The organism is Burkholderiales bacterium, from assembly GCA_035560005.1.
Taxonomy (GTDB): domain Bacteria; phylum Pseudomonadota; class Gammaproteobacteria; order Burkholderiales; family Eutrophovitaceae; genus DASRFY01.
The window spans coordinates 1-57,671 of sequence record DATMAN010000020.1 but is presented as its reverse complement, the minus strand read 5'-3'; the positions used below and the strand labels follow the sequence as shown (position 1 = coordinate 57,671).

Below are 57,671 nucleotides of genomic sequence, written 5' to 3'. Positions count from 1 at the left end.
TGTACCGTCCCGGGCCGATGGAGCTGATCCCTGACTTCATCAAGCGCAAGCATGGCGAGGAGCGGGTGCACTACCTCGATCCGCGGCTGGAGCCGATCCTGTCGCCGACCTACGGGATCATGGTCTACCAGGAGCAGGTGATGCAGATCGCGCAGGTGATCGGCGGCTACTCGCTGGGCGCGGCCGACCTGCTGCGGCGCGCGATGGGCAAGAAGAAGCCGGAGGAGATGGCGCAGCAGCGCGACATCTTCAAGGCCGGGGCGGTGAAGAACGGGGTTTCGGAGCGCAAGGCGGAGGAGCTGTTCGACCTGATGGAGAAGTTCGCGGGCTACGGCTTCAACAAGTCGCACGCCGCGGCCTACGCGCTGGTGGCCTACCAGACGGCGTACATGAAGGCGCATTATCCGGCGCCGTTCCTGGCGGCCAACCTGTCTCTGGTCATGGACGACACCGACAAGGTGCAGCAGTTCTACGAGGACGCGGTCGCCAACAAGCTGGAAGTGCTGCCGCCAGACATCCACGCCAGCGAATACCGGTTCGTGCCGGTGGACGATCGCAGGATCCGCTACGGCCTGGGCGCGATCAAGGGCACGGGCGAGGCGGCGATCCAGAACATCATCGAAGCGCGCGATCAAGGCGGGCCGTTCAAGGATCTGTTCGATTTTTGCCGCCGCGTGGACCGGCGGCTGGTGAACCGCCGGGTGATCGAGTCGCTGGTGCGCGCCGGTGCGTTCGATGCGCTGGACGAGCATCGCGCGCGGCTGTTCGCCTCGGTCGGTGTGGCGATGGAAGCGGCCGAGCAGGCGAGCCGGGCGGCGGCGCAGGTCAGCCTGTTCGACGAAGCCGGGCCGGCGACCGAGGGGCCGAAGCTGATCGAAGCGCCGCGCTGGGACGTGCGCGAGCGGCTCATGCACGAGAAGCTCGCGCTCGGTTTCTATTACAGCGGCCATCCATTCGAGGCGTACAGGCAGGAAGTGGCCGCCTTCGTGCGCACGCGGCTGGCCGATATCCAGGCGCAGGGCCAGATGGTCACCGTGGCGGGGATCATCTACGCGATCCGCACGCAACAGACAAGGCGCGGGCGCATGGCGGTCGTCGTGCTGGACGATGGCACGGCGCGCGTGGAGATTCCGGTGTTCAACGAGCTGTTCGAGCAGCACCGCGCGTGGCTGAAGGAAGACCAGCTCCTGGTCGTCGAAGGCAGGGCGACGTTCGACAACTTCTCGCAGGCCCTGCGCCTCACCGCGGACCGGGTCTACGACCTGAGCGCGGCGCGCAACCATTTTGCGCGGCGCGTGAAGATCCACTGCAACGGCCAATCGAGCGGGCACAAGCTCAAGGAGCTGCTGGCGCCGTATCGCAACGGCACCGTTCCGGTGTCGGTGGTCTACACCAACGGCTGCGCGCAGGCCGAGATCGAGCTGGGCGAAGGATGGAAGGTGAAGCTCGAAGACGATCTCGTGACCAGCCTCGGGAAATGGCTCGAACCGCAGAATGTCGAAATCGTCTATCAGTGACAAGCGGCCGGTGACGAGCCAAGGCGTGAAGGGTGAAGACCGTGAACGTTCTTGACGCGTTTCATCCGGCGGTCGCCAACTGGTTCCGCCGCACCTACGCCACGCCGACCGAGCCGCAGGTGCAGGCCTGGCCGGCGATCCGCTCGGGCAAGCACGTGCTGATCGCGGCACCCACCGGCTCCGGCAAGACGCTGGCTGCCTTTCTTTCCACCATCGATGCCCTGGTGCGGCTGGGCGTGCGCGGCGAGCTGCGCGACGAGACCCACGTGGTCTATGTGTCGCCGCTGAAGGCGCTGTCCAACGACATCCAGAAGAACCTGGAAGAGCCGCTCGCCGGCATCCGCCAGGAGCTGGCCGCCGCGGGATTGCCGGAGGTGGACATCCGTACGGTTGTGCGCACCGGCGATACGTCGCAGTCGGAACGCGAGCGCATGCGGCGCAAGCCGCCGCACGTTCTGGTCACTACGCCGGAGTCGCTCTACATCCTGCTCACCAGCGACTCGGGCCGCAGGATGCTGCGCAACGCGCGCACGGTGATCGTGGACGAGATCCATGCCTTGGCGCCGAACAAGCGCGGTGTGCACCTGTCGCTTTCCCTGGAACGGCTGCGGCGCCTGACCGGCGGCCGGCTCACTCGGGTCGGTTTGTCGGCCACGCAGAAGCCGATCGAGGAGATCGCGCGCTTCCTGGTCGGAAACGGCAGCTCGGACGGGCTGTTCGAGCGGGGCGAGTGCATGATCGTGGACACCGGTCACGTGCGCCGCCGCGACCTGGCGATCGAAGTTCCCGATGCACCGCTGGAAGCCGTGATGTCGGCGGAGGTGTGGACGCAAGTCTACGACCGGCTGGCGGAGCTGATTCAGGAACATCGCTCGACGCTGGTGTTCGTGAACACCCGCCGGCTCGCGGAGCGCGCGGCGCGCGCGCTCTCCGAGCGGCTGGGCGAGGAGCGGGTCACGTCGCACCACGGCAGCCTGGCGAAGGAGCAACGGCTGAGGGCCGAGCAGCGGCTCAAGCGCGGGGAACTCAAGGCGCTGATCGCGACCTCGTCGCTTGAGCTGGGCATCGACGTCGGTCACGTCGATCTCGTGTGCCAGATCTCCACGCCGCGCGCGATCTCCGCGCTGCTGCAGCGTGTGGGGCGCTCGGGCCATGCGGTGAGCGGGCTGCCCAAGGGACGATTGTTCCCGGTGTCGCGCGACGACCTGGTGGAATGCGCGGCGCTGCTCGATGCCGTGCGGCGCGAGGAGCTGGACCGCGTGCGCATTCCGGACAAACCGCTCGACGTGCTCGCGCAGCAGATCGCGGCCGAGGTGGCCTGCGAGGAGCAGTGGGACGAGGACGCGCTGTACGACCTGGTGCGCCGCGCATGGCCGTACCGCGGTCTGACGCGCAAGGAATACGCCGACGTGGTGCAGATGCTGGCGGAGGGTTTCTCCACGCGCCGCGGGCGCAACCAGGCGCTCGTTCACCGCGACGCGGTGCATCGCAGGCTGCGGCCGCGCGCGGGCCTGCGGCTGACCGCGGTCACCAACGGCGGAACCATTCCCGACACCGCCGACTACGCGGTGGTGCTCGCGCCGCAGGACATCGTGATCGGCACGGTGAACGAGGACTTCGCGGTGGAGAGCCTGGCCGGCGATGTGTTCCAGCTTGGCAACGCCTCGTACCGGATCCTGCGCGTGGAGGCCGGCCGCGTCCGGGTGGAGGATGCGCAAGGTATTCCGCCGTCCATTCCGTTCTGGCTCGGCGAAGCACCGGCGCGCAGCGACGAGGTTTCGGCCGCGGTGTCGCGCCTGCGCGCCGACCTGGAGAGCCGGCTCGACGAGCCTGGGGCGGCGTTGCGCTATCTGACCGAAGAGGTGGGCGTGGCGCCGGAAGCCGCACAGCAAATCGTCGACTACTTGGCCGCGGCCAAGGCGGTGCTGGGTCTGCTGCCCACCCGGAAGCGCCTGGTCATGGAACGCTTCTTCGACGAGACCGGCGGTACCCAGCTCGTCATCCATTCGCCTTACGGCAGCCGCATCAACCGCGCGTGGGGCCTGGCGCTTCGCAAGCGCTTCTGCCGCAAGTTCAATTTCGAGCTGCAGGCGGCGGCGACCGAGGATGCGATCGTGCTCTCGCTCACCTCGGCGCACAGCTTTGCCCTGGAGGAAGTGGCGCGCTATCTGCACTCGAACAGCGTGCGCCAGCTGCTGGTGCAGGCGCTGCTCGATGCGCCGATGTTCATGACGCGCTGGCGCTGGGACGCGAGCATCGCCTTGGCGCTGGCACGCTACCGCGGCGGAGCGAAGGTGCCGGCGCAACTGCAGCGCATGCAGGCCGAGGACCTGATCGCGGCGCTGTTTCCCGACCAGCTCGCCTGCCAGGAGAACATCGTCGGAGATCGCGAGATTCCGGACCATCCGCTCGTGACGCAGACGATCGACGATTGCCTGCACGAAGCGATGGACATCGCCGGCCTCGAGGGGCTGTTGCGCGCGCTGGAGGGCGGAGAGATCGACATCGTCGCGCGCGAGCTGGTGGAGCCCTCGCCGCTTGCGCTGGAGGTCCTTTCGGCCCGTCCCTACGCTTACCTGGACGACGCACCCCTGGAGGAACGGCGCACGCAGGCCGTGGTCAGCCGCCGCTGGCTCGATCCGGAAAGCGCGGCCGACATCGGGCGCCTGGATCCCGAAGCGATCGCCCGCGTCAGGGAAGAAGCCTGGCCGCAGGCGCAGAGCGCCGACGAGCTGCACGATGTCCTGGACTGGCTGGGCCTGCTGACCGAAGCAGAGGCCGCCCTGCAACCGTCCTGGGGGCCGCTGCTGCGGCGGCTCATGGAGGAGAAGCGCGCCGCGCGCTGCGTGCCGGCCGGCCGCGAAGCGGGCTTCTACGTGGCGGCCGAACGGCTGCCCGAGTTCGATGCCGTACATCCGGATGCCGCGATTTCGCCGGGCGTCGCCGCGCCGGCAGAGTACGTGAAGGCGTGGGCGCGCGAAGCGGCGCTGGTGGAAATCGTGCGCGGCCGGTTGGAAGGCCTGGGGCCGACCAGCGCGCAGGCGCTGGCCGACGCCATCGCCGTGCCGCTGGGCGAGGTAGAACAGGCGCTGATTTCGCTGGAGGCGGAAGGCTTCGTGATGCGTGGCCGGTTCAGCAACGAGACCCCCGCGACCCAATGGTGCGAACGCCGGCTGCTCGCGCGCATCACGCGCTACACCGTCAAACGCCTGCGGCAGGAGATCGAACCGGTGCCGGCCGCGGATCTCATGCGCTTCTTGCTCGACTGGCAGCGCGTCGCGCCCGACGCGCGCATGGAAGGGCCCGACGCGGTGGCGGCGGTGGTGTCCCAGCTCGAAGGTTTCGAGGCGGCCGCTGCGGCCTGGGAAACCGAGCTGCTGCCGGCGCGCGTGTCCGGTTACGAGCCGGAGTGGCTCGACGATCTGTGCCGCGCGGGGCGCGTGGTGTGGACGCGGCTCGATGCGCCGCGCTTCGATGCGCAGCGCAGCCACGGGCCGAGCCCGGTGCGCGCCACGCCAATCACGCTGCTCACGCGGCGCAATCTCGCGGTCTGGACCTCGCTCGCCAAGAGCGCCAGCGGGCATGTGCCGCGGCTGAGCACCCGTGCGCAGGCGGTGGCCGATTACCTCGCGGAGCACGGCGCTTCGTTCTTCGATGACATCGCCGAGGGCCTCGATCTGCCGCGGACCTTCGTCGAGGACGCGCTGCGCGAGCTGACCGCGGCGGGGCTGGTCAACTCGGACGGGTTCAGCGGCCTGCGCGCCCTGCTGCTGCCGGCACAGCGACGCAAGCCCGTGTCCGGGGGCCGCCGGCGGCGCGTCGCGGCCTTCGGGGTGGAGGATGCCGGGCGCTGGGCCTTGATTCGCCGCAAACCCCCCGGTGCGCAGGATGCGTTCGGCGTCGGTCGCGAGGTGGCCGAGCAGATCGCGCGCACGCTGCTCAAGCGCTACGGCGTGGTGTTCTGGCGGCTGCTCGCGCGCGAGGCGGACTGGCTGCCGCCGTGGCGCGACCTGCTGATGGCGTTGCGCCGCCTGGAGACGCGCGGGGAGATACGCGGCGGACGGTTCGTCTCCGGATTCTCCGGCGAGCAGTTCGCACTCCCCGAAGCGGTGGGCGTGCTGCGCAGCGTGCGAGGCGCGGAGAAGACCGGCAGGCTGGTGGCGGTGAGCGGCGCCGATCCGCTCAATCTGGCGGGCATTGTCCTGCCCGGCACACGCGTGCCGGCGCTCTACGGCAACCGCGTGCTCTATCGGGACGGGGTCGCGGTGGCGGCGCTCGTGTCCGGAGAGGCGCAGTACTTCGAGAAGCTCGATCCCGACAAGGCGTGGGAACTGCGCAATGTCCTGCTTCGCACTCCGGCCCCCGCCGGCCTTGCCGCCTTGATGTAAGGCGCCAGGGGCGCCATCGAGCGCTCACTGCGGAGGGCGCCGATGGATTGCCCGCCTCAGGAAGTTCGACTTGGCGAGACCTTCAGAGCATCGGCGCGGTGAGAGTTCGTGTCTAGGCAGTGGGGTAGATCGTGAAGGAGTGAAAGTCGCCGATGCCGTCGTCGATATCGACGCGCGTGACGCGAGCGGCGGGCGGACCCCATTTGGCCCAGGCGATGATCGAATCCACCGCTTCCTGGGGACCCTGAACCATCGCTTCCACGGTGCCGTCGCGGCGGTTGCGCACCCACCCGGTCACTCCCAGCTCCTGCGCGCGGATACGCATGGAGTCGCGGTAGCCCACGCCGTGCACCCGGCCGTGGATGATGAGATGTTTGGTCACCTGGGAAGGCGCCACGTCTTCGTGTCTTCGTGACTCGCCTCCGGCTGCCGGCCGGCGTCACTTCACTTTCATGCCCGGCTGCGCGCCTTCATCGGGCGCGAGCAGGAAGATACCGGGGCCCGCGCCGCTTGCGGCGAGCACCATGCCCTGCGATTCGCCGAAGCGCATCTTGCGCGGCTGCAGGTTGGCCACCATTACCGTGAGCCGGCCCTTGAGCTGCTCCGGATCGTAGGCGGATTTGATCCCGGCAAACACCTGCCGGGTCTCGGTACCGATGTCGAGCGTGAGCTTGAGCAGCTTGTCTGCGCCTTCGACGTGCTCGGCATCGACGATGCGCGCCACGCGCAGGTCGACCTTGTTGAAATCGTCGATAGTGATGAGCCCCTCTCCCTCGGGGAGAGGGGTCTGGGGTGAGGTGGTTGTGCTCTTTTCCACGGCCTTCTCCTGATGCAGAGCGTGGCGCTGGGGCGAATGCGATTGCGGGACCGGCTGCAGCGATTCCTTGTTGGCCTCGATCAGCGCGTCGATCTGGCTGCGTTCGACGCGGGTCAAGAGATGGGCGAACCTGTTGATCCTGTGCCCCGAAGCAAGGGGCCTGAGTCCGTCCGACCATTGCAGGGCTTGGACATTGAGAAACCGTTCTGACGCCGCCGCCACTCCGGGAAGAATGGGCTTCAGATAGATGGTTAGAAGTCGATAAAACTCCAGGATCGCGCTGCAGACCGAATGCAGTCTGCTCCGAGAAGCTTCGCTTTCGTTCTTCGCCAGCTCCCAAGGTTTTTGTTCGTCGACATACTGGTTGGCCATGTCTGCCAGTTCCATGATCTCTCGCACAGCCTTCCCGTACTCACGTCTGTCGTAGAAGTCTGCAATGGTGCGTGAAGAGACATGAAAGCGAGCGATCAGTCTGCGTGGGTCCAACTCCACCGCAAGCCGATCAGCCGGTGCTTGGAGCTCCTTCGGCTCCGCGGCCGGCACGCACGCCAGCTTTCCGTCAAATACCTTGACAACGAAACCTGCCGCGCGACTCGCAATGTTGACGTACTTCCCCACCAGATCGCTGTTGACCCGCGCCACGAAGTCGTCGAGGTTGAGATCGATATCCTCCATCGTCGCGTTGAGCTTGGCGGCATAGTAGTAGCGCAGCCACTCCGGGTTGAGGCCCTGCGCGAGATAGCTCTCGGCGGTAATGAAGGTGCCGCGCGACTTGGACATCTTTTCGCCGTTCACGGTCAGGAAGCCGTGAGCGAACACGCGGCTGGGCGTGCGGTAGCCGGCGAAGTGCAGCGTGGCCGGCCAGAACAGGGCGTGGAAATAAAGGATGTCCTTGCCGATGAAGTGCACCATCTCGGTGTTCTCGGCGGCTGCCTGCCGCGCGTCGGTGAAGGCGGCGAAATCCACGCCCCGACGCTCGCACAGATTGCGGAAGCTGCCCAGATAGCCGATCGGGGCGTCGAGCCAGACGTAGAAATACTTGCCCGGCGCCTCTGGGATCTCGAAACCGAAGTAGGGCGCGTCGCGCGAAATGTCCCAGTCGTTCAGTCCCTGGTCGAACCACTCGCGGATCTTGTTCTTCGCCTCGGGCTGCAGGTGGTCGTTCTCCTGCGTCCACTGCTCCAGGAAAGCCTTGCAGTCCGGATGCGAGAGCCTGAAAAAGTAATGCTCCGAGCTTCTGCGCACCGGCTTGGCGCCCGAGACGACGGAGTAGGGGTTCTTCAGGTCGGTGGGGCTGTAGGTCGAGCCGCACACTTCGCAGGAGTCGCCGTACTGATCCCTGGCGCCGCACTTCGGGCATTCGCCCTTGATGAAGCGGTCGGGCAAGAACAGCTCCTTCACCGGGTCGTAGAACTGCTCGACCGAGCGGGTGGTGATGAGCTTGGCCCGGTCGCGCAGCTTGCGGTAGATGTCGTAGGAAACCGCGCGGGTCGCCTCGTCGTTGGTCGAGCCGTAGTGGTCGAACCCGACGTGAAAGCCGGCAAAGTCGCGCTTGTGTTCCTCGAGCACCCGCGCGATCAACTGCTCGGGCGTGATGCCTTCCTTTTCCGCGCGCAGCATGATCGCCGTGCCGTGGGTGTCGTCGGCGCAGACGTAGTGCACCTCGTGGCCCTGCATCTTCTGGAAGCGCACCCAGATATCCGTCTGAATGTATTCGACGAGATGGCCGAGGTGAATGGCGCCGTTGGCGTAGGGCAGCGCGGAGGTGACAAGAATCCTGCGAGACATCGAGTCGCCCAATGAAAGAGCCGAAGTGTAACAAACCCTACCGTGCTAACGTATTCGCGCACAGGGCGTTTCGCTACAATTGCGGCCTCGTTCCCGAGGTTCTCCCGTGGCAATCAGCGAAGAGCAGGTCAAGGCGGCGCTAGCCCAGTTGATCGACCCCGTCACCGGCAAGGATTACGTCACCGGCGGGGAGGTCAAGGCTGTCAAGGTCGCGGGCAACGACGTCACGGTCGAGATCGTGCTCGGCTATCCGGCGAAGAGCGTGATCGAGGGTATAAGGCAGTCGATCGCCGACCGGCTCAAGGCCCTGCCCGGCGCAGGAGCGGTCTGCGTGGACGTGTCGGTGAGAATCGTGGCGCACGCGGCGCAGCGCGGATTGAAGCTGCTGAGCGGGGTCAAGAACATCATCGCGGTGGCATCGGGAAAGGGCGGCGTGGGCAAGTCCACCACGGCGGTGAACCTCGCCCTGGCGCTGGCCGCGGAAGGCGCCAGGGCCGGCATTCTCGACGCCGACATCTACGGCCCGTCGCAGCAGATGATGATGGGACTTTCGGGCCGCCCGCAGTCCAGCGACGGCAAGACCATCGAGCCGATGATCAACTACGGCGTGCAGGCCATGTCGATCGGCTTGCTCATCGACGTGGATACGCCGATGGTCTGGCGCGGACCGATGGTGACCCAGGCGCTGGAGCAACTGCTGCGCGACACGCAATGGAAGGAGCTGGACTACCTCGTCGTGGATCTGCCGCCCGGTACCGGCGACATCCAGCTCACGCTTGCGCAGAAGGTGCCGGTGACCGGCGCGGTGATCGTCACCACGCCTCAGGACATCGCGCTCATCGATGCCCGCAAGGGGCTCAAGATGTTCGAGAAGGTCGGCGTTCCGATCCTCGGCGTGGTGGAGAACATGAGCACGCACGTGTGCTCGAAGTGCGGGCACGAAGAGCACATCTTCGGCGCGGGCGGCGCGGAGCAGATGTGCCGGGACTACGGAGTGGACCTGCTCGGGCAGATCCCGCTCGACATCAAGATCCGCGAACAGGCCGATTCCGGGCGCCCCACCGTCGTGTCCGATCCCGACAGCCGCTCGGCCCAGGTATACCGCGAAATCGCGCGCAAGGTGGCGGCGAAGATCTCGGCGCTGGCCCGCGACTACAGCGCGGCCTTCCCCAAGATCGTGATTCAGAATACGTAGGCCTGCCACAGAACCACAGAGAAGAACAAAGGCGAGAACCGGCGGGCCGCCCGCCAGGCGGGCGCCTCGTACCGACCGGTTGCGCGCGATTCGACCTTGTTCCGGGACTCTGTGCCTCTGTGGTTACTTACAAGGATCGGCAATGACCATAAAGTCCGACAAGTGGATCCGCCGCATGGCGCAGCAGCACGGCATGATCGAGCCTTTCGAGCCGCAGCAGATCAAGGAAGTCAACGGGCACAAGATCGTCTCGTACGGGACCTCGAGCTACGGCTACGACATCCGCTGCTCCAATGAATTCAAGATCTTCACCAACATCAACTCGACCATCGTCGACCCCAAGCAGTTCGACGAGCGCTCTTTCGTCGATTTCAGGGGGGAGGTTTGCATCATCCCGCCGAACTCCTTTGCCCTCGCGCGGACGGTGGAGTATTTCCGCATTCCGCGCAACGTGCTCACCATCTGTCTGGGCAAGTCGACCTACGCCCGCTGCGGGATCATCGTCAACGTCACGCCCTTCGAGCCCGAGTGGGAAGGTTATGTGACGCTGGAGTTCTCCAACACCACGCCGCTGCCCGCAAAGATCTACGCCAACGAAGGCGTGGCGCAGGTGATCTTCTTCGAGTCCGCGCCCGATGACGTCTGCGAGACTTCGTACCGTGACCGCGGCGGCAAGTACCAGGGCCAGCGCGGCGTCACACCCCCAAAGATGTAGACGCTGCGCGCAGTCGCGCCTGAAATTATCTTGCGCCGCGGGCAGCGGCGCCTATAATTCGCGTCATTTTTTGCGGTATCGGCCCGGAAGGAGGTCATCATGACAGGCAAGAGGAACCGCCTCGAGGTGGCACAACTCGTACTTTGGCACCTGTCCGTCACCCGTTCGCCCCGAGGAGCCCCGGCATGACCCTGCGCACCGCGCTCGACCGCAATACCGCCCACGAAGTCCCGCTCGATACCCATCCGGAAGTCAGTCTCGACTTCCGGCACGTGCGCGAAGCCCTCAAGGCAGGCTACGCGAGACCCTTTCTCCTGATCGATCCCGAGATCATCCGCACCAAGTACCGGCGCTTCCACGCCGCCATGCCGCGCGTGCGCGCGCACTACGCGGTGAAGGCCAACCCCGATCCTCGGGTAGTCGGGGTTCTGGCCGAGGAAGGCGCGGGCTTCGAGATCGCGTCTACCGCCGAGCTGGATCTCTTGCTCTCGCTGGGCGTGCCGGCGGCCGAAGTGCACTACAGCAACCCGGTGAAGGCGCGGCAGTACATCGAATACGCGGCGCGCAAAGGCGTGCAGTGGTTCTCGCTGGACAGTGCCGAAGAGCTGGTGAAGATCCACAGCGTCGCGCCGCAGGCCAAGTTGTACCTGCGCATCGATACCCCGAACGTGGGCAGCGACTGGCCACTGTCGGGCAAGTTCGGTGCGCAGGGCCCGGAAATCGATCAGATCCTCGACGCCGCGGCGCAGCGCGGGGCCGACCTGTGCGGCGTGACCTTCCACGTGGGGTCGCAGTGCCGCAACGCTCAGAATTGGCACGTCGCCATCGACAACGCCAAGCGCATCTTCCGCAAGATGCGCCTGAAGGGCTTGACGCCCTCGCTGCTCAACATCGGCGGTGGCTTTCCGGTTCGCCTGACCAAACCGATCCCGTCGATCGAGACCATCGCCGAGGTCGTCAATCGCGCGGTTGCCGATCTGCCGGGGGACATCCGCCTCATGGCGGAGCCGGGCCGTTACCTGGTGTCGGATTCCGCGTATTTCGTTTGCCGCGTGATCGGAACGGCTTGGCGGGCCGGGAGACGCTGGCTGTATTTGGATACCGGCATGTTCGGCGGTTTGCTGGAGAGCACGCAGGGTCTTCAATACGACCTGCGGACCGACCGCAACGGCAAGCGGGTGCCGTGGCATGTGGCGGGACCGACCTGCGATTCGGTCGATGTACTGATGCAGGACCAGATGCTCCCCGAAGACCTGCAGGACGGCGATTTCATCTACATCCCCAACGCCGGCGCGTACACCACCGCCTACGCCAGCCAGTTCAACGGGTTTCCGCTGCCCGACGTGCGGCTCGTCTGACCTGCCCGCATCCCTCGGGCCCAGAAGGGGCGGCGGATTCTCCGCCGCTTTTTTTGTCGGACGCGAAGCGCTTGCGCTGCCAGTCAGATGCAAATTGCATGGAAAATGCTTTGACGTGGCGCGGCGGGTTCTGATACGTTCCGAGCGAAAAACGCATTTAAAACCGAGCCTTCGGATTTCGAGGGCGCCCACGAGAGGAGCCGTACGCGGAGGGAGCTGCTGATGCATCTGCTTCGATCTTTGGCGCTCGTCGCCGGCCTGGTGCTGGCTTCACCGTTGGCGGCTTCGGCCGCCGACGATGTGCTGCTAGAGGCCAAACGTCACCTCGACAGCGGCAAGCCGCAGGCAGCCTACAACCTGCTCGTTGCGCTGCAGAGCGAGCGCGCCGGCGACCCCGACTACGACTTCCTGCTCGGTTCGGCCGCGTTGCAGCTCGGCAAGAACACCGAGGCGGTGTTCGCGCTGGAACGCGTGCTGGCGGTGCGCCCCGATTCCGCGCCCGCGCGGGCGCTGATCGCACGAGCGTACTTCAACCTGAAGGAAACCGAGACGGCCAAGCGCGAGTTCGAGAACGTCAAGAAGCAGGAGATTCCGGAACAGGCGCGGGTGACGATCGACCGCTTCCTGGATGCGATCCGGCGCGTGGAGGAAGCGCAGCGCGTGACGATCCGCGGGTACGTCGAGGTCGGCGGGGGCTACGACTCCAACGTCAACAGCGCCACGGCCGAGAATCAGGTCGCGGTTCCCGCGTTCGGCGGTGCGATCTTCACGCTGACGGCGTCGAGCCAGGAGCAAGAGGATGGGTATCTGGCCTTCGGCGGCGGCGTGGCAATCCGAGCGCCGGTCTCGCGGACCCTGTCGGCGTTGGGCGGGGTGTCGTACACGAACAAGACCAACATCAATGAAGACGATTTCTCGACCTATTCGTGGGACGCCCACACGGGTCTGAGCTACAAACGTGACCGCGACACGGTGACGCTCGCCGCGCAGTTGAGCGCTTTCTTCGTCGACGACCCCCAGCGCTACCGCAACGCGTATCGGGAAGCCGTTGGCGGCACGCTGCAGTGGCAACACGACTTCAACGCCAGGAATCAGGCCAGCGCGTACGCGCAATACACCCAACTGACATACCCGGAGCAGCGACCGCGCGATGCCGACCGTTTCGTCGGCGGCGCGGGCTATGCCAGCGCACTCGGCGAGCAGGGCGGCTTGGTCGTGTACCTAGGCGTCTACGGCGGGCAGGAACGCGAGAAGGACGAGGCGTTTCCTCAGTTCGGGCACGATCTGTACGGTGCCCGGATCGGCACCCAGTGGTCCCTGAGCGAGAAGTTCTCCGTCTTCGTCAATGCCAGCGCCGAAAAGCGGCAATATGGCGGTCCGGATCCGCTGTTCCTGGTCGAGCGGGAGGACGAGCAGTACGCGGCCGCGGGGGGCGTTCATTTCGCTCCGCGGCGAAACCTGCGGTTGACCCTGCAGGCTCACTGGACCGACAACCGGTCCAACCTCGACATCAACGAGTTCGATCGCTGGCTGGTCTCGCTGATGTTTCGGCACGATTTCTGAGTTCTCACCGGTGCTGGGAAGCATCGGAACGCCAGTGCGAGGGAGGTGCCCATGCAACTCGAGACATTCAAGCTCACAAGCCGGGCGCTGCTCTTGGCTTCGCTTGCGGCCGCGTTGCCCGCCGCGGCGCACGGGGCGACGGCGGCACGGGTCGACTTTGCCATCGGCAACGTCGCGGCCGTCGACAAGGCCGGCCGGTCGCGGGCGCTGACCAAGGGCTTGCGGGTCGAGGAGGGCGAAACGATTCTTACCAACGACGGGCGTGCACAGCTGCGCTTTACCGACGGGGCCTACGTCTCGCTGCAGCCACAGTCGGAATTCCGGATCGATCAATACCGCTACGCTGGCAAGCAGGACGGCTCCGAGAAGGCGTTCTTCAGCCTGCTCAAGGGCGGGCTGCGCACGATCACCGGGTTCGTGGGCCGCTCCAACAAGAAGAACTACCAGGTCAGTACCACCGTTGCGACCATCGGCATCCGCGGCACGGAATACACGATCCAGTACGGCCAGTCGATCAGGGGGACGGTTGGCGAAGGGGAGATCGAAGTCTGCAACGGTGCTGGCTGCATCAACGTGGCGAACGGCGAGTCGTATTACGTCCAGAACCAGGACACGAAGCCGGTGTTGACCGACAAGAAAACCGATCTGCCGCCGGCCCAGCCGGGTAGCCCCCCTGCCGATCTCAAGCAAGGCGAGACCGTGGACGCGAGCGGGTTTCCCGCGCTCTTCGCGCTGGTGGGTACCCAGACCCTCGATCTGTTGAAGAGTACCAGTCGCAGCCTGCAAAGCGCCACGATGGAGTTCGACGCGAATGGCACGTTGCTCAGCATCGATGGCCAGCCGGTGGAGTCGGTGACCATGGGTGGGAACGACGGGATCATGTCCTGGGGCACCTTTGTCGAGTCGTCTTCCGGTGATGACGAGACGCAGGCGCTTCAGCAGGCGCTGGTGGTGGCGAATGGAACGCTCGCCCACTTCGTGGCGGGCCGACCGGCCGATCTCGCAAGCATCGGCACGACGACGGGCATCTACACCCTGATCGGATCGACGCCCGTCACCGACGCCCTGAATCAGGCGGTTGGAACCCTCGACGCCGCGAAGCTGAGCGTGGATTTCAACGGCTTGTCTGCCGGTTTGAACGCGGCCACCGCCGAAATGTTCTGGACCATCAACGGCGTGCCGCTCAGCGCCACGCTATCGGGCTCCGGGTCGAACGCATTGAGCATGTCGGGAGTCTGCGGAGCCAACTGCATCGTCAACGCGGATCTCGCGTTCTTCGGCCTCAATGCGCCGCGGGCGGGAATGGTCTATGACATCGCCGGGAGCTTCGTCGGTGCGGCGGCGTTTGCGAAGCAGTGAGCGCTGAATCGAGTCACCGCGGAGCCTACTCAGCGCCGGCCACGACCGTAGCTCAGCCGCGGCGCTCGAAAGTGACGTAGCGATAACGCAGGCCGCTGGCCGCGTCGCTGCGATCCTCCCGCGCGGTCTCGCGCCAGTGCCGCGCATCCAGTTCCGGAAAGCGGGCGTCGCCCGCGAACTCGCGCTCGATCTCGGTGGCGAGAATGCGCTGGGCAAGCGGCAGCGCGAGGCGGTAGATTTGCTCACCGCCGATCACGAAGATCTCGGAGTCGTCCGCGGCCGCCGCGATCGCCGCCTCGATCGAATCGACCACTTGCGCGCCCGGCACGCGATAGTCGGCCCTGCGGCTGACGATGATGTGGGAGCGCCCGGGCAGCAAACGCCCGATGGATTCCCAGGTCTTGCGGCCCATGATGATGTGGTGGCCCATCGTGAGCCGCTTGAAGCGTTGCAGATCCTCGGACAGATGCCAGGGGATCGCACCGTCACGGCCAATCACGCGGTTGGCCGCGTAGGCGACGATGAGGGAGATGCGCGGGCGGGCTTTCTGGCGGTTCGGAGCCCCTGGCTCGCTGTTCACACCGCCACCGGGGCCTTGATGGCGGGGTGCGGGTCGTAGCCCACCAGCGTGAAGTCTTCGTACTTGAAGTCGAAGAGGCTCCTGACCTGTGGGTTGAGGATCATGCGCGGCAGCGCGCGCGGCTCGCGGGACAACTGCTCGCGGGCCTGCTCGAGATGGTTGAGATAGAGATGGCAGTCTCCGAAGGTGTGCACGAAGTCGCCGGGCTTGAGCCCGCTGACCTGGGCGACCATCATCGTGAGCAGCGAATAGGAGGCGATGTTGAACGGCACGCCGAGGAAAAAATCGGCGCTGCGCTGGTAGAGCTGGCAGGACAGCCGTCCGTCGGCCACGTAGAACTGAAACAACGCGTGGCACGGCGCGAGCGCCATCTTGTCCAGGTCGCCCACGTTCCACGCCGACACGATCAGCCGTCGCGAATCGGGGTGGCGCTTGATCTCCTCCAGAACGCGTGAGATCTGGTCGATGTGGCGCCCGTCCGCTGCCGGCCACGACCGCCATTGATATCCGTACACCGGCCCCAGGTCGCCCTCCGCGTCCGCCCATTCGTCCCAGATGGTCACGCCGTGTTCCCTGAGATAGCGGACGTTGGTGTCTCCGCTCAGGAACCACAGCAATTCGTGGATGATCGACTTCAGGTGGATCTTCTTCGTGGTGAGCAGCGGAAAACCCTGCTGCAGGTCGAAGCGCAACTGCGCACCGAACAGGCTCAGCGTTCCCGTTCCGGTGCGATCGGTCTTGCGCGTGCCGTGCTCCAGAATGTGACGCATGAGATCGAGGTAGTTGCGCATCCCGTGGCTCCGTGCTGTGCTGGCCGAAGTGTAAAGCACCGCGACGCCCGTTTCGAGCCTCGGCGTCCACCGCCGGGGGGTGCTACACTTCTTTCGCCAATTCAAAGGTTTCCTTCATGTCCGGCAACACCCTCGGCAGGCTGTTCTGTGTAACCTCTTTCGGCGAAAGTCACGGGCCCGCGATCGGCTGCGTGGTCGATGGCTGCCCGCCCGGCCTCCAGTTGAGCGAAGCCGACATCCAGAAGGAACTCGACCGCCGCCGCCCGGGGACTTCGCGCCACGTCACGCAGCGTCGCGAGCCCGATACCGTCGAGATCCTCTCGGGCGTGTTCGAAGGACGCACCACGGGCACGCCGATCGCGCTGCTGATCCGCAACGTCGATCAGCGCTCGAAGGACTACGGCAACATCATGGATGCGTTCCGGCCGGGCCATGCGGACTACACCTACTGGCAGAAGTACGGCATTCGCGACTACCGCGGCGGAGGACGCCAGTCGGCGCGCGAGACGGCGGTCCGGGTCGCGGCCGGCGCGATCGCGAAGAAGTGGTTGAAAGTGCGTTATGGCGTCACGATCCGTGGCTACATGTCGCAGCTCGGGCCGATTCCGCTCGCCTTCAAGAGCTGGGAGGCGGTCGACCGCAACCCGTTCTTCTGCGCCGATCCGGACATCGTCCCCGAGCTGGAGGCGTTCATGGATCGGTTGCGCAAGTCCGGCGACTCCTGCGGGGCGAAGATCACGACCATCGCCCAGGGCGTGCCGGTCGGGTGGGGCGAGCCGGTCTACGACAAGCTCGACGCCGACATCGCCTGCGCGATGATGAGCATCAACGCCGTGAAGGGCGTGGAGATCGGCGCCGGTTTCGCCTCCGTGGCCCAGAAGGGCACCGAGCACAGCGACGAGATGACTCCGGAAGGATTTGTCACCAACAACGCGGGGGGCATCCTCGGCGGTATCTCCACCGGCCAGGACATCGTCGTCAACATCGCGGTGAAGCCCACCTCGAGCATCCGCCTGGACCGGCGCACCATCAACAAGACCGGCGAACCGGTCGTCATCAACACGCATGGACGCCACGATCCCTGTGTCGGGATTCGGGCCACGCCGATCGCGGAGGCCATGCTGGCGATCGTGCTCACGGACCACGCGCTGCGCCATCGCGCGCAGAACGCCGACGTGTCGGTGGCCACGCCGAAGATCGCGGCCCAGGCCCCGCGGGAGATCGTCGAGAAGCTGCGCACCGCGCAGCAGGCAGACAATCCGGAACCGGACGAGGCCTGAGCGCGTGTCCTGGCTCGAGCGCCTCCGGCAGGCGGCGGAGCAAAAGTGGCGGTCGATGAGCTTTGCCGGGGCGGTCGCACTCATCCTCGTGTTGACCCCGGTCGCCTGGTTCGCCCATTGGGCAGCCGCCGCGTGCCGCTGCTCGATTGCGCGAATCTCGTTTTCCACGAGGCCGGTCATTTCCCGGCCTTTCCGCCGGCGGTGACGGCCACCTTCTGGCGAAGAGCCTCGGGACTCGGCTGGCTCGCGCAGACCCTGGCGAGAAATCGCCCGATACGGTGCTGCCTGCCCCCGAGAGCCAGCCACGCCTGAACCCCGGATGTTTCGCCCCTCGCTGTATTTCCAGCTATCGAGCTTCTACTTCTGGTACTTCGCTTTCATCGGCGCCTTCGCGCCGTATTTTGCGCTTTACCTGCAATCTCTCGGCTACTCGCCGCTGCAGATCGCCGCCTTGATGGCGATCAACCCGGTCTCGCGCATCTACGGGCCGAACCTGTGGGGCTGGCTGGCGGATCACTATCGGGCGCGCGGCGCCGTCCTGCGTGCGTGTGCGGTCGCAACCGCGCTGATCTTCGCGGCGGTGCTCCTGCATCCGGGCTTCTGGGCGATGTTCGTGCTGCTCGCGGTGCTCAATCTGTTCTGGTCGGGGATCCTGCCGATCGCCGAAGCAAGCACGCTGGGGTTGCTGGGCAGCCGGGTGGGCACCTACGGGCGCATTCGACTGTGGGGCTCGGTAGGCTTTGTGGCGGTGGTGATTGCCGGCGGCCATCTCCTCGAGCGGCTCGGCATCCGGACGCTCGAACCGCTCGTCCTCGTGCTGCTGGTGCTGACTGCGGCCATGACCTTCGCGATGCCACGCGAGCGCAGCGTCTCCCCGCGCGCGCAGAAGGTGTCGCTCGCCGACGCGTTATCCCGCCCGGGCGTGATCGCGCTGCTCACGGGGTTTTTCCTGATGCAGGTTGCGCACGGTCCCTACAACACCTTTTATTCGATCTATCTGGTCGAGAGCGGATACTCGGAAGCGGTGGTAGGCTCGCTCTGGGCGGCGGGCGTGCTCGCCGAGATCGTGCTGTTCATGACGTTGCCGCGGATCATGAAGCGCTGGACCATCGAACGGATCCTGCTGGCGAGCTTCGCCTGCGCCACGCTGCGCTTTCTGATGATCGCCTGGGGCGTAGGCTCGATCGCGGTGCTCGCCGTCGCGCAACTGCTGCACGCGGCCACCTTTGGCGCTTTCCACGCCGCTGGAGTGGCCGCCATGCACCGCATCTTCCGCGGGCCGAGTCAGGCGCGCGGGCAGGCGCTGTATACCAGCTTCGGTTATGGCGCCGGAGGCACGCTCGGCACGCTGGCCGCAGGCGCGCTGTGGGAATGGGAATACGGGGGTGGGGCGGTCACCTTTAGCGCGGCGGCGCTCACCGCGGGCTGCGCGTGGTTACTGCTCGCGCGGGTACCTGCCCGGCTGGCAAATCAGCGCTGAGGCAAACTGCCGTCGGACGCCGCTCGCGTGTAATAATTTCGCTTTCGCGAGACGCGCATGACGCCGCAAACCCTCTACGACAAACTCTGGTCGAGCCACATCGTCCGCCAGGAGCCGGATGGCACCGCGCTGCTCTACATCGACCGGCATCTGGTGCACGAGGTCACCAGTCCGCAGGCCTACGAAGGGCTCAAGCTCGCCGGCCGCAAACCGTGGCGCGTCGAATCGGTGGTGGCCACCGCCGACCACAATACCCCGACGCGCGACTGGGACAAAGGCATCCAGGATCCGATCTCGCGGCTGCAGGTCCAGACGCTCGACGCCAACATCCGGGAGTTCGGCGCCAGGGCCTATTTTCCGTTCCGCGACCGGCGCCAAGGCATCGTGCACGTCATCGGCCCGGAAAACGGCGCGACGCTGCCCGGAATGACCGTGGTGTGCGGAGATTCGCACACCTCCACGCACGGCGCATTCGCCTGTCTGGCCATGGGTATCGGCACCTCCGAGGTGGAACACGTGCTGGCCACGCAATGCCTGGTGCAGAAGAAGGCCAAGTCGATGCTGGTACGGGTCGACGGTCGCTTGGGGCGCGGCGTCACGGCCAAGGACGTGATCCTCGCCATCATCGGCAAGATCGGCACTGCCGGCGGCACAGGCTACGCGATCGAGTTCGCGGGCGAAGTGATCCGCGCGCTGTCGATGGAAGGCCGCATGACGATCTGCAACATGGCGATCGAGGCCGGCGCGCGCGCCGGCATGGTGGCGGTGGACGAAACCACCATCGAATATCTGCGCGGGCGTCCCTTCGCTCCCAAGGGCGAATTGTGGGATCGCGCGGTGGCGTACTGGCGCACGCTGAAGAGCGATCCCGGCGCATGCTTCGACCGGGTGGTGGAACTCGACGGCGCCGTGATCAAGCCGCAGGTGACCTGGGGTACTTCGCCGGAAATGGTGGACACGATCGACGGCCGGGTTCCCGATCCCGCCAGGATCGCCGATCCCGTGAAGCGTGGCTCGGTGGAACGCGCGCTGCGCTACATGGGACTGGAACCTGACACGCCGATCAAGCAGATCCGTGTCGACAAGGTGTTCATCGGCTCCTGTACCAACTCGCGCATCGAAGATCTGCGGGCCGCGGCGGCGGTAGTCCGGGGCCGGCGTGTGGCACCCAACGTGAAGCTGGCGATGGTGGTGCCGGGCTCGGGCCTCGTGAAGACGCAGGCTGAACAGGAAGGGCTGGACCGGATATTCCGCGACGCCGGGTTCGAGTGGCGCGAGCCGGGATGCTCGATGTGCCTCGCCATGAACGAGGACCGGCTCGAGCCGGGCGAGCGCTGCGCGTCGACCTCCAACCGCAATTTCGAGGGGCGGCAGGGCGCCGGCGGACGCACGCATCTGGTCAGTCCGGCCATGGCGGCAGGCGCCGCGGTCGCCGGACATTTCGTCGACGTACGCGAGGACTTCTAGACATGCTGAACCGGATCTTGGTCGCGCTCGCCGCGTTTGCTGCGCTTGCGCTGGCCGGCTGCAACACGGCGGAGGGACTGGGAAAGGATTTGCAGATCCTCGGTGACAAGATAGAGGGCAAGGCCAAGGAAAAGAAATAGTCATGGAGAAGTTCACCCGTCTCGAGGGGCTCGTCGCACCGCTCGACCGCGCCAACGTCGACACCGACGCCATCATCCCGAAGCAGTTTCTGAAGTCGATCAAGCGCAGCGGCTTCGGCCCCAACCTGTTCGACGCCTGGCGCTATCTCGACCCCGGGGAACCAGGCAGGGACAATTCAAAGCGGCCGTTGAATCCGGACTTTGTACTGAACCAGCCGCGCTACAAGGGCGCGCAGATTCTGCTGGCGAGGGAGAACTTCGGCTGCGGGTCCTCGCGCGAGCACGCCCCGTGGGCGCTGATGGACTACGGCTTCCGCGCCATTGTCGCTCCGAGCTACGCGGACATCTTCTTCAACAACAGTTTCAAGAACGGCTTGCTGCCCGTGGTGTTGCCCGCCGAGGTGGTTGATCGGCTGTTCGCGGAAGTCGCGGCGAGCCCTGGCTACCGGCTGGTCATCGACCTGGAGCAACAGACGGTCACGACCCCGTCCGGGCAGTCGTTCGGTTTCGACGTCGATCCGTTCCGCAAGCACTGCCTGCTGCACGGTCTGGACGAGATCGGCCTGACGCTGCAGCACGCGGAAGAAATCAGGGCGTTCGAGGCCAGGCATCGCGCGGCCCAGCCCTGGCTGTTTTCCTGACCCCTTTCAGCCGGAGAGACAGACAAGCTCCGCCGCGAAGGCACCGGACACCACGCAGGGCAGAACTCATGACTCGTATGACCCTTGGTGTCTTGGCGTCTTGGCAGTTCGCCGAGTCGTTCCCCGGTTCTTGCGTGCGAAGGATGTGAAGAAGAAATGAAGATCGCGGTATTGCCCGGTGACGGCATCGGACCGGAAATCATGGCGCAGGCAGTCAGGGTCCTCGAGGCGCTGCGCGCGGACGGCCTGAAAATCGAGATTGAGCAGGCGCCCATCGGTGGCGCCGGTTACGATGCCGCCAAGGATCCGTTGCCCGAGGCGACGCTTGCACTCGCCAAGGCCGCCGATGCAGTGCTGCTCGGCGCGGTGGGCGGTCCGCGCTATGACCAGTTGCCGCGCGCGCTGCGTCCCGAACAAGGCTTGCTGCGTATCCGCAAGGAGCTGGGCTTGTTCGCCAATCTGAGGCCGGCCATTGTGTACGACGTGCTGGCGGGGGCGTCCTCGCTGCGCCCGGAACTCGTGGCCGGGCTCGACCTCATGATCGTGCGCGAGCTGACCGGAGACATCTACTTCGGTCAGCCGCGCGGCATCCGCCACAACGAAAACGGCGAGCGCGAGGGCTTCGACACGATGAGGTACAACGAATCCGAGATCCGGCGCATCGCCCATGTCGCCTTCGCTATCGCTCGCAAGCGACGCCGGAAACTGTGCTCGGTGGACAAGGCCAACGTGCTCGATACCAGCATCCTTTGGCGCGAGATCGTGGGCGAGGTGGCGCGCGACTACCCGGACGTGGAGATCTCGCACATGTACGTGGACAACGCGGCGATGCAACTGGTGCGCGCGCCCGGGCAGTTCGACGTGCTGCTCACCGGGAACATGTTCGGTGACATCCTGTCGGACGAAGCATCGATGCTGACCGGTTCGATCGGAATGCTGCCTTCGGCGTCGCTCGACGCCGAGGGCAAGGGTTTATACGAGCCGATCCACGGATCGGCACCGGACATCGCCGGCACAAACGCGGCCAATCCGCTGGCCACCATACTTTCGGTGGCGATGATGCTGCGCCATACCTTCGGGCAGGAGTCCGCAGCGGCACGCGTGGAAGGCGCCGTGCGCAAAGTGCTGCAGAAGGGTCTGCGTACCGCGGACATTTTCCAGCCGGGCACCACGCGCGTGGGCACAGCGCAGATGGGCGCGGCGGTGGTGGCGGCGCTGTGAACGGGGGCGCGCCGGCAGGTCAGGGAGCTCGCTCATGGCGGTTCTGACGAGCGCTTCACGATGCAGGGGAAAGCGATGAGAGTGGGCCTGGTGGGTTGGCGAGGCATGGTCGGCTCGGTGCTGATGCAGCGCATGCAACAGGAGCGCGATTTCGAGCTGATCGAGCCGGTGTTCTTCAGCACTTCCAGGGCGGGCATTCCGGCGCCGGAGGTGGGCAAGCGCGCCCCGGCAGTGAAAGACGCCAACGACCTCGGCGAGCTCAAGGCGATGGACGCGATCGTCTCCTGCCAGGGCGGCGACTACACCAACGCGGTGTACCCGAAGCTGCGCGAAGCGGGCTGGAACGGCTACTGGATCGACGCGGCTTCGGCGCTGCGCATGCAGCCCGACGCAGTCATCATCCTCGATCCGGTCAACATGGACGTGATCCGTTCCGCGCTCGGCAAGGGCATCAAGAACTTCATCGGCGGCAACTGCACGGTGAGCCTGATGCTGATGGCGATGCACGGGTTGTTCAAGGCCGATCTGGTCGAGTGGCTGACCGCCATGACCTACCAGGCCGCTTCAGGCGCCGGGGCGCAGCACATGCGCGAACTGGTGGCGCAGATGGGATTTGCACACCGAGCCGCCAAGTCGCTGCTCGATGATCCGGCTTCCTCCATCCTGGAAATCGACCGCGCGGTCGCCGAGGCCCTGCGCAGCAGCGAACTACCCACCGGGCATTTCGGCGTCCCCTTGGCCGGAAGCCTCATCCCGTGGATCGACAAGGACCTCGGCAACGGGCAAAGCCGCGAAGAATGGAAAGCGGGGGCCGAGGGTAACAAGATCCTCGGCCGCGATCGAAATCCCGTCCCGATCGACGGAATCTGCGTGCGCGTGGGTGCGATGCGTTGCCACAGTCAGGCGCTGACCTTCAAGCTCAAGCGCGACCTGCCGCTGGAGGATATCGAAAGTCTGCTCGCCACCGCCAATGACTGGGTGAGGGTCGTGCCCAATGAGCGCGCGGCGACCATGCGCGCGTTGACGCCCGCGGCGGTGACCGGCGATTTGTCCGTACCGATCGGGCGGCTGCGCAAGCTTGCGATGGGTGGAGAATACGTCGCTGCGTTTACCGTCGGCGATCAACTGTTGTGGGGCGCTGCGGAACCCCTGCGCCGCATGCTGCGGATCCTGCTCGGGCAGCGCTGAAAGCCTGCCGATTTTGATCGTCAAAAGGTGGATTTATGAGAGAAAGTAACAGCTCACCTGAGCTTGCATATCTAACCCCATGATGTTACTTTAAATGCCCTTTCTCATAACGACAAGGGCAGGGTGGGCACCTTGAAACTCGTCTCGGTTCGCGCACTGTTTCTCGCAGCGTTGCTCTGCGCGAGCGGACAGGGACTGGCGGCCGGACTGGGTCGACTGGAAGTGCTCTCCGCGCTCGGCGCCCCGTTCCGGGCGGAAATCGCGGTCATCGCAGACAAGAACGAGCGTGCTTCGCTGTCGGCAAAGCTGGCCTCGCCGACCGCCTTTCAGAGTGCGGGCCTGATCTACAACAGCACCGTCGCCGGAATGCGCGTGACGTTGGAGAAGCGTCCCAACGGCGATCCCTACATCAGCGTGACGACGGCGCAACCCCTGAACGAGCCGGTCGTCGATTTGCTGATCGAGTTGTCGTGGGCTGCGGGCCGTGTCACACGGGAATACACGGCGTTCGTGGATCCGCCCTATTTGATCGCCGAGCGCGAGAAGCAGCGCGCGGCAGCGGCCGCAGCCGCTCCGACGACCGCAGCGGCGCCTCCGCAGGCCGCGCCCAAGCCGCAGCCACTGCCGGCCGAACCGGCCCCGAAGGAAGCGGGCGCGCCGATTCCCACAACGCCCACCGATACCGTCGAAGCAGCCTCCGTTCCCGCGGCCGCGCAACCGCCTGCAACTGCGTCGCAACCCTCCGGCCCGGTCGAAACCATTGGCGGAACCGCGCCGACTCTGTTCGACGTCGAAGTCGCCGCTGTGCCGGGCGTAGGGGTGACGGAGAGTTACGGTCCGACCAAGCGCGGCGACACGCTGTCCACGATCGCGCTGCGTGCGAAGCCGGCCGACGTCACGCTCGAGCAGATGCTCGTCCTTCTGTTCCGCAACAATCCCGACGCTTTTTCGGGTCGGAACATGAACCGGCTCAGGACCGGGAAGATCATCCGATTGCCGGACCCCGCGGAATACGGTCGCATCGGCATCGCCGAGGCGCGCAGGGAGGTGCGCGTGCAGGCCGCGGACTGGAAGGCGTATCGTGAACGGCTCGCCGCAGCCGCGCCCGCACCCGCCGAAGAGCCTGCGCAGCAGGCGGCCGCCGGTCAGATTGCACCGAAGGTGGAAGACAAGGCTGCGCCTGTCGTCGAGCCCAAGGAGGTGGTCAAGCTTTCGAAGGGTGAAGAGGCCGCAGCCGCAGGCGCTGCTGCCGCAGGCAAGGCTGCAGAGGAAGAGGTGGTGGCGCGCGACAAGGCGCTGCGGGAAGCGAACGAGCGAGTGGCGAAGCTCGAGAAGAATATCAAGGATCTGCAGGCGCTGGTCGAGCTGAAGAACCAGCAGATGGCGGAGCTGCAGCGCCAGGCAGGCTCGACTGCACCGCGGCCGCAGGCACCCGCGACCACCGCCCCGGCTCAGCCCGCACAGCCCGCGGTGCCTCCTGCCGCGTCGCCCGTCCCCACGGCGCCCGCTCAGCCGGCAGCTCCGGCTGGGGCCGCTTCGTCCGCACAGCCGACACCGGGTGCTCAGCCCGCGCAACCCGCACCCCCGCCCGCGAGCGAAGCACCGCAAGCCGCGGCACCGCCTTCCACGCCCCCGGCGCAACAGGCGCGCCCCCGACCAGCACCACCCCCTCCGCCCCCGCCGCCCAGTCTGCTCGACCAGGTTCTCGACGAGCCGCTGTATCTGGCCGCAGGTGGACTCTTCGTTCTCGTGCTCGGCCTGCTCGCGGTTCGTACCATTCGCCGGCGTCGTGAGGCCAAGGCGCCGTCGGAAGAGGTTGCGCCTGCGCGCCTAGCGCCGAGCGGTGCGGCGGCGGCGGGGGTCGCAGCGTTCGCTCCCGGGGACACCGACGGGCTGAGTGCACGCAGCCGCGACATCACCGAGGAAGTCGATCCGCTCGAGGAGGCGGAGATCTTCCTCGCCTATGGCCGGGATGCCCAGGCCGAAGAACTGCTCAAGGAAGCCCTGGCGGCTCATCCGCGCCGCTACGAAGTGCACGCCAAGCTGCTCGAGATCTACGCAAAACGCAAGGACGTAAAGACCTTCGAACGGATCGCGCGCGAGTTACAGCAGGGCACCGGCGGGCGCGGCGAACTCTGGGACAGGGCCGTCAAGCTGGGCTATCAGATCGATCCTCAGAATTCGCTTTACGCCGCCGGCAAAGGCGCGGAGCAAGCGGCTGGCGCGGCGGTGGCCGCCGCGCCAGCGGCAGAGCGCCTGGATTTCGATGTCGGCAAGGGCGACGAAATCGCCACCACGACCGATATCGACGTGGGAGACACGACACAACAACTGGAGCGTACGCAGGTTCTGTCGGCGGAGGAGCTGGGCCTGGGAGAGGGTCGCGAACCACCCCCGACGAAAGTCGATCTGAACATCGACCTGCCGGCCACGGAGCCCGGAGGCGGAGCGGAGCCTACGGTGCCGAGCGCCAGCGCCATTGATTTCGATTTCGACATATCCAAGTTCACGCCGCCCGAGCCCTCCGCGCCCGCTGCCGCAACCGGCGACAGCGGACTCGATTTCGACATCGGGGCGCTGTCGCTGGAGCCCGCCGAGCCCAAATCCACGTCCGACGCATCCGCGCCCGCGATCGATCTGTCTTCGATCAGCCTGGATCTTGGAGGCATCACCACCTCTCCGAGCGCAGCGAGTGTCGGGCGAGACGAAAAGTGGTACGAAGTGCAGACCAAATTCGACCTCGCCAAGGCCTATCAGGAGATGGGGGACAAGGACGGCGCGCGGGAAATCCTGAAGGAGGTCATCGCCGAGGGCGACGCCGAGCAGAAAGCGGCCGCCGAGGCCGTACTGACAGCGCTCGAGTAAGCACAAGGCTTCCATCGCGCCCATCGACACGCCGCGGCCTGCGCCCGCGGCGTTTGTTTTTGCGAGTCAACGCGGATGCCGAGAATCGCCCTGGGTCTGGAGTACGACGGCGCTCCCTTCTGCGGGTGGCAGACACAACCCGGTGGATGCAGCGTTCAGGACGCACTGGAGCGCGCGCTGAGCGCGATTGCCGGCCATCGCGTCGAAGCCGTATGCGCCGGACGTACCGATGCAGGCGTGCATGCGCTGCATCAGGTGGTGCACTTCGACACCGATGCGCGGCGCCCACACAGCGCATGGGTACGAGGAGTCAACTCCTTGCTCCCCGGTGGCGTTTGCGTGCTGTGGGCACGGGAAGTGAACGAGGCGTTTCACGCCCGTTATTGCGCGACCAGCCGCGGCTACACGTACTATTTGCTCAATCGCCCCGAGCGGCCGGCGCTGTTCGCTACGCGCGTCGGCTGGTTCCATCGGCCTCTTGACGTGGAGTTGATGCGGGAGGCAGCGCGTCATCTTTGCGGTGAGCATGATTTCAGCGCGTTTCGTTCCGCTGAATGCCAGGCCCGGAATCCGGTTCGCACGCTTATCCGGCTCGACATCGAGCGCCGCGGTCCGCTGGTACGCTTCGATCTGTGCGCCAACGCCTTTCTGCACCACATGGTGCGCAACGTCGTCGGCTCGCTGGTTTACGTCGGCAGCGGGCGTAAGCCCGCGCGATGGGTGCTGGAGCTGCTGGAGAGCCGGGACCGGCGCCTCGCAGCGCCGACCTTTCCCGCGCTCGGGCTCTATCTCTCACAAGTAGAATACCCGGCGCACTGGTCGCTGCCGGCGGCGCCGCCGATCGACGCGCTCGAATCGATCCTGACCGCGACCGGTTGAGGATCCTTCTGCCTCATGACACTCGTAAAGATCTGCGGAATCACCCGCGTGGAGGACGCGCTGCTCGCCGCGCGCGCGGGAGCTCACGCGATCGGTACCGTGCTCTACGCACGCAGCCCGCGCGCGGTGGACACGGTGCGCGCGGCGCAGATCGTGCGAGCCGCGCCGCCTTTCGTCACCACGGTATGCCTGCTCGTGGATCCCACAGCTGCCGAGGTCGAACGCGTGCTGGAGGAAGTGCAACCGGCGATGCTGCAGTTTCACGGCGCCGAGGCGCCGGAGTTCTGCGCGCAGTTCGGCGTGCCTTATATCAAGGCCGTCAGGGTTCGACGAGGGGTCGATTTGCTACAATACGCGCGCCTTTACGCAGGCGCGAAAGGCCTGCTTCTCGACGCTTTCGTCGAAGGCAACCCCGGAGGCACGGGAGTGTCCTTCGATTGGGGGCTGATACCGAGGAATCTTCCGCTGCCGGTGATTCTTGCCGGAGGACTGACACCCGAAAACGTCGCCGAGGCGATCCGTCGCGTTCGCCCGTGGGCAGTGGACGTGGCGAGCGGCGTGGAAGCCAAGCAGGGGATCAAGGACCCGGACAAAGTGGCCGCCTTCATCCGTGGAGCGAGAAATGCAGATGTATGAGGCCCTCAAGGGCTACGACCTTCCAGACCGGCGCGGACATTTCGGCCCCTACGGCGGCATTTTCGTTGCCGAAACCCTGATGCACGCGCTCGAAGAACTGCGCACGCGCTACGAGAGCGTGAAGACCGATCCGCAGTTCCTGGCCGAGTTCGAGTACGAGCTCAAGCACTACGTAGGCCGGCCGAGTCCGGTCTATCACGCCCGGCGGCTGTCTCAGCACCTTGGCGGGGCACAGATCTGGCTCAAGCGCGAAGACTTGAACCACACTGGCGCGCACAAGATCAACAACACCGTGGGCCAGGCGCTGCTCGCCAGGCGCATGGGCAAGCAGCGCGTGATCGCGGAGACCGGCGCGGGACAGCACGGCGTGGCCACCGCCACGGTTGCTGCGCGCTACGGCATGGAATGCGTGGTCTACATGGGGTCGGAGGACGTGGAGCGCCAGGCGATGAACGTCTATCGCATGAAGCTGCTCGGCGCGAAGGTGGTGCCGGTGGAAAGCGGCTCGCGCACGCTCAAGGACGCGCTCAATGAGGCGATGCGCGACTGGGTGACCAACGTCGAAACCACCTTCTACATCATCGGCACCGTGGCCGGCCCGCACCCCTATCCGATGATGGTGCGGGACTTCAATTCCGTGGTGAGCCGCGAGCTGCGCGTCCAGATGCCCGCGGAGATCGGGCGTCAGCCCGATGCGATCGTGGCCTGCGTGGGTGGCGGCTCGAATGCCATGGGCGTGTTCTATCACTACATCGAAGACCGTTCGGTGCGGCTCATCGGCGTGGAGGCGGCGGGCCACGGCCTCGCGAGTGGCAAGCACGCCGCCACGCTCTGCGCCGGCAAGCCCGGCATCCTGCACGGCAATCGGACCTATCTGATCCAGGACGGGAACGGGCAGATCGTGGAGACGCACTCGATTTCCGCCGGCCTGGATTATCCCGGCGTGGGCCCCGAGCACGCCTGGCTCAAGGACAGCGGCCGCGCCGAGTACGTCGCGGTCACGGATGAGGAAGCCTTGAACGCTTTCCACACTCTGACCCGCCTGGAAGGCATCATGCCTGCGCTCGAGTCGGCGCACGCCGTCGCGCAGGCGATGAAGATGGCGCCGCGGATGAGGAGCGGGGAAGTGTTGCTGGTGAACCTTTCCGGTCGCGGCGACAAGGACATGCACACGGTGGCGAAGGCCTCCGGCATCGAGCTGTAGGGCGGGGACGTGAGGATGACGAATGCGAGACCGAGGGAGAAGGATCGGAGGATGATGCCGCCGGCACGCGCAACGGCGCCTTTCGTTGCGTTGCGTTCTCGCAGCCTCGTTCCCCTCCCGTCACCCGGGCCTGCTCGATCTCGAAAGAAAAGGGAGGTCACTGGAATGCTCTTCTTGGGGCTTCCTCGTTGCATCAGCATCCTCGCCTTGTGACATGTCTCGCATCGCGTCCACGTTCGAGAAGCTGCGCCGCCAGGGGCGCAAGGCGCTGATCCCGTTCGTGACCGCCGGCGATCCGGCGCCGGAAATGACGGTGCCCATCATGCACGCGTTGGTCGCCGCCGGAGCCGACATCCTGGAGCTGGGCGTGCCTTTCTCGGACCCGATGGCGGATGGCCCGACCATTCAGCGTTCCAGCGAACGGGCGCTCAAGCACGGCGTAGGACTTGGCGACGTGCTGCGGATGGTCACGGAATTTCGTCGCAAGGACCCGACGAGCCCGGTGGTCCTGATGGGATACGCCAATCCCGTCGAGGCGATGGGCTACGAGAGATTTGCCGACGCGGCCCGGGCGGCCGGGGTCGACGGCGTGCTGGTGGTCGACTACCCTCCGGAGGAAAGCCGAGAACTCACCGCGCTCCTGCGCTCCCGTGGAATCGACTCGATATTCCTGCTCGCGCCCACTTCGGTGGACGCACGCATCGACGAAGTGGCGCGCGTGGCAAGCGGCTACGTCTACTACGTCTCGCTCAAGGGCGTGACCGGTGCTTCGCACCTTGACCTGCGGGAAGTCGCGGAGAAGGTGCCGTGCATACGCAGCCACGTGAAGCTGCCGGTGGGCGTGGGATTTGGCATCCGCGACCCGGCCACCGCGCAAGCGGTCGCAGCGGTATCGGATGCGGTGATCGTAGGCAGCCGCCTCGTGCAGGAGATCGAAAAGTCTGCGCGCGGCGAATTGCTGACCAATCTGTCTTCGCTGGTCAGCGCAATGCGCCGCGCCATCGACGGCGCGTGAGACCGCACCGCGGGAACGACGATGAGCTGGCTGCACAAGCTCCTGCCCCCGAAGATCAAGCGCAGCGCGGGCACGGCCAGGAAGGCGGTTCCCGAAGGGCTATGGAGCAAGTGCGAGGTCTGCGAGACCGTGCTCTACCGCGCGGACCTCGAAAAGAATCTCAATGTCTGTCCCAAGTGCAGCCATCACAATCGCCTGACGGCGCGCGAGCGGCTCGATATCACGCTCGATCCCGAAGGGCGCTATGAAATCGGCGCCGAAGTCGAGCCGATCGACTTTCTGAAGTTCGTCGACAGCAAGCGTTATACCGAGCGGCTGGAGCAGGCCAAGACGGATACCGGCGAGGACGACGCGCTGGTCGTCATGCAGGGCAGCGTGAAGACCGTGCCGCTGGTGTGCGCCGCGTTCGAGTTCCGCTTTCTCGGCGGATCGATGGGTTCGGTGGTCGGAGAGCGCTTCGTGCGCGGCGTGCAGGCGTGTTGCGAGCAGCGTCTGCCTTTCGTGTGCTTTTCCGCTAGTGGCGGCGCCCGCATGCAGGAGGGACTGACTTCGCTCATGCAGATGGCCAAGACCACCGCCGCGCTCACCCAGCTGTCGGCGGCGCGCTTGCCGTTCGTCTCGGTGCTCACGGACCCGACGATGGGCGGCGTGTCGGCCAGTTTCGCGATGATCGGGGACGTGGTCATCGCCGAGCCCAACGCCCTCATCGGCTTCGCCGGCCCGCGCGTGATCGAGCAGACCGTACGCCAGACCCTGCCCGAAGGCTTCCAGCGCGCCGAATTTCTGCTCGAGCACGGCGCGATCGACATGATCGTCGATCGTCGCCAGATGCGCGACAAGCTCGCCAACCTTCTCACGCTGCTCATGCGGCTGCCCGCTCCTTGAGGAGCCGGCTGCGATTCTCTGCCCGGTGGACAGATCGCTCGGCGCCTGGCTTGCCCTGCTGGAGCGGCGGCATCCGCGCACCATCGACCTCGGGCTGGAGCGCGTGGCCCAGGTGCGGCGCGCGGCCGCGCTCACCCCTTCGTTTCCGATCCTCACCGTCGGCGGCACCAACGGCAAGGGTTCGACTTGCGCGATGCTGGAAGCGATGCTCGCCTTCGCCGGATATCGAATCGGCCTCTACACCTCGCCGCACCTGATCCGCTACAACGAGCGCGTGCGTATCGGCATGCGCGAAGCCTCCGACTCGATGCTGATCGAAGCTTTCGAGCGCATCGAAGCTGCGCGCGCGGAGGTGCCGTTGACCTATTTCGAGTTCGGTACCCTGGCCGCCGTGGACCTCTTCATGCGCCAGGGGGTGGAAGTGGCGGTGCTGGAGGTCGGTCTCGGAGGCCGGCTTGACGCGGTGAATGCCTTCGACCCCGATTGCGCAGTCATCACCACCGTCGATCTCGATCACATGGATTACCTCGGCACGACCCGTGAACAGATCGGATGGGAGAAGGCGGGCATCTTTCGCCCGGGGCGCCCGGCGCTGTGCTGCGACCAGGATCCGCCGGCTTCGCTGATCGCGCATGCGCGCGAGATCGGCGCCCGGCTGCAACTGATCTCGCGCGACTTCGGCTACCGGGCAGGTCCTCACGAGTGGCAATACTGGAGCGCGCACGGCAAGAAGAGCGGCCTGCCCCATCCGGCGTTGCGCGGAGCCTACCAGCTGGCCAATGCCGCAGGAGCCATCGCGGCTCTGGAAGCGATGCGCGAGCGGCTTCCCGTCGAGATGGGTGCGATCCGGCGGGCGCTGGTCGAGGTATCGCTTCCCGGCCGCCTCCAGGTCCTCCCCGGGCGCCCGCAGGTGATCTTGGACGTGGGACACAACCCGCAGGCTGCCCGCGCGCTCGCGGCGGCCGTGCGATCCATGCCGAAGGCGGGGAGCACCATCGCCGTTCTCGGAATGCTCGCGGACAAGGACCTGGCCGGCGTCGTCCGGGCCACAGCAGACGTCGTGGACCGCTGGGTGGTTTGTGCGTTGTCCGGCCCGCGCGGCTGCCCGGCCGAGCGACTCGCCGTTGCCGTCCGGCAGGCGCGCGCGGACGCGACCGTAGAGCTGTCGCCCGATCCCGCGAGCGCGTACTTCCGTGCGCGGGAACTCGCAGGCGACGATGATAGAATCGTCGTGTTCGGGTCTTTCTACACGGTGGGCGCAGTCATGCAGGCGACCGGTTCCGGTTGAATCGTTCACGGGAACATGGCAAGAGCAACGATCAGCGACGAGGAACTGCAGCTCAAGAAGCGCGCGCGCCGGCGTCTGGTCGGCGCCATCGCGCTGGTGTTGATCGTCGTGGTGTTTCTGCCGATGTTTCTTGACAGCGAGCCCAAGCCGCTGAGCCAGGACGTGGCCATCAACATTCCCCCGATCCCGCCGGCGAATCCGGGGGCTATGCCCACCCCGCCCGGCGATACGGCTGCGCCGACGCTGCCTTCCCAGCCGCCGGCAGCCGGTTCATCCGCCCCATTGCCGCCCACTGCCGGGGTCGCGCCCGCTAACACCAGGCCCTCGGCGGAACGCACGGCGGAGCCGGGTTATGTCGTTCAACTGGGCGCCTTCTCCGACCCGGCGAAGGCGCGGCAGCTCGTGACCAAGCTCAAGGAAAGCCGTTTCCAGGCCTATACGCAAACCATCAAGACGGCCGGAGGCGAATTGACGCGTGTGCGGGTGGGGGCCTATCCGACCAAGGAAGCGGCCGAGAAGGCGCGCGACCGGTTGAAGGCGCGCAAGCTGGTGATCGGCGAAGCCAGCGTCGTACGCGACGACAGCTGATGGACGCGCGAGGACTTCCGCCCGCGGCATGACCGCTTTCGACTTCGTCCTGCTGCTGGTGGTGGCACTGTCGATGGTGATCAGCGTAGTTCGGGGACTGGTGCGGGAAGTGCTTTCGCTCGCTTCCTGGATCGGGGCCTTCTTCGTCGCCAAGTACGGCGCGGTGGTCGTCGCGAGCTGGCTGCCGGGCTGGGTCTCGCATCCCGGCGCGCGCCTCGCGATGGGCTTCGTCCTGGTCATGGTGGCCGCGGTCCTGCTCTTCAGCCTGGTGTCGATGCAGATTGCGAAGGTGGTCAAGATTACCGGCCTGCAGGGTACCGACCGGGCGCTGGGAGCGCTGTTTGGCCTTGCGCGCGGAATCGTGATCGCATTGACGGCGGTGCTGCTGGCGGGGATGACCCCACTGCCCAAAGCGCGTTACTGGCAGGAAGCGATGCTCAGCGCTCCGCTGGAGACGGCGGCCAAGGCGGTTCAACCGTGGTTGCCGTCGGAAATCCGGTCCCGGATCCGCTATGACTGAGGGTATACTCTGCTCCCGGTTGCAGGGGCAACCCGCGGCGAGGACATAGCAAATGTGTGGAATCGTGGGCGTCGTGGCCAGATCACCGGCCAATCAGCTGCTCTACGACGGGCTGCTGGTCCTTCAGCACCGAGGCCAGGACGCGGCGGGAATCGTCACCGCCGAAGGCAACCAGTTTCAGATGCACAAGGGACCGGGGCTGGTGCGCGACGTGTTTCGGACCCGCGACATGCGCAACCTAGTGGGCACGATGGGCATCGGCCACTGCCGCTACCCCACCGCCGGTTCCGCGAGCTCCTTTGCCGAAGCGCAGCCGCTCTACGTCAATTCCCCGTTCGGCATCGTGCTGGGCCATAACGGCAACCTTACCAACTCCGAGCAGCTGAAACTCGAACTCTTCCGCCAGGACCTGCGGCACGTCAACACCAACTCCGACTCCGAAGTTCTGCTCAACGTGCTCGCGCACGAGCTGCAGGACGCGGCCAGCGGAGTGCGCCTCGATCCGCCCACGATCTTCGCGGCAGTGGCGGGGGTGCATCGCAGGGTGCGCGGCGCGTATGCCTGCGTGGCGATGATCGCCGGCTACGGGCTGCTGGCGTTCCGCGATCCCTTCGGAATCAGGCCGCTGGTGGTCGGGGTGGCCAGGACCGAAAAAGGGCCCGAGTACATGGTCGCCTCGGAAAGCGTGGCGCTCGACACGCTGGGCTTCGAGCTGGTGCGCGACGTGGCGCCGGGCGAGGCGATCTTCGTGGACAACGGGGGCAATTTCTACAGCAAGCAGTGCGCGATCAATCCCCAGCACTATCCCTGCATCTTCGAGTACGTCTACCTCGCCCGGCCGGACTCGGTGATCGACGGGATTTCGGTCTACGAGACGCGCATGCGCATGGGCAGAGGCCTGGCCGAGAAGATCAAGCGCGAGCATCACGATCTCGACATCGACGTGGTCATCCCGATCCCAGATTCCAGCCGGCCCTCGGCGATGGAACTGGCCGATCGCCTGGGTCTGCCGTACCGTGAAGGTTTCATCAAGAACCGCTACATCGGGCGCACGTTCATCATGCCGGGCCAGGAAGTGCGCAAGAAGTCGGTGCGCCAGAAGCTCAACGCCATCGGCATGGAGTTCAGGGGCAAGAACGTGCTGCTGGTCGACGACTCCATCGTGCGCGGCACCACCAGCCGCGAGATCGTGCAGATGGCCCGCGATTCCGGCGCACGCAAGGTCTTCTTCGCTTCGGCGGCGCCCCCGGTGCGCTACCCCAACGTGTACGGCATCGACATGCCCTGCTCGCGCGAGCTGATCGCGTACGGAAGGACTGACCAGGAGGTCGCGCGCGAGATCGGCGCAGACCGGCTCATCTATCAGGATCTCGAAGCGCTGGTCGAAGCGTGTCGCTCGGTCAATCCCAGGATCCAGCACTTCGAAACCTCTTGCTTTACCGGGGTATACGTCACCGGCGATGTCACGCCCGAATACCTCGCTACCGTCGAGGCGCAGCGCAACGACGGCGAGCTGCTGCGGCGACAGCAGGTGGCCAGCACGCAGCTCGACTTGAACCTGGTGACCAACGACTAGGGCGGCACATCGAAGAACCCAATACACAGGCGCAGAGAAGGCAGAGGAACAAAACACGAATGGAATCGGGTCGAAGCTCGTCCCCCCGCGTCTTCTGTGCCTCTGCATTGGGATCTTGGTTCGCGGGTCCCGGCAGGGTTGACAAGCAGGCGGGCCGCCGGTAGGGTTGGGGCTCGCGCCGATTTGATGAGCAGCTTGCGGGCGCGCTAAAAATCCAGCTAAAGCGTGTCGAACAGGTACCCGCTTAGCGAAAGCTAGCGGGTTTTTTGTTTTTGCGCGGCCGCGCGTTTGGCGGGAGCCGCGGTTCGTCACGCCGCTGTCCTTGAGACCCGATCGAAGGACCGACAATGAGGTGGGACGAGCTTGAGTTCGACACGCTCGCCGTGCGCGCGGGCATCCATCGCAGCCAGTTCAACGAGCACGCCGAGGCCCTGTATCTGACCTCCAGCTTCGTGTTTCGCGACGCGTCCGAAGCGGCGCGCCGTTTTCAGGGCGAAGAACCGGGCATGGTGTATTCGCGCTATACCAACCCCACGGTGCAGGCGCTCGAGGAACGTCTCGCCGCGCTCGAGGGCGCGCAGTGCTGCGTGGCGACGGCGTCCGGGATGTCGGCCATCCTGGGCTGCGTCATGGGGCTGCTCAAAGCGGGCGACCACGTGATCGCCTCGCGCAACCTGTTCGGCGCCACCGTAAACCTGTTCAACGGCCTGCTGAAGAAGTTCGGCATCGCGACGACTTTCGTGTCGGCCACCGATGTCGACGAGTGGCGGGCGGCGGTGACGCCGCAGACGAGGATGTTCTTCCTCGAGACGCCGTCCAATCCCTTGACCGAGATCTCCGACATTGCGGCGTTGGCGCAACTGGCGAAGGAGAAGAACGCGCTGCTGGTGGTGGACAACTGCTTCTGCACGCCGGCGCTTCAGCGGCCGCTGGCACTGGGAGCGGACATTGTCATGCACTCGGCGACGAAGTATCTGGACGGCCAGGGCAGGGTACTCGGCGGCGCCATTCTCGGCCGCCGCGAGCTGATCGCCGAGCCGATGACCGTGTTCCTGCGCAACGCCGGCCCGGCGCTTTCGCCCTTCAACGCCTGGGTGATTCTGAAGGGCCTGGAGACCCTCGGCCTGCGCATGCAGGCACATTCACGCGGTGCGCTCGAGCTGGCACAGTGGCTGGAGGCGCATCCAAGAGTTCGACGGGTGTTCTACCCTGGGCTGCCTTCGCATCCCCAGCACGAATTGGCCATGCGCCAGCAGAAGTCTGGTGGTGGAATCGTGTCCTTCGAGGTCGAGGGCGGGCGAGCGGCGGCGTGGAAGGTGATCGACAACACTCAGTTGATTTCCATCACGGCGAATCTCGGCGATGCCAAGACCACGATCACCCATCCGGCGAGCACGACGCACGGCCGGCTGTCGCCGGAAGCGAGAGCGCAGGCTGGCGTCACCGAAGGACTGCTGCGAGTCGCGGTCGGGCTCGAAGCGGTTTGCGACCTGCGCGCCGACCTAGCTCGCGGGCTCGCCAAGATCTGATCGAGCGCAGAGCCAGGAATGCACTCCGGCTGGCGCGGATCAGGTGATCGGGACGGCGCGGCAGCCGCCGGCGTCGCAGACGAGATAGCTGCCTTGCTCGTACCAGTCGGCCAGCACGAAGCGCTCGCACAGCCGCCCATCGACGAGGTGTTCGTGGCGCGCCGGCCGGTGGGTATGCCCGTGGATCAGACGCGGATAGCCGCGCGCGCGCAGGACGGATTCCACCGTCGAGACGGACACGTCCATGATCGCCGCGTCCTTGGTCTGCTTGGCCTGCTCGCTTTCGCCGCGCAACGCCTGGGCCATGCGGATCCGCTCTTCGATCGGTTTGGCCAGGAACGTGCGCTGCCAGGCGGGATTGCGCACCATGGCGCGCAACTTCTGATACTCGACGTCGTCGGTGCACAGCGCGTCGCCGTGCATGAGCAGCGCGCGGGTGCCGTAGAGGTCGATCTCGGTGCCATCCTCGAGCAGGATCATGCCCGCCGCGCGGCCGAATGCTTCGCCAATCAGGAAGTCGCGGTTGCCGTGCATGAAGTAGAGCCGCGTACCCCGCCGGGCCAAGCCCTGGAATGCTTCGGCCACCTGGCGGTTGAAAGGTTGCGCCAGACTGTCGTCGCCGATCCAGTATTCGAACAGATCGCCCAGCACGAAGAGCCGCTCGGCGGAAGGCGCGACTTGCGCCAGAAAACGAAGCAATGCCTCGGCGGGTGCCGGCCTTTGCGGCGCCAGGTGCAGATCGGATATGAAGAGCGAATGCACCCGGCCCTCAAATTCTCCGCGCCTTGGTGATCACGACGTCTTCCAGCGGCACATCGCGATGAAAGCCGCGCGAGCCGGTGCTCACGCCCTTGATCCGGTCGACCACTTCCTCGCCTTCGACCACGCGCCCGAAGGCGCAGTAACCCCAGCCCTGCGGCGTGGAGGCGCTGTAGTTCAGAAAAGGGTTGTCCTTGACGTTGATGAAGAACTGCGCGCTGGCCGAATGCGGCTCCGAGGTGCGCGCCATCGCGATCGTGTAAGCGTCGTTCTTCAGCGCGTTCGCCGCCTCGTTCTCGATCGGCGCTCGCGTTGGCTTCTGCCTCAGACCCGGTTCGAAGCCTCCGCCCTGGATCATGAACCCGTCGATGACGCGATGAAAGATGGTTCCGTCGTAGAAGCCTTCGTCGACGTAGGCCAGGAAATTGCGTACGGTCTTGGGCGCGGCCTGCTCGTCGAGCTCGAGGGTGATGTCGCCGAGCGAAGTGGAGAGCCTGACTTGCGGGTTCACTGCGTTTCTCCGACCATTCTGGCGCTTTCGATGCGCACTGTTTCCTGCGGCACGTCCCGGCCGAACGGCCCGCCGGGGCCGGTACGCGATCCGGCGATCCGGTAGACCACGTCCATCCCCTTCGTGACGCGCCCGAACGCACAATAACCGAATCCCTGCACGGTCGGCGACTGATGGTCGAGAAAGTCGTTGTCCGCCACGTTGACAAAGAACTGGGATGTCGCCGAATGCGGCTGCCGGGTCCGCGCCATCGCGACCGTTCCGCGGCGGTTCTTGAGCCCCGTGGCCGCTTCGTTCTCGATCGGTTCGCGCGTTTTCCTCTGTGCAAAATCGGCCGTATAGCCGCCGCCCTGAATCATGAAGCCATCGATCACGCGGTGAAAGATCGTGCCATCATAAAAACCGTCCTTCACGTAGCGCAGAAAATTATCGACGGTCTTGGGTGCCCTGTCCGGATACAACTCGATCGTGAAGCTGCCCAGATTGGTCGTGACTTCCACCTGCGGGTTGGCCGCTTGTGCGGCAAGCGCGAGTGCGAACAGCACCGCCGGCAGCAGATTGCCCACTCTTCGGGTCCTCCAAGTCTTGGTCGAGCCTCGCACCATCAGGCGGCGCCTTCGTAGACGATCTTCCAGCCCTCGCCTTCCTGCATCCAGTACTGGCGCTTCTTCATGCGGTTGCTGAGGTTGCTGCTGGCATAGTCCTGCTCGAAGGTTACTTCGGCCATCGTGCCTTCGCCGGGATAAAGGAACATGGAAACATCGGAAATCCGGACCCTGATCCATGTCTTGGCCGCGTTGACCTGGCGCTTTTGTGCCGCCCATTTCGCGAGATCGGCCCCGTTGCCCGAGAAACGGCGCGAGTAGTGGCTCAGGTACTGTTCGGTGTCGCGGCTCTCCCAGTCCTTGCGCCAGCGCTCGATCCGCTCCAGCAACTGCGCACGCAACGCCGCGGCCACCTCGGGTGCAATCCATTCGACATCCCTGGCAATGACCACCGGCGTGCTTCCCGGCTCCAGGTAGTCGGCCAGCGCCTCCAGGTCTTCGTTGGCCAGCACCACGCAACCGTCGCTCGCGCGCGGCGGACGGCTGTAGGTGTCGAGCGGCGTGCCATGCAGCCAGATGCCGTACCCGCTGCGTCCGCGCGCCCGGTCCCACTCGTTCGGATAGTCGATCGGGAAGGCCCCGGCTCCATAGAAGTCGCTGAGCCGGTCCTTCGGCAGCCTGTCGATTACTCGGTAGACTCCGAGCGGGGTCTTCTTGTCTCCCTCGCGGACTTTCTCGATGCCGTTCTTGCCCAACGTCACATAGAAGTCGGCCAGGTACTTCGGGCCGCCGTCGGTGTTGGCGAAAACGAACAATGTCGACCGCGAGGTGTCGATTACCAGCGCGTGCTTCTGGTGTGGAGCGAGCGCAAGGAGGTTCTTCGGCACCAGATGGGTCGGCGGTTGAAAGGCGTAGCGCGCCAGACGGGTCCGCGCCTCCGCGCGCAGTTCATCCACCCGTTCGGGCGGCGCGCCCGCGCCGAGGCTGTCGATCGGACGGCCTCGCGCCAGCAGAAGATCGCCCCGGATCAGCTGCGCGAGGCGGAAATTGGGGCTGACCGCCAGCAGCTTTTCGATTCTCTCCAGCGCGGCTTGGGTGCGGTTGTCGGCAATCTCCATCAGCGCCTGCACCAGCATCTGCTCTGGCAGCGCCAGTTGGCGCGGCAGTGTATCGCGCGCCGGCAGAAAACTTAGCGACCAGGCATGGGCGGTCCCGGACAGCAAGACCACGAGCAGCGCCTGCAACAGCGGCTGATGCGAGCCGCCCTGATTACGCTTCCAGCAGCGCAGCGGCGCCTGGCTCACCGGTCGATCTGCTCCTGTACGATCAGCCAGCGATCGGAAGACTTGACCAGAGTCAGCTTCTTCTCGCCGGTGCTGTGCAGCATGTCGGACTTGTAGGTCTGTTTGAACCTGACCACGGCGCGGGCTTCGTTTTCAAAGGAGACCTTGGGCGCTCCGACCACCACCTGGATCGCTTTCGGTTTCTTCAGCCGCTCGCGCCGCGCGGCGGCCCAGGCCCCCCACGGCTGTCCGCCGGGGGTCGCGAAGTCGGGCGAATAGTGTCCGAGGTAGCGCTCGACATCCTTGCTTTCCCACGCTCTCGCCCAGCCGTGAACGGCTTCCAGCACCTCTTGCGCCGGATCGGGTCGAGTCTTCGAGGACTGGGGCGCCGCTGCAGCCGGCAGGGGGCTGGCCGCCGGTGCGCTTGGCTTGACGGCGACGGTTTCCGCCGACGGGACCGCCGAGGAAGGCCGCGCGGGTGCAGAGCTCGAGAAGAGCTCGCGGATCAGGGAGAGTTTGCTCTGGGCGGTCTTGTTGCCCCGATCCAGCTGCAGCGCCTTGTCATAGGCCTCGCTTGCCATCTTGGCGTAGACGTCGCCCAGATTCTCGTGTGCGATCGCATAGCTCGGGTGGGTGCGGATCGCCATTTCCAGTGCCTTGCGCGCCTGCTCGTACTGTCCCTGCGCCGCGTAGAGCACCGCGAGATTGTTGTAGGGCTCCGGCAGCTCGGGATAATCCTCGGTGAGCGCTGAAAAGATCCTGATCGCCTCCTGTGGCTTGTCCTGCTCGGTGTAGATCAATCCCTTCAAGAAGCGCGCGCGCGCGTCCTTGGGATTGGCGCTCAGCACCGCGTCCACCTTCTCCAGCGCCGCAGCGTGCCTGCCCTGCTTGAAGAGCCGCGCAGCCTCTTGATAATCGTCGGCCCGCAGTACCGCGGGCAAAGTGAGGGCCAATGCAAGCAGGCATTGCACCGAAATGCGCAAGAAGTTCATCTGCTATACTTCGCGTGAAATAAAGGCGATAGGTACTTGTTAATAATTTAAATTCTACCAACAAGCCGCTCCCGCCCACAATCGCCGATCAGTTCCGTCCTGCTGCCCTGCCGAACTTTGCCGAGTGCCGGGTGCGAAGGCTTTGTCGGGCACACCATCTGAACGCGTACATGCTCAAGCTCTATAACACGTTGACCCGCCGAAAGCAGGAGTTTGTGCCGATCGAGGCCGGCAAGGCCCGCATGTACGTCTGCGGCATGACCGTCTACGACTACTGCCACCTGGGCCACGCGCGCGTCATGGTGGTCTTCGACGTGATCGCGCGCTGGCTCGAAGCGAGCGGCTTCGAGGTCACCTACGTGCGCAACATTACCGATATCGACGACAAGATCATCAAGCGTGCGGCCGAGAATCGCGAGCCGATCGAGAATCTGACCGCGCGCTTCACGCAGGCGATGCAGGAAGATGCGGCAGCGCTGGGCGTGCGCAAACCTCACTACGAGCCGCGCGCCACCGACAATGTGCCGCAAATGCTGGCGCTGATCGACGCGCTGATGAAGAAAGGTCTCGCTTACCGGGCTCCCAACGGCGACGTCTATTACTCGGTCCGCGACTTTCCGGAGTATGGCAAGTTGTCCGGCAAGACCCTGGACGAGCTGCGCGCCGGCGAGCGGGTGGAAGTGGACCCCAACAAGCGTGACCCGCTCGACTTCGTCCTGTGGAAGGCGGCCAAACCGGGCGAGCCGAGCTGGGATTCCCCGTGGGGCCGGGGCCGGCCCGGCTGGCACATCGAGTGCTCGGCGATGAGCGAGCGCTACCTCGGGAGCCATTTCGACATTCACGGAGGCGGGCAGGATCTGCAGTTCCCGCACCACGAGAACGAGATCGCGCAGTCAGAAGGCGCGCACGGGCACCCTTTCGTCAATTACTGGCTGCACAACGGCTTCGTGCGCGTGGACAACGAAAAGATGTCCAAGTCGCTGGGCAACTTTTTCACCGTTCGCGAGGTGCTGGCCAAGTACGACGCCGAGGTGGTGCGCTTCTTCATCGTGCGCGCGCATTACCGCAGCCCGCTCAACTATTCTGACCAGCATCTGGAAGACGCAAGGCAGGCGTTGACCAGGCTCTACACGGCGCTCAAGGGATTCGGGGGCGAAGTCGCGGTCGACTGGTCGAATCCGTTCGCGATCCGCTTCAGGGAGGCGATGGACGACGATTTCAACACGCCCGAGGCGGTGGCGGTGCTGTTCGATCTGGCCGGAGAGCTCAATCGCACGCGCGCGCCCGAGGCGGCGCGATTGCTGCGCGGACTATCCGGGATTCTCGGACTGTTGCGCCGGCCCGCCGAAGATTTCCTGCGCGGCGAGCTGCCGGCGGGGTGGACGGCGCAGAGGATAGAGGCGCTGATCGCCGAGCGCGCGGCGGCGAAGAAGGCGAAGAACTTCACCGAGGCCGACCGCATTCGGGCCGAGTTGGCCGCGGCCGGAGTCGTGCTCGAAGACGGTCCACAGGGCACCACCTGGCGCCGCCGGTAGGCCCGGGCGGCTGCGCGATTCGAGCGATCCCGCGCAGCGTTGCAAGGGAAAGATCGAGTTGCTACGACTCGAAGAACTGCCGCACCTTATCCATCCACGACTTCGCGCGCGGATTGTGACGGGAGGTGTCGCGCTGGCTGATTTCCTCCAGTTCGAGCAGCAGCTCCTTCTGACGCGCCGTAAGATTGACGGGCGTCTCCACCACCACGTGCACCAGCAGGTCGCCGTGGGTCTGGTTGCGCACGCCCTTGATGCCTTTGCCGCGCAGGCGAAACACCTTGCCGGTCTGGGTCTCCGGCGGAATCCGGATCTTGGCCGAACCGTCCAGCGTCGGAATTTCGATCTCGCCGCCCAGCGCCGCCTTTGCAAAGCTGATCGGCATCTCGCAGTGCAAGTCGTTGCCCTCGCGCGTGAAGACTTCGTGCGGCTTGATGTGGATCACGACATAGAGGTCGCCGCTGGGTCCGCCATTGATGCCGGCTTCGCCCTCGCCGCTCAGACGGATGCGGTCCCCTTCATCCACCCCGGCCGGGATCTTCACCGACAGCGTCTTGTGATGCTTGACCCGTCCGGCGCCCGCACAAGTCGGACACGGCTGCTGGATGACCTTGCCTGCGCCGTGGCACTTCGGGCAGGTTTGCGCAATCGAGAAGAAGCCCTGGGTCATGCGCACCTGTCCGTGACCGCCGCAGGTGGGGCAGGTGACCGGATGGGTGCCGGGTTTCGCGCCGGATCCCCCGCAAGTCGCGCACTCTTCCATGGAGGGTACGCGGATGCGCGTTTCGGTGCCGCGCGCCGCCTCCTCCAGCGTGATCTCGAGGTTGTAGCGAAGATCCGCGCCCCGATAGACATTGGAGCGCGTGCGGCCGCCGAAGATATCGCTGAAGATGTCTCCGAAGGCGTCGGCGAACGAACCGAAACCGGCGCCGGCCGCTCCCGCGCCCATGCCTGCCGAAGGATCCACTCCCGCGTGACCGTACTGGTCGTACAGCGCCCGCCTGCTCGCGTCCGAGAGGACTTCGTACGCTTCCTTCGCTTCCTTGAACTGTTCTTCGGCCTTCGGGTTGTTCGGATTGCGGTCCGGGTGATACTTCATCGCCAGCTTCCGGTAGGCCTTCTTGATGTCCTCTTCGGAAGCGTCGCGAGTGACGCCGAGTACTTCGTAATAGTCGCGCTTCGCCATGTCTGCCTTGACTCAGCTTATCGGCACGGTGCTCCCTAAACGCGGCAAGGGGTGAGCGGGAGCGGTCCCGCTTCACCCCTCGACTTCTTTCCAGACCGCCGGACCTTTGGCTTCAGGCGGACTTCTTCTTGTCCTTGACTTCCTCGAACTCCGCGTCCACGACGTTGCCCTCCTCGGCCGGCTTGCCTTCCGGCTCGCGCTTCGGCCCGGATGCGCCGGACGCCGACGCGCCCTGCGCGTACATCTTCTCGGCCAGCTTGTGCGAAGCTTCGGCCAGCGCCCGGGTCTTGGCCTCGATCTCGGCCTTGTCGTCGCTCTTCAGCGCAGCCTCCGCCGCCTTGATCGCCGCTTCGATCTTCGACTTTTCTTCCGCACCGACCTTGTCGCCGTGCTCGACGAGCGACTTCTTCGCGGTGTGGATCAGCGCGTCGCACTGATTGCGCGCTTCGACCAGTTCCCGTGCGCGCCGGTCTTCCTCGGCGTGGGCTTCCGCGTCCTTGATCATACGCTGGATCTCTTCCTCAGTGAGCCCGGAACTCGCCTGGATCTTGATCTTGTTCTCCTTGCCGGTGGCCTTGTCCTTGGCCGAGACGTGCAGGATGCCGTTCGCGTCGATGTCGAACGTCACTTCGATCTGCGGCATGCCGCGCGGCGCCGGCGGAATGTCGGTCAGGTTGAACTGGCCGAGCGACTTGTTGTCGCGCGCCATTTCGCGCTCGCCCTGCAGCACATGGATCGTCACCGCGGTCTGGTTGTCCTCGGCGGTCGAGAACACCTGCGTAGCCTTGGTCGGGATCGTGGTGTTCTTTGGGATGAGCTTGGTCATCACCCCGCCCAACGTCTCGATGCCGAGCGACAACGGTGTCACGTCGAGCAGCAGCACGTCCTTCACCTCGCCCTTGAGCACGCCGGCCTGGATCGCGGCGCCGATGGCAACCGCCTCGTCCGGGTTGACGTCCTTGCGCGGTTCCTTGCCGAAGAACTCGCGCACGACCTCCTGCACTTTCGGCATGCGCGTCTGACCGCCGACCAGAATCACGTCGTCGATGTCCGAGGTCTTCACCCCGGCGTCCTTGATCGCGACGCGGCACGGTTCGATGGTCTTCTGAATCAGGTCCTCGACCAGGCTTTCGAACTTCGCGCGCGTGATCTTCACCGCCAAGTGCTTCGGTCCGCTTGCGTCCGCCGTGATGTAGGGCAGGTTGACCTCGGTCTGCTGGCTCGAAGACAACTCGATCTTGGCCTTCTCGGCCGCCTCCTTCAGGCGCTGCAGCGCCAGCACGTCGTTGCGCAGATCGATTCCCTGCTCCTTCTTGAACTCATCGGCCAGATAGTCGATCAGGCGCTGGTCGAAATCCTCGCCGCCCAGGAAGGTGTCGCCGTTGGTGGACAGCACCTCGAACTGGTGCTCGCCTTCCACCTCCGCGATCTCGATGATGGAGATGTCGAATGTACCCCCGCCCAGGTCGTAGACCGCGATCTTGCGGTTGCCCTTTTTCTTGTCCATGCCGAAGGCAAGCGCCGCGGCGGTCGGCTCGTTGATGATGCGCTTGACCTCCAGACCTGCAATGCGGCCGGCGTCCTTGGTCGCCTGGCGCTGCGAATCGTTGAAATAGGCGGGCACAGTGATCACCGCCTCGGTGACAGGCTCGCCGAGGTAGTCTTCGGCGGTCTTCTTCATCTTGATGAGCACTTGCGCGGACACTTCCGGCGGAGCCATCTTCTTGCCGCGTACCTCGATCCACGCGTCCCCGTTCGGGGCCTCGACGATCTTGTAAGGGACGTGCTTGATCGCCTTCTGGACTTCCTTGTCGTTGAAGCGGCGGCCGATCAGTCGCTTCACGGCGTAGAGCGTGTTCTTCGCGTTGGTGACCGCTTGCCGCTTCGCCGGCGCACCGACCAGTACTTCGCCGTCCTCCATGTAGGCGACGATCGACGGCGTGGTGCGGGCGCCTTCGGAGTTCTCGATCACCTTCGGCTGGCCGTTTTCCATCACGGCCACACAGGAATTGGTCGTGCCCAGGTCGATGCCGATGATCCTTGCCATGAGAATGCCTCTTTCTCGGTGGAATTTTTCCGTTGCAGCGCTAGGTTAGGGCGCCTGCTCCGGGTTTCAAGCGTCCTTGCCTTTGGCCACGGTCACCAAGGCCGGGCGGATCACGCGATCATGGAGTTGATAGCCCTTCTGGAGCACGGCCACGACCGTATTGGCTGGCGCATCCGCCTCGATGACGTTCATCGCCTGGTGCTTGTGAGGGTCCAGCTTCTCGCCCAAGGGGTTGATTTCCTTGAGATTGAAACGCTCGAATGCCGAGTTGAGCTGTTTCAGCGTCAACTCCACGCCGGCTTTCAGTGACTCGATCGTGGCATTCTGGACCGCAAGTGCCGCTTCCAGGCTGTCGCGCACCGCGAGCAGTTGCGCCGCGAATGCCTCGATCGCGTACTTCTGGGCGTTGGCCACTTCGGTCTGCGCCCGTTTGCGGATGTTGTCGGCTTCCGCCTTGGCGCGCAGCCAGGCGTCGTGGTGTTCCTGGGCCGCGAGCTCGGCCTGCTTGAGCAGCTGTTCCAGGCTCGGCATCGCCTCCGCGACTTGCGCCTCACTGGCGGCTTCGCGCGGCTCCGGAGCGGCGGGTGCGGCCGGCTGGATCACCGCTTGTTGTTCCTGGTCCTGCATGTACTCCTCCAGAACGAACACGTGCTCATTGTTTATGGGGACAAGGGGCCGGGTTTCAACCCCCGGACCACCGAATCCGAGCGAAAAGGGGGCACGACGCGGGCCGTATACTAAGGCACTTCGAACCCTTCCCCGTCGTCTCGACGTTTCCGCATGCAGACCCGACTGATCACCGCCATTCTGGCAGTGCTCTTGCAACCGCTGACCGCGCAAAGCGAGCCGCTGCTGCGCGAGCAGGCCGGCTATTACTACATCGACGGAAGCTCCGCCGTGGTCCTGAGCGAGCAGATCAACCAGAAAGGACCGCTCGGTCAGGATGGCAAACGCCACCCGAGCCGCACCCGCTGGGAGGTGCAATGGAAATTCCGCCACAAGATGCAGGATGGCGTGTGCAGGCTGGAGGAGGTTGCTGTGGCGGTCACGGTGAGCAGCGTGCGTCCGCGCTGGCGAGGGGAAATACGCGCTGCCCGCCAGTTGCGCGAACGCTGGAGGCGGTTCGTGGATGCGGTCGAGCGTTACCACGATTTCCACAAGGAACAGGCCCTTCGGGCCGGTCGCGAGATCGAGACGGTCTTGCGAGGCGCAGCGCCAGCCAAGACCTGCGAAGCGCTGACCGAGGAAGCCAATCGGATCGGCGAGGCGCTCCTGAACAAGTACCTGAAAGTGACCGAAGCGTACGACCGCAAGACCGAATACGGCCGCAAGCAGGGCGCTACTCTGATCTAGGATCTTGCCGGCTCGGCGGCGCAGGGGTCGGACGGTTCGGACTATCGGGTCGGTCAGCTCTTGGCGCCAAGCGACAGTGCTCGGCTGCGCGCCAGTTCGGCTGCGCGCTTTGCTGCAGCGGAGTCAAACTCGGTCGATGCCCAGCCGGACAGATTCTCCGCCACGATGCGGGCCAGTGCCTGGATCCACTCATGACGCTCGTTCAGACAGGGGATGAGGTGGAACTGCGCGCCGCCCGCGCTGAGGAAGGCGGTCTTGTTCTCGATGCCGATTTCTTCCAGGGTCTCGAGGCAATCAGACACGAAGCCTGGGCAGAAGACGTCGACGCGCCCGGTCTTGCGCCTCCCGAGTTCTCGCACCACATCGATCGTATAGGGCTCCAGCCAGCGCGCCCGTCCGAAGCGCGACTGGAAGCTCAGCACCCACGCATCCGGCTTCAGCCCCAGCTCTTCGGCCAGCAGGCGGGCGGTCTTCTGGCACTCGCAGTGATACGGATCACCTCGATCCAGCGTGAAACGCGGCACGCCGTGAAAGGACAGAACCAGCTTGTCCGGACGGCCGTGCGTTACCCAGTAGTCGTTCACCTGCCTGGCGAGCGCTGCAATGTAGGCCGGGTGATCGTGAAAGTGCTTGACGAAGCGCAATGCCGGCATGTTCCGCGTGGCGGCCAGAAACTGTGCCACGGCGACGAATACGCTGCCCGTGGTGCTGGCGGAATATTGAGGATAGAGCGGCACCACCAGGATGCGGTCACAGCCTAGTTCACGCAGGCTCTTCAGGACGGCCGGGATCGAGGGTTCCCCGTAGCGCATCGCCCACTGGACCGCGTGCGGCGTCTTGATCCGTTCCCCGAGGTAGCCGCGCAGGAGCGTCGCCTGCTTTTCCGTGTGGACCTTCAGCGGCGAGCCTTCGGAAGTCCAGATCTTCGCGTACTTGCGGGCCGACTCTCGCGGGCGCCTGCGCAAGACCAATCCATGCAGGATCGGCCACCAGAACACGCGCGGAATTTCCACCACGCGCGGGTCCCACAGGAACTCCTTCAGGTAGCGCTTCAACGCGGCGGGCGTGGGTGCCTGCGGCGTGCCGAGGTTGACGAGCAGGATGCCGGCCTTGGGCAGCGCGCCGTGCTGGTGCTTCGGTTCCGGGTGAAACTGCGAAAACATCAGGCGCAAGGCCCGCAGGGGGCGGCGCGTGGAGCCGGCGATGGGCGGCGCTTCAATGCTGTGACAGCGCGCTGGACAGGAGCCGCGCAGTGATGTCGACGATCGGGATCACACGCTCATAGGCCATGCGCGTGGGGCCGATCACCCCGAGGGTGCCGACGACCTGCCCGTCGGCTTCGTAGGGTGCGGTCACGATGCTGCAGTCGTCCAGCGGCACTAGGCCGGATTCGCCACCGATGAAGATCTGCACGCCCTGGGCGCGGGTGCTCAGATCGAGCAGTTGCAGCAGACTGGTCTTCTGTTCGAACAACTCGAAGAGCTTGCGCAGGCTCTGCATGTTCGACGACAGATCCTGCACCTGCAGCAGGTTGCCCTCGCCGGACAGCACATAGGCGTCGTCCGAGCGGCTGGCCGCCTCGGTGCCGATTTCCAGCGCGCGCGTCATCAGCTGCACCATGTTCTCGCGCAGCTCCTTGAGCTCCTGCTGCAGGCGCGGCCTGATCTCCTCGAAGGTCAAGCCGGCGTAGTTCTGGTTGAGGAGGTTTGCCGCCTCGGTCAGTTCCGACGAAGAGTAAGCCCGATCGGTGGCGATGATGCGATTCTGCACGTCGCCTTCCGGAGTCACGATGATCAGCAGGATGCGGCGGTCGGACAGATTCAGGAACTCGATGTGGCGGAAGGCCGCGGAGCGCCTGCGCGGCGTCATCACCACGCCGGCAAACTTGGTCAAATCCGACAGCAGATGGGAGGCGGAGACCACCAGGCGCTGCGTGTTGTCGGCCTGGAGCTGTTCTTCCAGCTGGTGGATCTCCACCTGATCGAGGGGCTTGACCGTGAGCAGCGTGTCGATGAAGTAGCGATAGCCACGCGGGGTCGGCACCCGACCGGCGGAAGTGTGCGGGCTGGCGATGAAGCCCATGTCTTCCAGGTCGGCCATGATGTTGCGGATAGTGGCCGGGCTCAGGTCCAGTCCCGAGAACCTGGCCAGGGCCCGCGATCCGACGGGCTGGCCCTCGGCGATGTAACGCTCGACCAGGGTCTTGAGCAGGATTCTGGCGCGTTCGCTCAACATGCTTCAATTCTACAAACCTTTTGGGGCTCCGAGGCGGTCGGACACGAGGCGCGGCCAAGCGTTCCCGGGCGCGGCTGGCGCCCAGGGAAATGTGCTTTAATTCCCGTGCGATGAGCCAGTTTCAGCAGGTCGCCCTGATTGGCAAGTACAAGAGCCCGGAGATCGCCGAGCCGCTGCTCAAGCTCGCCGCCTTTCTCGAGCAGCGGGGCGTGCACGTGATGCTGGACCCGCTCACCGCCGCGCATATCGGCAGAAACCGATACGAAGTGCTCCCCCTCGAGCAGATCGGGCAGCGCGCCGAACTGGCGATCGTCATCGGCGGCGACGGCACCATGCTCAACATCGCGCGCACGCTCGCGCCCTACGACGTGGCGCTGGTGGGGGTGAACCAGGGCAGGCTGGGATTCCTGACCGACTTGTCGATCGAGACCATGTTCGAAAGCCTCGGCTCGATGCTCGCGGGCAAGTTCATCACCGAGCGGCGCATGCTGCTCCAGTCGGAAGTGGTGAGCGGGTCGCAGACGACCCAGCGGGTGCTTGCGTTCAACGACGTCGCGGTGAACAAGGGCGCGGAAGGCAGTCTGATCGAAATCGAGGTTCGCATCGACGGCTGCTTCGTCTACAACCTGAGGTCCGACGGCCTGATCGTGGCCAGTCCGACCGGCTCGACCGCCTACGCGCTGTCCTCCGGCGGCCCCATCCTGCACCCGAGCCTGAACCTGATCGCGCTGGTGCCCGTCTCTCCCCACACGCTGTCCAACCGGCCGATCGTCGTCGGCCCGGATGCCGCGGTCGAAATCACCGTGCACAAGGGGGCGGATGCCCGCGTGCATTTCGACAGTCATTCCCACTTCGAACTGAAGGAGCGCGACAAGGTCATCGTGCGCCGCTGTCCGCATCCGATCCGGCTGCTGCACCCGCCGGACCATGACTACTACCACATGCTGCGCGAGAAACTGCACTGGTCCGAGACCCTGTGAGGGTCGGCACCGCAGGATAACGCCATCGCATGCTGCGCAGCCTCACCATCCGCGACTTCGTCATCGTCGAACGGCTGGACCTGGAGTTCGGCAGGGGGTTCACCGTGCTCACTGGCGAGACTGGCGCCGGCAAGTCGATCCTGATCGAGGCGCTGGCAGCCGTGCTCGGCGAGCGCGCCGAAAGCGGCCTGGTGCGCGAGGGGTGCGAAAAGGCCGAAGTGGCCGCCGAGTTCACGATCGAACGCAACGCTGCCCTGCGCGGCTACCTGGAGGAAAACGATTTGGCGCAGGATGGGCTGTGCCTGCTGCGCAGGGTGATCGACAGCGGCGGACGCTCGCGTGCGTATGTGAACGGCCGCCCCGCCACTGTCCAGCAACTGAAGGATATCGGCGAATACCTGGTCGACATCCACGGTCAGCACGCCCACCAGTCGCTGTTGCGGCCCGTGCAGCAGCGCGAGCTGCTCGATCGGTACGCGGGTGCGACGGCGCTCGCCGTGGAAGTGGCCGATGCCTGGCGTGCCTGGCAGTCGGCGAAACAGGCGCGCCAGTCGGCGGAGAGCGACGCCGCGGGCGCAGCGCGCGAGCGCGAACAGCTCGAGTGGCAGGTCGGGGAGCTCTCCGCGCTCAATTTCCGGCCCGAGGAATGGGACGAGCTGAATCAGGAGCACCGCCGGCTCGCGCACGCCGCCAGCCTGATCGAGGGCGCGGAATCCGCGTTGCAGGCATTGTCCGAGGATGAGGTGTCGGCGCTGGCGTCCATCGCGGGCGCGCAGAGCCGGCTGAAGGCGCTGCTGCAATACGATCAGACATTGAAGGAGGTGCTGGAGGGCGTGGCCGGCGCGCAGATCCAGCTCCAGGAGGCGGTCTACGCGCTGCGCCGCTATCAGCAGCGGCTGGAACTCGACCCGCGGCGCCTGCGCGAAGTCGAATCCCGGATCGAGGCGATTCACGCGGCGGCGCGCAAGTACCGCACGGCGCCTCAAGACCTTCCGCAAATGCTGCAGCGAGCCTCCGACCGCCTGCGCGAACTCGACACGCGTCTGAACCCGGACGCGGCCGCACGGCGCGAAGCGCAGCTGAAGAGCACCTATCTCGCGGCCGCCGGGCGGCTCGGTGCGGTGCGGGCCCGTGCCGCGGACGAGCTGTCGGACAAGGTCAGCGAAGCGATGCAGCGACTGGCGATGAAGGGGGGCAGGTTCGAGATCGCCCTGACGCCGCTGGAGGAGGGCGCGGCCTACGGGACCGAAGAGGTTGAATTCCTGGTCGCTGCGCACCCCGGCGTTGCGCCGCGCCCGCTTGCCAAGGTCGCTTCAGGCGGCGAGCTGTCGCGGATCTCGCTGGCGATCCAGACCGTGACCAGCCAGGTTGCACGGGTTCCCACGCTGGTCTTCGACGAAGTCGACGTCGGCATCGGCGGAGGGGTGGCGGAGATCGTGGGGCGCATGCTCAAGGCGCTCGGACGCAGCCATCAGGTCATGTGCGTCACGCACCTGCCGCAAGTGGCCGCCGCGGCCGATCATCAGTGGCGGGTTGCAAAGCGCGCGGTACCCGGGGGCGTGGCGAGCAGCGTCACGGTGCTGGACGCGCCCGCCCGCGTGGAAGAGATCGCCCGCATGCTGGGCGGGGTCAAGATCACCGAGACTACGCGCAGGCACGCCGAGGAGATGCTGGGAATGAAGGCGTAAACGGAGGGGACGAGAGGCCTTCGGCCTGTCGATCTTCGCCCCTCACGCCGCTTGGGCCCGATGCCTCACGCCTTCGGCTTGTTGGGGCAGTTGGGTCGGATGCACTCGGCGTAGATCTGCAGCGAGTGCTCCTGGATGTTGAAGCCCCGCTCCTTGGCGATCTTGATCTGCCGGCGCTCGATTTCGGCGTCGAAGAACTCCTCGACGTGGCCGCAGAGCACGCACACCAGATGATCGTGATGGCCGCCTTGATTGAGCTCGAAGACCGCCTTGCCGCTTTCGAAGTGATGACGCGTGAGCAATCCCGCTTGCTCGAACTGCGTGAGCACGCGATAGATGGTCGCGAGACCGATTTCCATGCCTTCGCCGAGCAGCACCTTGTAGACGTCCTCGGCGGTCAGGTGCCGCTCCTTGCTCGTCTCGAACAGGTTCAGGATCTTCAGTCGCGGCAGCGTGGCTTTCAGTCCGATGCTCTTCAGATCTTGCGGAGTGCTCATGGCCAGGACTGACATCAGTGGCGAGGTCAACTATCATATCGGCTTTGATTTTCCTTGGAAACCGCGCGAGGCGCGCGGATATCGACCGGACTCGCTAGCCATGCACCGATTCGCCGTCGTCGTCTTGCTCCTACTCGGCGGTTGCTTCCTCGTACCGCACAAGATCGAAATGCAACAGGGCAACTACGTCGACCAGAAGATGATCGAACGACTCAAGCCAGAGATGAGCAGGTCCCAGGTGCGCTTCATCCTGGGCACGCCGCTCATTGCCGATCCGTTTCATCCGCAGCGCTGGGATTACGTCTATCTGACCGGGCGCGCCGGTGACGTCAGGCGCGAACGGCGCATCACGGTGGTATTCGAGGAGGACCGGCTGGTTCGCATCGAAGGCGACGCCGTGCCAAGCGCGCTGTCCCGCGCGCCCACCGAAGCGGCGAAGCCCTAGCCGGACATGGCGCCCTTGCGGATCACCGTGGCCGGAGCCACCGGCAGGATGGGGCGAGCGCTGCTCGAGGCGCTTGCGCAGTCCGCCGACCTGCGGCTGCACGCGGCGCTGGAGCGCCGCGACTGCCCGCTGCTCGGCAAGGACGCCGGCGAGCTCATCGGCTCTCCCAATGGCGTGGCGATTGGCGCCGACCTTGAGGCGGCCCTGCGGGGGTGCGACGTCCTCATCGACTTTACGCGTCCCGAAGGCACCCTGCGGCACCTGGAGTCCTGCATCAGTCACGGCGCGCGCATGGTGATTGGCACGACCGGGTTCAACCCGGAGCAAAAGCAGCGCATCGCGCAGGCGGCCGAGCGCATCGCGATCGTGATGGCACCCAACATGAGCGTGGGTGTCAACCTGGTGTTCAAGCTGCTGGAGACCGCGGCCGCCGTGCTGGCCGAAGGGTACGACGTCGAGATCATTGAGGCGCATCACCGCCACAAGGTCGATGCGCCTTCGGGCACGGCGCTGCGCATGGGCGAAGTCATCGCGCGAACTCTGGGGCGCGATCTGAAGTCGCATGCGGTCTACGGCCGCGAGGGCGTGACGGGAGAGCGCAAGGCTTCCACCATCGGATTTGCCACGGTCCGCGGAGGCGACATCGTGGGGGATCACACCGCACTGTTCGCCGGAATCGGCGAACGCATCGAGATCGTCCATAAGGCTTCGAGCCGGGCGACCTTTGCGCTGGGCGCCCTGCGGGCCGCCAGGTTTCTTGCGGACAAGAAGGCCGGCCTGTTCGACATGCAGGATGTCTTGGGGCTTCGCTAGCCCGTTGGTGCATTGAGCAGGAAAAGACTGCGGCCGCGGGACACGCGGATGTTCGCGCCCTGCAGCAGCGCGAGCCAGAAGCCCCGGCGTTGAAGCGCGCGCGGGCGGCGGCTATAATTTCATAGTTTGCCGAGCGGGAGGGGTGCGCCCCTCCCGCTTTCCGTATCTGGTCGTCCAATCGCACGCCGGGAGTTTTCGTGTCCGCCCTCAATCAGGAGCCTGCCGTCTTGGTCCTCGCGGACGGCACGGTTTTCCGGGGCGCGTCGTTCGGGGCGGCGACCCACATGGTCGGCGAAGTGGTGTTCAACACCGCGATGACCGGCTACCAGGAAATACTGACCGATCCTTCCTACTGCCGGCAGATCGTCACGCTCACCTATCCGCACATCGGCAACACCGGCGTGAACGCGGAGGACGTGGAATCGGACAGGATCTATGCATCGGGGCTGGTGATCCGCGAGCCGCCGGTGCGGGCCAGCAACTTCCGCAGGAGCGCCGATCTTGCCGAGTACCTGCGCGCTCAGGGCGTGCCCGCCATCGCCGGCATCGACACGCGCAGGCTGACCCGCCTTCTGCGCGACCGGGGGGCGCAGAACGGCTGCCTCATGGCCGGCAGGATCGACGAGGCATTCGCCCTGGCGCAGGCCCGAGCCTTTCCCGGGCTTTCGGGAATGGATCTCGCCAGAGTGGTCAGCTGCGGCAAGCCCTACGAGTGGAGCGAAACCGAGTGGGCGCTCGGTCAAGGCTACGGCAAAGGCGACGTCGCCACGCGCCATGTGGTGGCCTATGACTACGGGGTCAAGCGCAACATTCTGCGCAAGCTGGCCGCGCGCGGCTGCCGCGTCACGGTGGTGCCCGCGCAGACTCCGGTCGACGAGGTGCTGGCAATGAAGCCAGACGGCGTGTTCCTGTCCAACGGCCCCGGCGACCCCGAACCCTGCGACTACGCGGTGCGGGCGATTCGCAAGCTGCTCGACGTGAACATGCCGGTCTTCGGCATCTGCTTGGGACATCAACTGCTCGGACTGGCGAGCGGAGCGCGCACGCTGAAGATGAAGTTCGGACATCACGGCGCGAACCATCCGGTGCATGACCTCGATACCGGGCGCGTGGTGATCACCAGCCAGAACCACGGCTTCGCGGTCGACGCGGCGAGCCTGCCGCCGCAGGCGCGCGTGACGCACGTGTCGCTGTTCGACGGCAGCCTGCAGGGCTTCGCGCGCACCGACAAGCCCGCCTTCTGCTTTCAGGGCCATCCGGAAGCAAGCCCCGGACCGCACGATGTGGACTATCTGTTCGATCGTTTCGTGAGGCTGATGGACGAGCACAAGCCGCACAGATAGGCGAGAACCACACATGCAAGAGACATGGAGAAGCTCGGAAAAGTGAACCGCCGCATGCAAGGAGCGCCCGGTCCGTCGCAGGCAGGTAGCGCCTGTGCGGATTCCTGGTCGCGACGGGGTGTTTTTTCCTTGTGCCTTTGTCCTTCGCTTTTCGATCCACTCTGTGCCTCTGTGTCTCGGTTGTGAGAGTCGGTTGGATGCCCAAGCGCACTGACATCGAGAGCATCCTGATCATCGGCGCCGGTCCCATCGTGATCGGCCAGGCGTGCGAGTTCGACTATTCCGGCGCCCAGGCTTGCAAGGCGCTGCGCGAGGAGGGTTATCGGGTCATCCTGGTCAATTCCAATCCGGCGACCATCATGACCGACCCGGAGATGGCGGACGTCACCTACGTCGAACCCATCACCTGGCAGATGATCGAGAAGGTGATCGAGATCGAACGGCCGGACGCATTGCTGCCCACCATGGGTGGTCAGACCGCCCTCAACTGCGCGCTCGATCTGGCTCGGCAGGGCGTATTGCAGAAACACGGCGTGGAGATGATTGGCGCCAGCCGAGAGGCGATCGACAAGGCCGAGGACCGGGAGAAGTTCAAGGCGGCGATGACCCGGATCGGGCTGGCAAGCCCGCGCTCGATGATCGCGCACAGCATGGAGGAGGCGCTGCAGGTCCAGGCCACCATCGGCTATCCCGCCATCATCCGCCCGTCCTTCACGCTGGGGGGCACCGGCGGGGGCATCGCCTACAACAAGGAGGAGTTCGTTGCTATCGTCGAGCGCGGCCTGGACGCCTCGCCCACGCACGAGGTGCTGATCGAGGAATCGGTGATCGGCTGGAAAGAGTTCGAGATGGAGGTGGTGCGCGACCGCAACGACAACTGCATCATCGTCTGCTCGATCGAGAACCTCGACCCGATGGGCATCCATACCGGTGATTCGGTTACGGTGGCGCCGGCGCAGACGCTGACCGACAAGGAGTACCAGATCATGCGCGACGCATCGATCGCGGTACTGCGCGAGATCGGGGTCGACACCGGCGGGTCCAACGTGCAGTTCGCGATCAATCCCGCCGACGGACGCATGGTCGTCATTGAAATGAATCCCCGGGTGTCGCGCTCCTCGGCGCTTGCCTCCAAGGCGACCGGCTTCCCGATCGCCAAGGTGGCGGCCAAGCTCGCAGCCGGTTATACGCTCGACGAGCTGCGAAACGAGATTACCGGCGGAGCGACTCCGGCTTCGTTCGAACCGACCATCGACTACGTGGTTACCAAGGTTCCCCGCTTCGCCTTCGAGAAATTTCCGCAGGCCGACCCGCACTTGACCACGCAGATGAAATCGGTCGGCGAGGTGATGGCGATCGGCCGCACCTTTCAGGAGTCGGTGCACAAGGCGTTACGCGGCCTGGAGACCGGGATCGACGGTTTCGACGAGAAGACCGCCGACCGCAAGGCGATCGAGACCGAGCTCGCCGAGCCCGGGCCGGAGCGGCTGCTTTACCTTGCGGACGGCTTTCGCGTCGGCATGACCGTAGAGGAGGCGCACGCGCTGACTCACATCGATCCCTGGTTCCTGGCGCAGATCGAGGACATCGTACGGGAGGAAAAGGCGCTGGCGGGCCGGCATCTGGGCGACCTCAGCCGGGAACAAATGCTGGCCCTCAAGCGCAAGGGTTTTTCCGATCGCCGGCTGGCAAGACTGCTCGGCGCCACGCAGGATGCGGTGCGCGCCCGGCGCTGGGCGCTAACCGTGCACCCGGTCTACAAGCGGGTGGACACCTGCGCGGCCGAGTTCGACACCCGCACCGCCTACATGTACTCGACCTACGAAGAGGAGTGTGAGGCGCGCCCCAGCAAGCGCAGAAAGATCATGGTGCTGGGCGGCGGCCCCAATCGCATCGGCCAGGGCATCGAGTTCGATTACTGCTGCGTGCACGCCGCACTGGCGCTGCGCGAGGACGGGTTCGAGACCATCATGGTCAATTGCAATCCCGAGACTGTCTCGACCGACTATGACACCTCCGACCGCCTGTACTTCGAGCCGCTGACGCTCGAGGACGTGCTGGAGGTCGTGCGCGTGGAGAAGCCCGAAGGGGTAATCGTGCAGTTCGGCGGCCAGACCCCGCTGAAGCTCGCGCGCGACCTGGAGGCGAACGGGGTACCCATCATCGGCACGAGCCCGGACATGATCGACTGCGCGGAGGACCGCGAGCGCTTCCAGAAGATGCTCAACGACCTGGGACTGAAACAGCCGCGCAACCGCACCGCGCGCAACCCCGAAGCCGCACTGGCGCTCGCGGAAGAGATCGGCTATCCGCTGGTCGTGCGTCCTTCCTACGTGCTGGGCGGGCGCGCCATGGAGATCGTGCATCAGCAGGCCGATCTCGAACGCTACATGCGTGAAGCGGTGAAGGTGTCAAACGACAGCCCGGTGCTGCTCGATCACTTTCTCAACGACGCGATCGAGGTCGACGTCGACGCGGTGGCCGACGGAAATCGCGTGCTGATCGGAGGCATCATGGAGCACATCGAGCAGGCCGGCGTGCATTCCGGCGACTCGGCCTGTTCGCTGCCGCCGTTCAGCCTGTCGCGGGCGCTGCAGGAGGAGTTGCGCCGTCAGACCATCGCGATGGCCGGGGCCCTGAACGTGGTGGGGCTCATGAACGTGCAGTACGCGATACAGGACGGTACGGTCTACGTGCTCGAGGTCAATCCGCGCGCATCGCGCACCGTGCCCTACGTGTCGAAGGCCACAGGGCTGGCGCTCGCCAAGATCGCCGCGCGCTGCATGGTGGGCAAGAGTCTGGCGGCCCAGGGTCTTGACGGAGAAGTCGTCCCGCCCTATTACTCGGTCAAGGAGGCGGTGTTCCCCTTCATCAAGTTCCCGGGCGTGGACACCATTCTCGGTCCGGAAATGAAGTCGACGGGGGAAGTCATGGGTGTCGGCGAAACCTTCGGCGAGGCGTTCGTGAAGTCGCAGCTCGCGGCGGGCGT

At 65.5% G+C, this 57,671-nt stretch carries 48 protein-coding genes and 1 riboswitch (1 of these 49 running past the window's edge); of the genes, 33 read left to right on the top strand and 15 right to left on the bottom strand.

Going from position 1 to position 57,671, the window contains the following annotated elements; all coding sequences use genetic code 11:
* Together dnaE and VNM24_02185 are read left to right on the top strand one after the other, a co-directional pair.
* Positions 1-1,517: the 3' end of a DNA polymerase III subunit alpha gene (dnaE, locus tag VNM24_02190; GenBank protein HWQ37409.1), read on the top strand. It extends 1,906 nt beyond the left edge of the window; 1,517 of the gene's 3,423 nt are visible here — the last part of the coding sequence; the start codon falls outside the window, past its left edge; the stop codon is at positions 1,515-1,517.
* Between the two features lie 41 nt (positions 1,518-1,558).
* Positions 1,559-5,905 (top strand): DEAD/DEAH box helicase, encoded by a 4,347-nt coding sequence (locus VNM24_02185; protein HWQ37408.1) that lies wholly within the window; start codon positions 1,559-1,561, stop codon positions 5,903-5,905.
* Positions 5,906-6,017: 112 nt separating this feature from the next.
* On the opposite strand, the gene VNM24_02180 is transcribed toward VNM24_02185, so the two are convergent.
* Together VNM24_02180 and metG are read right to left on the bottom strand one after the other, a co-directional pair.
* On the bottom strand, positions 6,018-6,287 hold the full coding sequence (locus tag VNM24_02180; GenBank protein ID HWQ37407.1) for an acylphosphatase: 270 nt from the start codon (positions 6,285-6,287) through the stop codon (positions 6,018-6,020).
* Positions 6,288-6,344: 57 nt separating this feature from the next.
* A complete protein-coding gene (metG, locus tag VNM24_02175; GenBank protein HWQ37406.1) occupies positions 6,345-8,510 on the bottom strand; it encodes a methionine--tRNA ligase in 2,166 nt (721 codons plus the stop codon).
* Positions 8,511-8,616: 106 nt separating this feature from the next.
* Between metG and apbC the strand changes: the two genes are divergently transcribed.
* The 5 genes from apbC (at position 8,617) to VNM24_02150 (ending at position 14,700) form a co-directional block, all read left to right on the top strand.
* Complete coding sequence (gene apbC / locus VNM24_02170) at positions 8,617-9,705, top strand: iron-sulfur cluster carrier protein ApbC (protein ID HWQ37405.1); 1,089 nt, start codon at positions 8,617-8,619, stop codon at positions 9,703-9,705.
* A gap of 142 nt (positions 9,706-9,847) precedes the next feature.
* Positions 9,848-10,420 (top strand): dCTP deaminase, encoded by a 573-nt coding sequence (gene dcd / locus VNM24_02165; protein HWQ37404.1) that lies wholly within the window; start codon positions 9,848-9,850, stop codon positions 10,418-10,420.
* A 185-nt stretch (positions 10,421-10,605) separates the two neighbouring features.
* Positions 10,606-11,778, top strand: coding sequence for a type III PLP-dependent enzyme (locus VNM24_02160; GenBank protein HWQ37403.1), 1,173 nt, complete (start codon positions 10,606-10,608; stop codon positions 11,776-11,778).
* Between the two features lie 222 nt (positions 11,779-12,000).
* Positions 12,001-13,341, top strand: coding sequence for a surface lipoprotein assembly modifier (locus VNM24_02155; protein HWQ37402.1), 1,341 nt, complete (start codon positions 12,001-12,003; stop codon positions 13,339-13,341).
* A gap of 114 nt (positions 13,342-13,455) precedes the next feature.
* Positions 13,456-14,700 carry a FecR family protein gene (locus VNM24_02150; protein ID HWQ37401.1) on the top strand — a complete coding sequence of 415 codons (1,245 nt, stop codon included), beginning with the start codon at positions 13,456-13,458 and terminating at the stop codon, positions 14,698-14,700.
* A 52-nt stretch (positions 14,701-14,752) separates the two neighbouring features.
* On the opposite strand, the gene VNM24_02145 is transcribed toward VNM24_02150, so the two are convergent.
* Entirely contained in the window at positions 14,753-15,280 is a 528-nt protein-coding gene (locus VNM24_02145; GenBank protein ID HWQ37400.1) for a dihydrofolate reductase, read from the bottom strand.
* A complete protein-coding gene (locus VNM24_02140) occupies positions 15,277-16,071 on the bottom strand; it encodes a thymidylate synthase (GenBank protein ID HWQ37399.1) in 795 nt (264 codons plus the stop codon). Before VNM24_02140 ends, VNM24_02145 begins: the two co-directional genes overlap by 4 nt.
* Positions 16,072-16,187: 116 nt before the next feature.
* Here VNM24_02140 and aroC point away from each other — a divergent pair, with 116 nt between their 5' ends.
* The 18 genes from aroC to VNM24_02050 all read left to right on the top strand — a co-directional run bounded on the left by aroC (position 16,188) and on the right by VNM24_02050 (position 36,473).
* Positions 16,188-17,351: a chorismate synthase gene (gene aroC / locus VNM24_02135; protein ID HWQ37398.1), complete on the top strand. Its 1,164-nt coding sequence runs from the start codon at positions 16,188-16,190 to the stop codon at positions 17,349-17,351.
* A gap of 319 nt (positions 17,352-17,670) precedes the next feature.
* Complete coding sequence (locus VNM24_02130) at positions 17,671-18,831, top strand: MFS transporter (protein ID HWQ37397.1); 1,161 nt, start codon at positions 17,671-17,673, stop codon at positions 18,829-18,831.
* 57 nt (positions 18,832-18,888) lie between these two features.
* On the top strand, positions 18,889-20,298 hold the full coding sequence (gene leuC / locus VNM24_02125; GenBank protein ID HWQ37396.1) for a 3-isopropylmalate dehydratase large subunit: 1,410 nt from the start codon (positions 18,889-18,891) through the stop codon (positions 20,296-20,298).
* A 2-nt stretch (positions 20,299-20,300) separates the two neighbouring features.
* Positions 20,301-20,438 (top strand): entericidin, encoded by a 138-nt coding sequence (locus VNM24_02120; protein ID HWQ37395.1) that lies wholly within the window; start codon positions 20,301-20,303, stop codon positions 20,436-20,438.
* Positions 20,439-20,440: 2 nt separating this feature from the next.
* Positions 20,441-21,079 carry a 3-isopropylmalate dehydratase small subunit gene (leuD, locus tag VNM24_02115; GenBank protein ID HWQ37394.1) on the top strand — a complete coding sequence of 213 codons (639 nt, stop codon included), beginning with the start codon at positions 20,441-20,443 and terminating at the stop codon, positions 21,077-21,079.
* 156 nt (positions 21,080-21,235) lie between these two features.
* The gene (leuB, locus tag VNM24_02110; protein ID HWQ37393.1) at positions 21,236-22,300 is read left to right on the top strand and encodes a 3-isopropylmalate dehydrogenase; all 1,065 of its coding nucleotides are present in this window, start codon (positions 21,236-21,238) and stop codon (positions 22,298-22,300) included.
* 75 nt (positions 22,301-22,375) lie between these two features.
* On the top strand, positions 22,376-23,488 hold the full coding sequence (asd, locus tag VNM24_02105) for an aspartate-semialdehyde dehydrogenase (protein ID HWQ37392.1): 1,113 nt from the start codon (positions 22,376-22,378) through the stop codon (positions 23,486-23,488).
* A 132-nt stretch (positions 23,489-23,620) separates the two neighbouring features.
* Positions 23,621-26,353: a FimV/HubP family polar landmark protein gene (locus VNM24_02100; protein ID HWQ37391.1), complete on the top strand. Its 2,733-nt coding sequence runs from the start codon at positions 23,621-23,623 to the stop codon at positions 26,351-26,353.
* Between the two features lie 75 nt (positions 26,354-26,428).
* Positions 26,429-27,232 carry a tRNA pseudouridine(38-40) synthase TruA gene (truA, locus tag VNM24_02095; GenBank protein HWQ37390.1) on the top strand — a complete coding sequence of 268 codons (804 nt, stop codon included), beginning with the start codon at positions 26,429-26,431 and terminating at the stop codon, positions 27,230-27,232.
* Positions 27,233-27,247: 15 nt separating this feature from the next.
* On the top strand, positions 27,248-27,868 hold the full coding sequence (locus VNM24_02090; protein ID HWQ37389.1) for a phosphoribosylanthranilate isomerase: 621 nt from the start codon (positions 27,248-27,250) through the stop codon (positions 27,866-27,868).
* Entirely contained in the window at positions 27,861-29,072 is a 1,212-nt protein-coding gene (trpB, locus tag VNM24_02085) for a tryptophan synthase subunit beta (GenBank protein ID HWQ37388.1), read from the top strand. Before VNM24_02090 ends, trpB begins: the two co-directional genes overlap by 8 nt.
* Positions 29,073-29,286: 214 nt before the next feature.
* Complete coding sequence (gene trpA / locus VNM24_02080) at positions 29,287-30,087, top strand: tryptophan synthase subunit alpha (GenBank protein ID HWQ37387.1); 801 nt, start codon at positions 29,287-29,289, stop codon at positions 30,085-30,087.
* A 21-nt stretch (positions 30,088-30,108) separates the two neighbouring features.
* Positions 30,109-30,972 carry an acetyl-CoA carboxylase, carboxyltransferase subunit beta gene (gene accD, locus VNM24_02075; GenBank protein ID HWQ37386.1) on the top strand — a complete coding sequence of 288 codons (864 nt, stop codon included), beginning with the start codon at positions 30,109-30,111 and terminating at the stop codon, positions 30,970-30,972.
* Positions 30,973-30,997: 25 nt separating this feature from the next.
* Entirely contained in the window at positions 30,998-32,260 is a 1,263-nt protein-coding gene (gene folC / locus VNM24_02070; protein HWQ37385.1) for a bifunctional tetrahydrofolate synthase/dihydrofolate synthase, read from the top strand.
* A 15-nt stretch (positions 32,261-32,275) separates the two neighbouring features.
* Positions 32,276-32,848, top strand: a complete 573-nt coding sequence (locus VNM24_02065; protein ID HWQ37384.1) for an SPOR domain-containing protein — start codon at positions 32,276-32,278, stop codon at positions 32,846-32,848.
* Positions 32,849-32,876: 28 nt separating this feature from the next.
* Positions 32,877-33,368 carry a CvpA family protein gene (locus tag VNM24_02060; GenBank protein HWQ37383.1) on the top strand — a complete coding sequence of 164 codons (492 nt, stop codon included), beginning with the start codon at positions 32,877-32,879 and terminating at the stop codon, positions 33,366-33,368.
* Positions 33,369-33,420: 52 nt separating this feature from the next.
* Positions 33,421-34,944, top strand: a complete 1,524-nt coding sequence (gene purF, locus VNM24_02055; protein ID HWQ37382.1) for an amidophosphoribosyltransferase — start codon at positions 33,421-33,423, stop codon at positions 34,942-34,944.
* A 165-nt stretch (positions 34,945-35,109) separates the two neighbouring features.
* A riboswitch (SAM riboswitch) is annotated at positions 35,110-35,183 on the top strand.
* Positions 35,184-35,291: 108 nt separating this feature from the next.
* On the top strand, positions 35,292-36,473 hold the full coding sequence (locus tag VNM24_02050; protein ID HWQ37381.1) for an O-succinylhomoserine sulfhydrylase: 1,182 nt from the start codon (positions 35,292-35,294) through the stop codon (positions 36,471-36,473).
* Positions 36,474-36,512: 39 nt separating this feature from the next.
* On the opposite strand, the gene VNM24_02045 is transcribed toward VNM24_02050, so the two are convergent.
* Genes VNM24_02045 through VNM24_02025 form a run of 5 tightly spaced genes read right to left on the bottom strand, consistent with a single transcriptional unit; the run spans position 36,513 to position 40,563 of the window.
* Entirely contained in the window at positions 36,513-37,235 is a 723-nt protein-coding gene (locus VNM24_02045; protein HWQ37380.1) for a UDP-2,3-diacylglucosamine diphosphatase, read from the bottom strand.
* A gap of 7 nt (positions 37,236-37,242) precedes the next feature.
* Entirely contained in the window at positions 37,243-37,743 is a 501-nt protein-coding gene (locus tag VNM24_02040) for a peptidylprolyl isomerase (protein ID HWQ37379.1), read from the bottom strand.
* On the bottom strand, positions 37,740-38,309 hold the full coding sequence (locus VNM24_02035; GenBank protein ID HWQ37378.1) for a peptidylprolyl isomerase: 570 nt from the start codon (positions 38,307-38,309) through the stop codon (positions 37,740-37,742). Before VNM24_02035 ends, VNM24_02040 begins: the two co-directional genes overlap by 4 nt.
* 38 nt (positions 38,310-38,347) lie before the next feature.
* Positions 38,348-39,592 carry a L,D-transpeptidase gene (locus tag VNM24_02030; protein HWQ37377.1) on the bottom strand — a complete coding sequence of 415 codons (1,245 nt, stop codon included), beginning with the start codon at positions 39,590-39,592 and terminating at the stop codon, positions 38,348-38,350.
* Positions 39,589-40,563 carry a tetratricopeptide repeat protein gene (locus VNM24_02025; protein ID HWQ37376.1) on the bottom strand — a complete coding sequence of 325 codons (975 nt, stop codon included), beginning with the start codon at positions 40,561-40,563 and terminating at the stop codon, positions 39,589-39,591. The genes VNM24_02030 and VNM24_02025 overlap by 4 nt, the downstream gene beginning before the upstream one ends.
* A gap of 170 nt (positions 40,564-40,733) precedes the next feature.
* Between VNM24_02025 and cysS the strand changes: the two genes are divergently transcribed.
* Positions 40,734-42,098, top strand: a complete 1,365-nt coding sequence (gene cysS, locus VNM24_02020; protein HWQ37375.1) for a cysteine--tRNA ligase — start codon at positions 40,734-40,736, stop codon at positions 42,096-42,098.
* Positions 42,099-42,159: 61 nt separating this feature from the next.
* Here cysS and dnaJ read toward each other — a convergent pair whose 3' ends face one another.
* The 3 genes from dnaJ to grpE form a co-directional block, all read right to left on the bottom strand.
* Positions 42,160-43,281 (bottom strand): molecular chaperone DnaJ, encoded by a 1,122-nt coding sequence (gene dnaJ, locus VNM24_02015; protein ID HWQ37374.1) that lies wholly within the window; start codon positions 43,279-43,281, stop codon positions 42,160-42,162.
* A gap of 112 nt (positions 43,282-43,393) precedes the next feature.
* Entirely contained in the window at positions 43,394-45,328 is a 1,935-nt protein-coding gene (gene dnaK / locus VNM24_02010; GenBank protein HWQ37373.1) for a molecular chaperone DnaK, read from the bottom strand.
* Positions 45,329-45,394: 66 nt separating this feature from the next.
* Positions 45,395-45,955, bottom strand: a complete 561-nt coding sequence (gene grpE, locus VNM24_02005) for a nucleotide exchange factor GrpE (protein ID HWQ37372.1) — start codon at positions 45,953-45,955, stop codon at positions 45,395-45,397.
* Positions 45,956-46,108: 153 nt separating this feature from the next.
* Here grpE and VNM24_02000 point away from each other — a divergent pair, with 153 nt between their 5' ends.
* Positions 46,109-46,681, top strand: a complete 573-nt coding sequence (locus VNM24_02000) for a DUF922 domain-containing protein (protein HWQ37371.1) — start codon at positions 46,109-46,111, stop codon at positions 46,679-46,681.
* Positions 46,682-46,734: 53 nt separating this feature from the next.
* Here the strand turns inward: VNM24_02000 and hemH are convergent, their stop codons facing one another.
* A complete protein-coding gene (gene hemH / locus VNM24_01995) occupies positions 46,735-47,844 on the bottom strand; it encodes a ferrochelatase (GenBank protein HWQ37370.1) in 1,110 nt (369 codons plus the stop codon).
* A gap of 52 nt (positions 47,845-47,896) precedes the next feature.
* The gene (gene hrcA, locus VNM24_01990) at positions 47,897-48,916 is read right to left on the bottom strand and encodes a heat-inducible transcriptional repressor HrcA (protein HWQ37369.1); all 1,020 of its coding nucleotides are present in this window, start codon (positions 48,914-48,916) and stop codon (positions 47,897-47,899) included.
* A 110-nt stretch (positions 48,917-49,026) separates the two neighbouring features.
* On the opposite strand from hrcA, the gene VNM24_01985 reads away from it, so the two are divergent.
* Both VNM24_01985 and recN read left to right on the top strand, forming a co-directional pair.
* Positions 49,027-49,896 (top strand): NAD kinase, encoded by an 870-nt coding sequence (locus tag VNM24_01985; GenBank protein ID HWQ37368.1) that lies wholly within the window; start codon positions 49,027-49,029, stop codon positions 49,894-49,896.
* A 29-nt stretch (positions 49,897-49,925) separates the two neighbouring features.
* Positions 49,926-51,584 carry a DNA repair protein RecN gene (gene recN / locus VNM24_01980; protein HWQ37367.1) on the top strand — a complete coding sequence of 553 codons (1,659 nt, stop codon included), beginning with the start codon at positions 49,926-49,928 and terminating at the stop codon, positions 51,582-51,584.
* A gap of 65 nt (positions 51,585-51,649) precedes the next feature.
* Here recN and fur read toward each other — a convergent pair whose 3' ends face one another.
* Positions 51,650-52,081: a ferric iron uptake transcriptional regulator gene (gene fur / locus VNM24_01975; protein ID HWQ37366.1), complete on the bottom strand. Its 432-nt coding sequence runs from the start codon at positions 52,079-52,081 to the stop codon at positions 51,650-51,652.
* A gap of 100 nt (positions 52,082-52,181) precedes the next feature.
* Between fur and VNM24_01970 the strand changes: the two genes are divergently transcribed.
* From VNM24_01970 to carB, 4 genes are all read left to right on the top strand, one after another.
* Positions 52,182-52,526 (top strand): outer membrane protein assembly factor BamE, encoded by a 345-nt coding sequence (locus VNM24_01970; protein HWQ37365.1) that lies wholly within the window; start codon positions 52,182-52,184, stop codon positions 52,524-52,526.
* Positions 52,527-52,532: 6 nt separating this feature from the next.
* Positions 52,533-53,339 (top strand): 4-hydroxy-tetrahydrodipicolinate reductase, encoded by an 807-nt coding sequence (gene dapB, locus VNM24_01965; GenBank protein HWQ37364.1) that lies wholly within the window; start codon positions 52,533-52,535, stop codon positions 53,337-53,339.
* A 197-nt stretch (positions 53,340-53,536) separates the two neighbouring features.
* A complete protein-coding gene (carA, locus tag VNM24_01960) occupies positions 53,537-54,682 on the top strand; it encodes a glutamine-hydrolyzing carbamoyl-phosphate synthase small subunit (GenBank protein HWQ37363.1) in 1,146 nt (381 codons plus the stop codon).
* Between the two features lie 197 nt (positions 54,683-54,879).
* Positions 54,880-57,671: carbamoyl-phosphate synthase large subunit (gene carB / locus VNM24_01955; protein ID HWQ37362.1), on the top strand; the 2,792-nt coding region annotated here is incomplete at its 3' end.

Bases quoted from the DNA above. Each gene is read 5' to 3' on its own strand.
- metG (HWQ37406.1), bottom strand. From the start codon at position 8,510: ATGTCTCGCAGGATTCTTGTCACCTCCGCGCTGCCCTACGCCAACGGC.
- dcd (HWQ37404.1), top strand. From the start codon at position 9,848: ATGACCATAAAGTCCGACAAGTGGATCCGCCGCATGGCGCAGCAGCAC.
- VNM24_02160 (HWQ37403.1), top strand. From the start codon at position 10,606: ATGACCCTGCGCACCGCGCTCGACCGCAATACCGCCCACGAAGTCCCG.
- VNM24_02155 (HWQ37402.1), top strand. From the start codon at position 12,001: ATGCATCTGCTTCGATCTTTGGCGCTCGTCGCCGGCCTGGTGCTGGCT.
- VNM24_02140 (HWQ37399.1), bottom strand. From the start codon at position 16,071: ATGCGCAACTACCTCGATCTCATGCGTCACATTCTGGAGCACGGCACG.
- aroC (HWQ37398.1), top strand. From the start codon at position 16,188: ATGTCCGGCAACACCCTCGGCAGGCTGTTCTGTGTAACCTCTTTCGGC.
- VNM24_02130 (HWQ37397.1), top strand. From the start codon at position 17,671: ATGTTTCGCCCCTCGCTGTATTTCCAGCTATCGAGCTTCTACTTCTGG.
- leuC (HWQ37396.1), top strand. From the start codon at position 18,889: ATGACGCCGCAAACCCTCTACGACAAACTCTGGTCGAGCCACATCGTC.
- VNM24_02120 (HWQ37395.1), top strand. From the start codon at position 20,301: ATGCTGAACCGGATCTTGGTCGCGCTCGCCGCGTTTGCTGCGCTTGCG.
- leuD (HWQ37394.1), top strand. From the start codon at position 20,441: ATGGAGAAGTTCACCCGTCTCGAGGGGCTCGTCGCACCGCTCGACCGC.
- leuB (HWQ37393.1), top strand. From the start codon at position 21,236: ATGAAGATCGCGGTATTGCCCGGTGACGGCATCGGACCGGAAATCATG.
- asd (HWQ37392.1), top strand. From the start codon at position 22,376: ATGAGAGTGGGCCTGGTGGGTTGGCGAGGCATGGTCGGCTCGGTGCTG.
- truA (HWQ37390.1), top strand. From the start codon at position 26,429: ATGCCGAGAATCGCCCTGGGTCTGGAGTACGACGGCGCTCCCTTCTGC.
- VNM24_02090 (HWQ37389.1), top strand. From the start codon at position 27,248: ATGACACTCGTAAAGATCTGCGGAATCACCCGCGTGGAGGACGCGCTG.
- trpB (HWQ37388.1), top strand. From the start codon at position 27,861: ATGTATGAGGCCCTCAAGGGCTACGACCTTCCAGACCGGCGCGGACAT.
- trpA (HWQ37387.1), top strand. From the start codon at position 29,287: ATGTCTCGCATCGCGTCCACGTTCGAGAAGCTGCGCCGCCAGGGGCGC.
- accD (HWQ37386.1), top strand. From the start codon at position 30,109: ATGAGCTGGCTGCACAAGCTCCTGCCCCCGAAGATCAAGCGCAGCGCG.
- VNM24_02065 (HWQ37384.1), top strand. From the start codon at position 32,276: ATGGCAAGAGCAACGATCAGCGACGAGGAACTGCAGCTCAAGAAGCGC.
- VNM24_02060 (HWQ37383.1), top strand. From the start codon at position 32,877: ATGACCGCTTTCGACTTCGTCCTGCTGCTGGTGGTGGCACTGTCGATG.
- purF (HWQ37382.1), top strand. From the start codon at position 33,421: ATGTGTGGAATCGTGGGCGTCGTGGCCAGATCACCGGCCAATCAGCTG.
- VNM24_02050 (HWQ37381.1), top strand. From the start codon at position 35,292: ATGAGGTGGGACGAGCTTGAGTTCGACACGCTCGCCGTGCGCGCGGGC.
- VNM24_02025 (HWQ37376.1), bottom strand. From the start codon at position 40,563: ATGAACTTCTTGCGCATTTCGGTGCAATGCCTGCTTGCATTGGCCCTC.
- cysS (HWQ37375.1), top strand. From the start codon at position 40,734: ATGCTCAAGCTCTATAACACGTTGACCCGCCGAAAGCAGGAGTTTGTG.
- dnaJ (HWQ37374.1), bottom strand. From the start codon at position 43,281: ATGGCGAAGCGCGACTATTACGAAGTACTCGGCGTCACTCGCGACGCT.
- dnaK (HWQ37373.1), bottom strand. From the start codon at position 45,328: ATGGCAAGGATCATCGGCATCGACCTGGGCACGACCAATTCCTGTGTG.
- grpE (HWQ37372.1), bottom strand. From the start codon at position 45,955: ATGCAGGACCAGGAACAACAAGCGGTGATCCAGCCGGCCGCACCCGCC.
- VNM24_02000 (HWQ37371.1), top strand. From the start codon at position 46,109: ATGCAGACCCGACTGATCACCGCCATTCTGGCAGTGCTCTTGCAACCG.
- hemH (HWQ37370.1), bottom strand. From the start codon at position 47,844: ATGTTTTCGCAGTTTCACCCGGAACCGAAGCACCAGCACGGCGCGCTG.
- hrcA (HWQ37369.1), bottom strand. From the start codon at position 48,916: ATGTTGAGCGAACGCGCCAGAATCCTGCTCAAGACCCTGGTCGAGCGT.
- VNM24_01985 (HWQ37368.1), top strand. From the start codon at position 49,027: ATGAGCCAGTTTCAGCAGGTCGCCCTGATTGGCAAGTACAAGAGCCCG.
- recN (HWQ37367.1), top strand. From the start codon at position 49,926: ATGCTGCGCAGCCTCACCATCCGCGACTTCGTCATCGTCGAACGGCTG.
- fur (HWQ37366.1), bottom strand. From the start codon at position 52,081: ATGAGCACTCCGCAAGATCTGAAGAGCATCGGACTGAAAGCCACGCTG.
- VNM24_01970 (HWQ37365.1), top strand. From the start codon at position 52,182: ATGCACCGATTCGCCGTCGTCGTCTTGCTCCTACTCGGCGGTTGCTTC.
- dapB (HWQ37364.1), top strand. From the start codon at position 52,533: ATGGCGCCCTTGCGGATCACCGTGGCCGGAGCCACCGGCAGGATGGGG.